We start from the raw sequence: 57,671 nt of genomic DNA, 5'->3' as shown, positions 1-57,671 counted from the left end.
GGCATGTCGGCCGAAGACGCGAAATTCTGGCTTCATCAGGGGACAAATCAATGAGCGCCACCATCCTCACCGTCGACGATTCGGCGAGTATCCGACTGACGACGAGGGTCGCGCTGACCAATGCCGGCTACCAGGTGACGGAGGCTGTCGACGGCCTCGACGGCCTTGCCAAGCTCAATGCAGGACAGTTCGATCTCATCGTCACCGACCTCAACATGCCCAACATGGATGGTCTGACGATGATCCGGGAGCTGCGCAAGCTGCCGGCCCATATGGGCGTGCCGGTCATCTTCCTCACCACCGAATCCGACGCCGAACTGAAGGCCGAGGCAAAGGCTGCCGGCGCCACCGGCTGGCTGACCAAGCCTTTCGACCCGGAAAGCCTCGTCAAGATCGCCAGGAAGGTGCTCGGCAAATGAGCTTTCCTGATCCTATCGCGGTATTCAGGACGGAAGCAGCCGAGCTTCTGGAACAGATCGAGGCCGGTCTTCTCGATCTCAATGTGAATCTCGGCGACAAGGATCAGGTCGACGCGGTCTTCCGCGGCCTCCATACGCTCAAGGGCTCCGGCGCGATGTTCGGCTTCGAGGCGCTCGCCGCCTTCACCCACCATTGCGAAACCGCCTTCGACCGCGTCCGCAAGGGCGAGGTTCCGGCCACCCATGCGCTGGTCACCGCCGTGCTCGGCGCCAGGGACCATATGCGGGCACTGGTGGAAACGCCCATGGGCGACCACGAGGCGATGAGCGAGACGCTGCTCGACAACCTGCGTCGTGCCGTGGACGGCGCCGATAGTGGCGATGCTGCCGCGCCCGCCGCAGGTCCCGCCCGCATACTCTACAAGATCCGTTTCAGCCTGCCGCAGAACGCCATGGCGAACGGCACCAATCCCCTGCCGCTGCTCGACGAGCTGCGCGACCTCGGCACCTGCCGCATCGTCGCCGATCGCTCGAAGATCCCGTCGCTCGACGTGCTTGCTCCGACCGATCTCCACATCGCCTGGGATGTCGAACTGCTGACGGATCAGCCGCGCTCGGCGATCGACGACGTCTTCATCTTCGTCATGGACGACATGGAGCTTGTCGTTGAGGAGGTCGCAGCACCGGTTGAGCCGGAAGCACCGGTCACCACGATCAAAGCCCCTGCGGCAGCTCCAGAACCCACGATTTCTTCGTCTCTCCCCGCCCCGGCAGCCGTTGCCTCACCCGCAACGAATGCGCCTGCCGACGCGAAAGCTGCGAAGGCCGCCGAGAATGTTCGCGTTCCGGCTGAACGGCTCGACGAGCTGATGGACCGCGTCGGCGAGCTTGTGATTGCCCAGTCGCGGCTGTCGCAGCTTGCGGGCGGCAGCGGTGATCTTCAGCTGCGCGCCGTCTCCGAAGATGTCGAGCGCCTGTCCGGCGAACTTCGCGACACGATGATGGTCCTGCGCATGGTGCCTGTCACCCAGCTGTTCGGCCGCTTCCGCCGCCTTGTCCACGACCTCGCCAACGAGACCGGCAAGAGGATCGAACTCGTCACCGAGGGCGAAACCACCGAAGTCGACAAGAGCGTCATCGAACGCCTCGCCGATCCGATGGTGCATCTGGTGCGCAATTCCTGCGATCACGGCCTTGAGACGGCGGAAGAACGCCGCGTCGCCGGCAAGCCGGAAGCGGGCCGCATCCATCTCTCCGCCCGCCAGCAGGCCGGCGAGGTGATCATCACCATCAAGGACGACGGCCGCGGCATCAACAAGGACCGTGTCCGCGCCAAGGCCGAATCCTCCGGGCTCATCCAGCCCAATGCCAGCCTCACCGACCAGGAACTCTACCAGCTGATCTTCCAGCCGGGCTTCTCGACGGCGCAGGCCGTCACCAATCTTTCCGGCCGCGGTGTCGGCATGGACGTGGTCAAGCGCACGATCGATGCGCTGCGCGGTACGATCAACGTCGTGAGCCGGCCGGGCGAAGGTTCGGAAATCTCGCTCGCCATCCCGCTGACGCTCGCGATCATCGACGGTCTGCTCGTGCGGGTCGGCAATGCCCGCTATGTCATTCCGCTCTCGGCGGTCGAGGAATGCCTCGAGCTTTCGGTCGAGGAGGACATGCGCTCGCGCGGCCGCAGCTTCATCTCGCTGAGGGACAGCCTCGTGCCCTTCCTGCGCCTGCGCGATCTCTTCCGCACCGGCACCAAGCCCGATCCGTTCCAGAAGGTCGTCGTCATTTCCACCGGCTCCGAGCGTGTCGGCCTCGTCGTCGACCAGATCATCGGTGACCACCAGACGGTGATCAAGGGCATGTCGAAGCTTCACCATGATGTCGGGATGTTCTCCGGCGCCACCATTCTGGGCGACGGCGGCGTCGCCCTCATCCTCGACGTCGGCCATCTCGTCGCCGAAGGGCAGCAACAGGAGGCGCATCTGCGCGCAGCCGGATGAACCAAGCAGTTAGAAAACTCTCCGAAGACCTGTGGAACGGCCGCGACGAGCTGGAGGTGCTGACCTTCGAGATCGCCGGCGAGACCTTTGCGCTGGAAGCCTTCATCGTCCAGGAAATCCTCGATCTCCTGCCGGAAACCAGCGTCCCGGGCGCCAAGGCCTTTGTCGGCAGTGTCATCAATTTCCGCGGCAAGGTCATCCCGCTCGCCGATATCCGCCTTGCCTTCGGCATGGAAGCGACGCGACCGACGATCGACAGCCGCATCATCGTCATCGAAATCGAGATCGACGACGAACCGGTGCTCGCCGGCATCCGCACGGACAAGGTGCATGAGGTAACGACGCTGCAGCGCTCGGCGAGCGAGCCGCCCCCGAGCGTCGGTATGCGCTGGCGCCCTGATTTCATCGACTGCCTGGTCAAGCGCGGAAGCGAATTCATCATCCTTCCGAACCTCCAGGTCATCTTTTCAGCCCAACACGATCGTTCCGCCACGGCGGCCTAAGGTCAGTCAAACTCTGACGGAGACAGACACATGCGTGCGTCCATCAAGCTCAAGCTCGCTTCCGCCTTCGGCTTCATCATCGTGATGCTGATGGTGACCGCCGGCTACGGCGTCTACAGCCTCGGCAATCTCAACGACACGCTTGAAAACGTGCTGCAGGGACCGGCCACTCGCCTCAAGCTGGCCCAGGCGCTGAGCAACGAACAGCTGCAACAGATCCGCCAGCAGAAGAACCTGCTGCTCGCCTCCGGCACCGAGGAAATGAAGACCTATATCGGTCGCGGTGATACCGGCCGCGCCGATTTCGACAATACGTTCGAGCAGATCAAGGCCCGCGCCACCGAGCAGGGCATGGTCTACTGGAACAAGCTTTCCGGCTTCACCGCCGAGTTCCGCAAGCAGGACGACCAGATCCGCGCCCTGATGCTCGCCGGCGACACGATCGGCGCCAATCGGATTTCCAGCAACGAGGCACGCGCCGTCACCAACGAGATCGACGCGCTGCTTTCCGAAGTGGTCAAGCTCGAGGAAGGCCGCCTTCTGGCAGCCGACGAACAGGCTGATGCCGATTACCTCCAGACCCGTCTGGTGATGATCTCGGTCGCGGCTGTGGCCCTGCTCGTCGCCGTTCTCGCCGCCTTCTGGATCGCGATGAGCATCAACAAGGGTCTGCGCAATGCCGTTGGCGCCGTGCAGAACGTGGCCGAGGGCGATCTCACTCGCTTTGCCACGATCACCAGCAAGGACGAGATCGGTGATCTGCTCGGTTACGTCAACACGATGATCGAACGCCTGCGCGGCGTCGTCGGCGATGCCTTGTCGGCCTCCGACAACGTCTCGTCCGGCAGCCAGGAACTCTCGGCCAGCTCCGAACAGCTCTCCCAGGGCGCGACCGAACAGGCATCCGCCGCCGAAGAGGCATCCGCCTCGATGGAAGAGATGGCGGCCAATATCAAGCAGAATGCCGACAACGCTGCCCAGACGGAAAAGATCGCCCGCCAGTCGTCGCGCGATGCCGAGATCTCCGGCCAGGCCGTCAACCGCGCCGTCGGCGCCATGCGCACGATCGCCGAAAAGATCTCCATCGTCCAGGAAATCGCCCGCCAGACCGACCTTCTCGCACTCAACGCCGCCGTCGAGGCTGCGCGTGCCGGCGAGCATGGCAAGGGCTTTGCCGTCGTCGCCTCGGAAGTCCGTAAGCTTGCCGAGCGTTCGCAGGCTGCCGCTGCCGAAATCAGCACGCTCTCCGGCGAGACGGTGCAGGTTGCGACCGAAGCTGGCGAAATGCTGAACCGCCTGGTGCCGGATATCCAGAAAACCGCCGAACTGGTCTCGGAAATCTCCGCCGCCTGCCGCGAGCAGGATATCGGAGCCGCCCAGATCAATGAAGCGATCCAGCAGCTCGACAAGGTGACCCAGCAGAATGCCGGTGCCTCGGAAGAGATGTCCGCGACCTCCGAAGAACTCGCGTCGCAGGCCGAGGAACTGCAGGCCTCGATCGCCTTCTTCCGCGTCGATCAGGCTGGCGCGAGGGCCCCATCGGCCCGGATGAGCGCGCCCGCACCGCGCGCCGCCGCAAAGCTTGCTCAGCGCCCCGCAGCTCCCGCCGCCCGTCCCGCTGCCCACACCGTTCACAGCCAGCAGGCCCGCGCCAAGGGCTTTGCGCTCGACATGTCGATGGGCGGCCCGGACGCGGACGACGATCACTTCCGCGAAAGCGCCTGATACCGATCCTCCGGGCTCACGGGCCCGGACTTATTCCCTTTGGGCCTTAAGGTCCGGATTTCCATCCGCATGACGCGGGCGGATCATCTCAAAGCGCAAGAGTGAATGCATCAGTCTTCGCATCGGAGCCTCGCCGGAGGCTCCATCTTACGAAGTTGTCAAAGGACACGGACGATGCGGTTCACCATCAAACTGAAACTGGCCCTCGCCTTCGGGCTGATCATTCTCATGCTTGTGGGAACCGCCGGCTATGCCATGCTCAGCCTCGGCAACCTCAACGACAATCTCGAGGGTGTCCTGGAAGGACCGGCCGCCCGCCTCGAGATGGCGCAGGAACTGGATATCCAGCAACTGCAGCAGATCCGCCAGCAGAAGAACCTGCTGAACGCCGACAACACGGCGGATGCCCAGAAATATACCGCACTCGCCGACGAGGCCCGCCGGAATTTCGACGAGGCCATGAGCCAGGGCACGGCAAAGGCGACGGAACAGAGCCGGCCGATCTGGGAAAAGCTGGCGCAGTTCTCCGGCGACTTCCGCCGCCAGGATGACCGCATCCGTTCCGCCATCGGTACCGGCGACCGCTCGACTGCCCAGCGCATTTCGGACGATGACGCCCGCAATATCGCCAATTCCATGGACGACCTGTTCAAGCAGCTGATCGCCTACGAGAAGACCCATCTGGAACAGGCGAGCGTTGTCGCCCACGACGTCTACGAACACACCCGCCTGGTGATGATCTCGCTCGCTGCAGCCGCACTGCTGATCGCCGCCGGTGCCGCCACCTGGATCGCGCTCGGCATCAGCCGCGGCCTCAACAAGGTGATGGTCGTCGCCGAAGCGGTTTCGATCGGCGACCTCAACCAGACGGTCGAGATCAAGTCCAATGACGAGATCCGCGACCTCGTCACCAAGGTCAACATCATGACCGCCAACCTGCGTCAGACCGCAGATATCGCCGACCAGATCTCCAACGGCAACCTGACGGTGACGCCGAAGCCGCTGTCGGATCGCGATACGCTCGGCATCGCGCTGGAAAGCATGGTCGAGCGCCTGCGCGGCGTCGTCGCCGATGCGCTGTCGGCCTCCGACAATGTCTCGTCGGGCAGCCAGGAACTGTCTGCCGGCTCCGAACAGCTGTCGGAAGGTGCGACCGAACAGGCCGCCGCCGCCGAAGAGGCTTCCGCCTCGATGGAAGAGATGGCCGCCAACATCAAGCAGAACGCCGATAACGCTGCCCAGACGGAAAAGATCGCCCGCCAGTCGTCGAAGGATGCGGAAGCCTCCGGCCAGGCCGTTGCCCAGGCGGTTGCCGCCATGCGCACGATCGCCGAGAAGATCTCCATCGTCCAGGAAATCGCCCGCCAGACCGACCTTCTCGCCCTCAACGCCGCCGTCGAGGCTGCCCGTGCCGGCGAACACGGCAAGGGCTTTGCCGTCGTCGCCTCGGAAGTCCGCAAGCTCGCAGAACGCTCGCAGGCCGCCGCTGCCGAGATCAGCGCGCTTTCCGGCACCACCGTGCAGACCGCGACCCAGGCCGGCGAGATGCTGAACAAGCTGGTCCCGGACATCCAGAAGACTGCCGAGTTGGTGTCGGAAATCTCCGCCGCCTGCCGCGAGCAGGATATCGGCGCGGCGCAGATCAACGAAGCGATCCAGCAGCTCGACAAGGTGATCCAGCAGAATGCCGGTGCCTCGGAAGAAATGTCCTCGACCTCCGAGGAACTTGCCGCTCAGGCGGAAGAGCTGCAGGCCTCGATCGCCTTCTTCCGCGTGGAGCGCAAGGCGGCCGCTCCGGCCCATAACGCACCGGCCGCACGTCCTGCCCAGGCGGCAGCACGGCCGCAGGCATCGGCCCGCACACGCCCCTCACAGGATCAGTCCATTGCCCAGCAGCAGGCCCGCGCCAAGGGTTTTGCGCTGGACATGTCGATGGGCGGTCCAGACCGTGACGACGACGACTTCCGGGAAAGCGCTTGAACCATGGCCTCATCATCCGAATCCCAGTTCGTCACCTTCAGCCTCGGCGAGGAACTCTTCGCCGTGCCGGTCGAGGTGGTGCGTGAAATCCTCGACCACGAGGATGCCTTCAGGATCCCGCACGGGCCGGACTATCTGCTCGGGCTGCGCGACGTGCGCGGACAGGGCGTGCCGATCATCGATCTGAGGATCCGGCTCGGTATGAGCGCCACGGTCAGGACGCCGCATACGCGCATGCTCGTGCTTGACGTGCCGATCGCCGACAAGGTGCTCGCGCTCGGCCTCGTCGCCGACCGGGTCTACGAGGTCGTGCCATTCGCCAGGGATCAGATCGAGAGCGCGCCGGATATCGGCATCCGCTGGCGATCGGACTATATCGCCGGCGTCGTGCGTCGGGATGGCGGCTTCGTCGTCATCATCGACCTCGCGCGGCTGTTCTCCGATGCGGGCCCGGCGCTTGCCGGCGTCGCGCCTTCGGCGCAGGTGGCATGACGGCAGCATCGTGAGCATAGCAGCAAAGACCCAATCGCTGGACGACCGGCTCAGCAAGCGCAATTTCGATGCGCTCGCCAAATTCATCTATAGCTACAGCGGCATCAAGATGCCGCTGAACAAGGCGACCATGCTCGAAGGCCGGCTGCGCCGCCGCCTCAGGGTCACCGGCATTTCTTCCTTCGACGCCTATTGCGACTATCTATTCAATCACGGGGGGATCGAAAGCGAAACGATCTACCTCATCGACGTCGTCACCACCAACAAGACCGACTTCTTCCGCGAGCCGAAGCATTTCGAATACATGCGCGATCACGCGCTGCCGGAGATCTTCCAGAACTTTTCCGAACGCCGCCTGCGCGTCTGGAGCTCGGCCTGCTCGACGGGCGCCGAGCCCTATACGCTCGCCATGGTCTTGTCGGACTATATGAAGTCCCAGGCACCGGACCGGGACTATTTCGTGCTCGCGACCGACCTTTCGACCGACGTGCTGCAAAAGGCGCAGAAGGGTATCTACGCCTCCGAACTGATGGCGCCGGTGCCGGCCGACGTGATGCGCCGCTACGTCATGCAGCCGGCCAACAAGCATCGCAGCGAAATGCGGATTACCCCGAAACTGCGTCAGAAGGTGGGCTTTGCCCGCCTCAACCTGATGGATGCGAGCTACCCGGTCGGCGATCCGATGCACATTATCTTCTGCCGCAATGTGCTGATCTATTTCGACAAGCCGACGCAGCAGCAGGTTCTGTCGAGGCTTTGCGACTGCCTGATGCCGGGCGGTTACCTGTTCATCGGCCATTCGGAGACCGTGACCGGGTTCGACCTGCCGATAAGGCAGGTGGCCAACACGGTGTTCAAGCGGGTTTAGACTTAGATATGGGTGAGAAAATCCGGGTCCTGATCATCGACGATTCCGCCAGCGTCAGGCAGACGCTGGCGGCCGTGCTGTCGGAAGATCCCGATATCGAGATCATGGGCGTCGCCAACGATCCGTTCATGGCCGCGCGCAAGATCCGCGAGGAGATACCCGACGTCATCACGCTCGATGTGGAAATGCCGCAGATGGACGGCATCACCTTCCTGCGCAAGCTGATGGCCCAGCATCCGATCCCGGTCGTGATGTGTTCGTCGCTGACCGAATCCGGCTCCGAAACATTGATGCAGGCGCTGGAGGCCGGCGCCGTCGACATCATCCTGAAACCGCGGATCGGCGCCGCCGATCATCTCGCCGAACATGCCGAGCAGATCCGCACCGCGGTCAAGGGCGCCGCCCGCGCCCGCGTCTCGAAGCTGCGCCCCGGCCGGATCACCGAACGCGGCGTGCAGGGCAAGCTGACTGCCGATGCCGTCCTGCCTCCGCCGAGGATAGGCGCCATGGCGAAGACGACCGAAATGGTCGTCTGTGTCGGCGCCTCCACCGGCGGCACCGAGGCATTGCGGGAACTGCTCGAAGCCCTCCCGACCAATTCACCCGGCATGGTCATTGTCCAGCACATGCCGGAAAGATTCACCGCCGCCTTCGCAAACCGCCTGAACGGGCTTTGCGAGATCGAGGTCAAGGAAGCGCAGGACGGCGATCCGGTGCTGCGCGGTCATGTGCTGATCGCGCCGGGCGACAGGCATATGCTGCTGGAACGCAAGGGCGCCCGCTACGAGGTCTCGATCCGGCAAGGCCCGTTGGTCAGCCGGCACCGGCCGTCCGTCGATGTCCTGTTCCGCTCCGCAGCACGCTCCGCCGGAGCCAATGCAATGGGCGTGATCATGACCGGCATGGGTGACGACGGGGCCCGCGGCATGAACGAGATGCACCAGGCCGGCGCCTTCACGGTGGCGCAGGACGAGGCAAGCTCGGTCGTCTTCGGCATGCCGAAGGAGGCGATCGCCCATGGCGGCGTCGACCGCGTCGTGCCGCTCGACCAGATCGCGCGCGAGATTCTGGCGGCTGATCGGCGGCGGTAACGGCCGAAAAAACTCAGGTATCGCCCGTCGGCTCACGGCATTTGCGTGATACTGCCGCTGCCCTTGACCTGCGAGCGCCGCATCGCGGGATTGCCGAACAATGCGACATCACCGCTTCCCGAGATCGAAACGTCGGCATCGACCTGAGCGGTCAGCGTGGCGTCACCGCTGCCGCGAATGTCCACCTTTACCGATTTTGCGATGAGATCCCTCAGCTGCGCCTCGCCGGAGCCGGAGATGCCGAGATCCACCGTGTCGGCCGATCCCGTGGCTTCCACATCACCGCTGCCCTTGATGATCACCTGAAGTTTTGGCTGGCTGATTTGCGACAGCGTGAGATCGCCGCTGCCGCGTATCTCCCATCGGGCGATCGGCGGGCCTGAAAGCGTGATCTCAAGCCGAGAGGCAAACCAGCCGGGATCGCAATCCAGGCTCAGTTCGCCGGCTTCGAACCTGACATGATCGAGAAGTGCTGAATCTCCTCTGACCACGGCCTCCGCCCTATCGCCCGGTTGATACCGGACCGAAGCCGGCAGCCGGATCGCCAGACTGTCGCTTGCTGCAAAGGGCAGAGTGATCTCGCTTCGCGTCGAGGCCGCCTGGGTACAGGTCGATTGTCCCACACCCCACAAACGCGCCGTATCGGTCCAGCTCGACCCGGCGAGCGCCGTTCCGAGCATCAGGAAAACAGCCGAGCCGATCAGGCCCGTCGTCGCAACAAATGCCAATTTCCGGGTCATTTCGATACCTCCGAGAAATATATCGAATTCTCACGCGCCGTGCCGGTCGGGTTGGGCCACACGGAAATGCAAGCGGGCATAGTGGCCGAACATACGGATGCCGGCGCTCACTCCCATCAGAAGCAGCGCGCCGCCTCCGACAAAGCCGCTCAGAAGTCCGGCGCCGATGAACAGCCGCGCCAGAAGGTCCGTCATCGCTCCGCCTGGATCGAAGAACACTGCCACGAACAGGATCTTCAACCCGACAGCGCCAATCGCCACCAACACGATGCCGAGAGCCAAGGCCAGCACCATCGCCACGATCAGCAATGGCAGAAACAGCATGAGATCGACGATCGCCAGCCCTGTTAGCGCCATCGTCGCGCCGATCAGATTGGACAGGCTCCAATGGGTTTCGAAACGTCGCAGCCCTATGTCGGCGCGCAGTTCCCGCGCAATCCTCGCCGGGTCTCCCAGAGCCGCAGCAACCTCCGCTTCGCTGCGGCCATCCGCATTGGATTCGGCGAAATGGGCGGCGTAGTCGGCCATGATCTCCTCGACCTCATCGGGCGAAAGACCGGCAAGCCCCTGTCTGAGCCTGCGCATGAATGCATCCTTGCTCATCCTATATCCTTCAGAAGGGTATCGACGGCGGTGGCAAAGGAGCGCCAGTCGCTACGATGTGCTTCGAACACCGTCTGCCCAAGCGGCGTCAGCCGGTAATATTTGCGGGGCGGCCCGCTGCTCGATTCGACAAGACGGGTGGCCACGAGACCGTCATTCTGCATGCGACGCATCAGCGGGTAGATCGTGCCCTCGCCCATTCCGACGGCCGCGACCAGAGTGCTGGCAATTTCATAACTGTAGCTTTCCCCCCGCGACAGCACCGCCAGGACACAGAGATCGAGCGCGCCTTTTCTCAACTGAACTTGTATCGAGTCGGCCATTCAATTCCCCGCGTTTATAGACTACATATAACACGCTACCTGTTAATGCAAGGTAGTGGATCGACACGCCAGGAAGCTGCTTGGCTTCGGATAGCTGCATCTATGGTCTGGGCGGCGAAAGAGCCGCTTTCATGAAAATTTCAACGCTAAGCTTGGCAGACATGTTTTCTGAACGAAGCTGAGGCAAGGACAGGTTTCGCCACCTTTTTTCACCCGCCATTAACCATGTTTGCCGACAATGAAGCGGCGCATCATGAGGGTGCGGTCGGAGCCATCATAAGGCTCGCAGCCGAACAGGTTCTCTCAGTATGCCAGTCATTACTTTCGCCAACACCAAGGGCGGCGCCGGCAAGACGACGGCCGTGCTGCTGCTCGCCACCGAGCTTGCGCAGCAGGGCTATCGCGTTACCGTGCTCGACGCCGATCCGCAGCGCTGGATTTCCCGCTGGCATATGATCTCGCCGGCCGTACCGCGGCTGAACGTCATTTCCTACGTGACCCAGTCCTCGATCGACCGGCATATCAACAACAACCGCTACACAACCGACTATTTCATCGTCGACCTGCCCGGCGCGCAGAGCCCGCTTCTGGCCAAGGCGATCGGCCTGTCCGACCATGTGCTGATCCCGATCCAGGGCTGCGCCATGGATGCCCAGGGCGGCGCCAACGTTCTGGAACTGCTGCGCTTCCTGGATGAGAAGGGCGGCATCAAGGTGCCCCATTCCGTCGTGCTGACCCGCGTCAATTCGATGGTCACCACCCGTGCGCTCTTAACGGTCAAGATGCTGCTTCTGGAACGCGGCGTCGAGGTGCTCGGCACTCCCATCATCGAGCGCGCCGCCTTCCGCGACATCTTCGATCTCGGCGGCACGCTGCACATGATGGACGAGACCCGCGTCAGCAATCTCGACAAGGCCCGCCAGAACGCCCGCGCGTTTGCGCTGGAAATGCTGCGCCATGTGCCGCTTACCGGCACCATGCCGATCTCGGCATCCGGCGCAGCACCGGCGGCAACCGCCGGAAGCTGGCGCGCCGCCTGAGACGATCCCACTTTTTCCCATTCGAGCCCTGCCGCTCGGCTTGCCGCCGTCGGCGGGGCTGATCTTTTATGACCTGCTGACATAGATACTGTCCGCAGGCAGTTGCGCGAACAAGACAAGGCATTACAACAGAAGCAGAATCCGGGGAGGAAGCATGCGCCAGATCCTGAACGAGGTGGAGAGACGCCGCGCCGAAGCACGGCTGGGTGGCGGCACGAGACGCATCGACGCGCAGCATGCCAAGGGTAAGCTGACCGCCCGCGAGCGGATCGAGGTCCTGCTCGACGAAGGCTCGTTCGAAGAGTTCGACATGTATGTAACCCACCGGGCGGTGGATTTCGGCATGGCGGAACAGAAGGTTGCCGGCGACGGCGTCGTCACCGGCTGGGGCACGATCAACGGCCGTCAGGTATACGTCTTTTCCCAGGATTTCACCGTGCTCGGCGGCTCGCTGTCGGAAACCCACGCGCAGAAAATCTGCAAGATCATGGATATGGCGGTGAAGGTCGGGGCTCCCGTCATCGGCCTCAACGATTCCGGCGGCGCGCGCATCCAGGAAGGCGTCGCCTCGCTTGCCGGTTATGCCGAAGTGTTCCGCCGCAATGCCGAGGCTTCCGGCGTCATCCCGCAGATTTCCGTCATCATGGGGCCCTGCGCCGGTGGCGCCGTCTATTCGCCGGCCATGACCGACTTCATCTTCATGGTGCGCGACACATCCTACATGTTCGTCACCGGGCCGGACGTGGTGAAGACGGTCACCAACGAGATCGTCACCGCCGAAGAACTCGGCGGCGCCCGCACCCATACGCAGAAGTCGTCTGTCGCCGATGCCGCATTCGAAAACGACATCGAGGCGCTGGAGGCCGTACGCCAGCTGTTCGATTTCCTGCCGCTCAACAATCGCGACAAGGTGCCGAGCCGGCCGTTCCACGACGATCCCGCCCGCGTCGAGGACAAGCTCGACACGCTGATCCCCGACAGCGCGACAAAGCCCTATGACATGAAGGAGCTGATCACGGCGATTGCCGACGAAGGCGATTTCTTCGAAATCCAGGAAGCCTTCGCCCGGAACATCATCACCGGCTATATCCGCATCGAAGGCCAGACGGTGGGCGTCGTCGCCAACCAGCCGATGGTGCTCGCCGGCTGCCTCGATATCGATTCATCGCGCAAGGCCGCGCGTTTCGTCCGCTTCTGCGACGCCTTCTCGATCCCGATCCTGACACTGGTCGACGTCCCGGGCTTCCTGCCGGGCACCGCGCAGGAGTATGGCGGAGTCATCAAGCATGGCGCCAAGCTTCTCTTCGCCTATTCCGAAGCTACGGTGCCGATGGTGACGTTGATCACGCGAAAAGCCTATGGCGGCGCTTATGACGTGATGGCGTCTAAACATATCGGCGCCGACATCAACTATGCCTGGCCGACGGCGGAGATCGCCGTGATGGGCGCCAAGGGGGCGACCGAAATCCTCTACCGCTCGGAACTTGGTGATCCCGACAGGATCGCCGCACGGACCAAGGAATACGAGGAACGTTTCGCCAATCCCTTCGTCGCCGCCGAACGCGGCTTCATCGACGAGGTGATCATGCCGCACTCCTCGCGCCGCCGCATCGCTCGCGCCTTCGCATCGCTGAAGAACAAGCAGGTGACGACCCACTGGAAGAAGCACGATACGATACCGTTGTAATAATCTTCTCCCAAAGCTGTAATCTTTGTGAAATTCGTCTGTAGCAGCCGACCCCCGGTTTCCTATATTCCTCTGACGCGCGCCGCCTCCCGGCGCATGCCTTTCCATGACGCGTTGAGCAAGGATCCGATTTCATGACCGACAAATCCCCCGCCGACAATTTTCCTGCAGGCTACGAACCGGGCAAGGCGTGGACCTGGGACAAGGGCAATGGCGGCGAGTTCGCCGGCATCAACCGGCCGATCGCCGGCCCGACCCACGAGAAGGAACTGCCGGTCGGCAAGCATCCGCTGCAGCTCTATTCGCTGGGCACTCCGAACGGCGTGAAGGTCACCATCATGCTGGAGGAGCTGCTCGCGGCCGGTCATTCCGATGCGGAATATGATGCGTGGCTGATCAATATCGGCCAGGGAGACCAGTTCGGCTCCGGCTTTGTCGGCGTCAACCCGAATTCGAAGATCCCGGCGCTTCTGGACCATGCGCCCAAGGATGGCGGCAAGCCGCTGCGGGTGTTCGAATCCGCTTCGATCCTCATGTATCTGGCAGAAAAATTCGGCGCCTTCCTGCCGACCGAATTGCGCGCCCGCACGGAAGCAATGAACTGGCTGTTCTGGCAGATGGGCTCGGCGCCCTTCCTCGGCGGCGGCTTCGGCCATTTCTATGCCTATGCGCCGATGAAGATCAAATACGCGATCGACCGCTATGCGATGGAGACGAAGCGCCAGCTCGACGTGCTCGACCGGCATCTCGCCGAGAACCAGTTCATGGCCGGCAAGGAATACACCGTCGCCGATATGGCGATCTGGCCTTGGTACGGCAATCTGGCCATGGGCCAGGCCTATGGCGATGCCGGTGACTTCCTCGAAGTTCAGGGCTACAAGAACCTGCAGCGCTGGACGGCGGAGATCTTCGCTCGCCCGGCGGTGAAGCGCGGCCGCATGGTCAACCGTCGTTCCGGCGAGCTTTCTGAACAGCTCCACGAGCGGCATGACGCCTCTGATTTTGACACCAAGACGGCCGACAAGGTCGCGACAGCCTAAGGACCAAGACGATGGCAAACCTGCCTGAAATGACCAAACATCGGGGTTTTCCGGGCGGTATGCCAAGCACAGGCATTCAGTTCACCATCCGTCGCGCCAATCCGAAGGGCGTGACGCCAGTAAAAGCCCTGCCGCGCAAGGCGCGGCCGGGCACGAAGGAACACCGCATCGACGCGGCCTTCATGCACGCGCTCTGGCATCATTTCGGCACCGAACCCTTCGAGCGCGGCAATCTCGATGCGGCGCGCCTCAGCCTGCTGTTCGGCCGCGAAGTGCTTCCCGTCGACAAGGATTTCGATCCGATGTCCTACGAGGCAATGCTTGTCATCAACGAAAAGCTGGCGCGGCAGAACTTTCCGGAGAGCTTCGAGAACTTTTTCGAGGTCTAAACATATAGACAGCGCAGGAGGAGACGTTCGGGGAGAGGGGCGTGCCGACATTGCTTTTATGGAAAGGCCATCGCTTCCTCTTCTACTCGAAGGAAATTGGAGAGCCGCCTCACATCCATATCCTCAAGGATGGGAAGCAGCTCAAAGTCTGGCTGAAGGATTGCGCGGTCGCCAGAAACGCAGGCTTCGCACCCCATGAAGTGAATGCTATCTTGAGGATCGTTGCCGACCACCAAGATCGTTTCGAGGAGGCATGGAATGACCACTTTGGACATTGACGAGCGGCAGTTGAAGATCTCGGATGTAGACGTGACCGCCGATACCATCATCTTCAGCATGGCGGATGGCCGACGCATCGAAGCGCCGCTCTGGTGGTATCCGCGTCTCAATGCAGCCTCTCCGGAACAGCGAGCAAAGTGGGAGATCCTGCCCTTCGGCGATGCCGTGGGTTGGGAGGAAGTCGACGAATATATCAGCGCCAAGGCGCTGATTATCGGCGGCGCGGCACCCGGCGCCGTTCCCCCTGCTGAAGCCGCAGAGTGAACCATGCGGATTCGCGGCCTTTCCCTCCCGATGATCAAGCTGCCCGACCCCGAAGGGTGGCTGAGGCGCTGGGCGGGTAGGAAGAGAGCGCGCGCTGCATTCCTGCACAATTCCCGCAAACCGAGGATGACGCCTGAGGAGGCACGGCGGGACCACTGGCAGATGCTGCGCTTTCTCGGCCTTCATGCCGCGGTCGGCGCGCTGATCGGCACCGCCGCCAGCCTTTCCCTGATCGTGCTCGATATCGGCGGTCTCGGCCGGCTTTTTGCGCGCGCCTCGAACCACGCACTGCCGCTTATCCTGGTGATCGTGCCCTTCGCCTCGCTGTTCGGCGGCGCCGCTGCGGCAACCGCGATCCTTACCCTGCCCTATCAGACGAAATATCGCGACGAAGACGAAGACCGGCCCTGAAACGGGCACCGAGCCGACGACAAAGCCCCATGGGAGGGGAGCCTACATGTTCAAAAAAATCCTGATCGCCAATCGTGGTGAAATCGCCTGCCGCGTCATCAAGACAGCCAGCAAAATGGGCATCGCCACGGTCGCGGTCTATTCGGATGCCGATGCCAATGCGCTGCATGTGAAAATGGCCGACGAGGCCGTGCATATCGGCCCGGCACCATCGAACCAGTCCTATATCGTCATCGACAATATCCTCGAGGCGATCCGTAAAACGGGTGCCGATGCCGTCCATCCCGGCTACGGTTTCCTGTCGGAAAACCCAGCCTTTGCCGCCGCACTTGAAAAGGCCGGCGTCGCCTTCATCGGCCCGCCGGTAAGGGCCATCGAGGCGATGGGCGACAAGATCACCTCGAAGAAGATTGCGGCAGAAGCCGGCGTCTCCACCGTGCCCGGCCATATGGACCTGATCGAGGATGCCGACGAGGCGGTGAAGATCGCTTCTTCGATCGGCTACCCGGTGATGATCAAGGCATCGGCCGGCGGCGGCGGCAAGGGCATGCGGATCGCCTGGAACGATCAGGAAGCGCGCGAGGGGTTCCAGTCGTCGAAGAACGAGGCGAAGGCATCCTTCGGCGACGACCGCATCTTCATCGAGAAATTCGTCACCCAGCCACGGCATATCGAGATCCAGGTGCTAGGCGACCGGCACGGCACCACGCTCTATCTCGGCGAGCGCGAATGCTCGATCCAGCGGCGAAACCAGAAGGTCATCGAGGAAGCCCCCTCCCCCTTCCTCGACGAGGCCACCCGCAAGGCCATGGGTGAACAGGCAGTCGCCCTCTCCAGGGCGGTCGGCTATTTCTCCGCCGGCACGGTGGAATTCATCGTTGATGGCGACCGCAATTTCTACTTCCTCGAGATGAACACCCGGCTGCAGGTGGAGCATCCGGTCACCGAACTCATCACCGGCGTCGATCTCGTCGAGCAGATGATCCGCATTGCTGCCGGCGAAAAGCTTTCCTTCGGCCAGGACGACGTGACGCTGACCGGGTGGGCGATCGAAAGCCGGCTCTATGCCGAGGATCCCTATCGCAATTTTCTGCCGTCGATCGGGCGGCTCACGCGTTATCGCCCGCCGGTGGAGGGTCTGCAGGAGAGCGGTGCCATCCTGCGCAACGATACCGGCGTCTTCGAAGGCGGCGAGATCTCGATGTATTACGATCCGATGATCGCCAAACTCTGCAGCTGGGCGGAGGACCGCACCGCTGCCATCGACGCGATGGGCGAGGCGCTGGATGCCTTCGAGGTGGAAGGCATCGGCCATAACCTGCCCTTCCTGTCGGCCGTCATGGCACAGGAGCGCTTTCGTTCGGGCAAGCTGACCACCGCCTATATCGCCGAGGAATTCCCGGAAGGCTTTGCAGGCGTGACACCGGATGCCACGGATGCACGCAGACTCGGAGCGATCGCCGTGCTGATCAATCAGTCCCTGGAAGAACGCGCCACCTGGATTTCCGGCACGCTGTCCAGGCGCCGCCGCACCGTCGGCAAGGACTGGATCGCCACGCTTTCAGCCGCCAGCTCCTCGTTCGAGGAGGAGATCACGGTCGGTACGGCCGCGGACGGCGACTTTGTCCGTTTTGCCGATGGCGAAAAGCTCACCGTCGCGAGCGGCTGGCTTCCGGGCCAGAGGCTGGCGGAATTCCATGTCGGCGGCGACGTCATGATGGTGAAGGTCGATCGCATCGGATCGGCGATCCGGCTGCGCTGGCGCGGCATGGATGTGACGGCCCGCGTGCGTTCTCCGCGTATCGCCGAGCTTGCCCGACTGATGCCGGTGAAGCTGCCGCCCGATACGTCGAAAATGCTGCTCTGCCCCATGCCCGGCGTCGTCACCGCAATCTCGGTGAAGGCAGGCGAACGGGTCGAGGCGGGCCAGACGCTTGCCACGGTCGAGGCGATGAAGATGGAAAACGTGCTGAAGGCCGAGCGCCACGGCGTGGTCAAGCGCGTCTCGGCCGAAGCGGGCCAGAGCCTCGCGGTGGACGAGCTGATCCTGGAGTTCGAATAGCCGAGGCGCAGCATCCCGTCCGGCAGGGCGGATGAGGAGCACTTTTACGAGCGTCGACATCTGCCCCTCATCTCCTCGCTGGCGCTCCGGATCTTCTCCCCGCAAGCGGGACGAAGAGGCAAGCCGCACCACCCTGCCCCGCTCATCGCCCCCTATCAAAAGAATCATGCTATCCGTCTCGCCGATCGCTGCTATCGGACCCGTATGGAAACCTCGCTCTATCTCCCCGTCAAACAGTTCCTCGAGGCCGCCGGCTATTCGGTCAAGGGCGAGATCGGCGGCTGCGATATGCTCGGCTTGAGCGACGGCGATCCGACGGTCATGGTCGTCTGCGAGCTGAAGCTCACATTCAATCTGGAACTGATCCTGCAGGCCGTCGATCGCGCCGCAGCCGCCGACGAGGTCTGGATCGCCGCCCGCGTTTCGGCCAAAGGCCGAGGCCGCGAAGCCGACAGGCGCTACCGCGATCTCTGCCGCCGGCTCGGCATCGGCATGCTCGGCGTTTCCGATGGCGGCGAGGTCAGCATTCTGGTCAGTTCCGTCTCCCCGATGCCGCGCACCAATCCGAAGCGGCGCACGCGACTGATCAAGGAGCACCGCAAGCGCCAAGGCGATCCGGCGCTCGGCGGCTCCACCAAGGTGCCGATCATGACCGCCTATCGCCAGCAGGCACTTGCCTGCGCCGCGGCGCTCGTCGACGGACCCTTGAGGCCGCGCGATCTCAAGGCGATCACGCCAAAGGCCGGCCAGATGCTGCGCGATAATTACTACGGCTGGTTCGAAAAGATCGACAAGGGCGTCTATGGCCTTAGCGAGAGCGGGATAAAGGCGGTGGAAATGCTGGCGGCAATTGGTGAAACCGTGTGCGAAGGTTGAGCGGGCCTCGTCAGCGCTTCAATCGTTTCAGCATGCGTTTATAGTGGTCCTGCCCGCCGAAGAAGACGGCGACGACACGCAAAGTCTCGGACATCTCGTCGAGCTGAAAGTAAAATACGGCACGGTTCTTCGTCACATGGCGCAATCCCGGCAACATCTTGGGCTCTCGGCTTCCCTGATGGGGGGCGATCGCCAATGATTCCATGTCGTCTTCGACGGTAGCGATTCGTCGTATCGCGCGATCGAATGCATCGGTGACAGGATCACCGAGTGCGACATAGGAATCGACGAAATGCCTGAAGATCAAGTTCAGATCACGGTCGCAATCTTCGGAGCGTATGACCTTATAGGCCATAAATTTTTCTGTTCGCCTCGATCATGGATTGAACGCGACGGCGACTTTCCTCCATCGTAACGAACTCCCCGTCCATCCGCTCGTTGAGCAAGGCCACCAGCGCTTCACGGTCGCCTTCGGACCATTGCGTCTCTTGGCGGACAAGGTCCAGACCGTGCTGAACCACGTCGCTGAGGCTGTCGTAATGCCCGTCCTCGACCAGCTTTCTGGCAAAGGCATCCTGCTGGTCGGTAATCGAGATGGACGCTTTCACGGACATGGACCGCTCCTTTTGCCATGTGAGATTACTACCGACTGAAGCACGTTTCAATTTCGCAAAAAATTTCGCCTTCCATCGTCCTCGTCCCGAAATCTCTGCCTACACTGTGCCCGTCCCGTCGCGGATACACCGGAAGGCGTTCCGGCGAGGCGGGGCCGGCATCGGTGGTGAAGGGACGACGTGAACCGTCATCATCGGGGTCCGTTGAGAGAATGGTTGCCCTCCGACGACCGGGAGGCGCGGGATGAAAGTCGGACCGACATCCCGCATCACTTCCCTGATGGAGCGTCGGGCGTGCCTGTGAGGCACACAGGGTGGCGGGATGGCGCCATGGGGCGTTCGCGGATGTCTTCGGACATTCGGCAACCATGGCGCAGGTGGATGACGTGGCCCAAGGTCGTCATGGCCCGGGTCGGGTTCCGTAAAAGGGCGTGCATGACACTCTCTCATGAGACACGCCCCCGTGCCCACTGTCCCGTCCATCGCAGAGCAACCGGAGTTCACGGATAGAAACTGCCGAACGGGGCGCTGAGAGGTGTCACATAAACTAACTTTTACGAGGCAGCTTTCAGCGCCCCGTCCGCGTTCTATATTCATCACCACGGTGCCGATGGCGCGCGTGAACGAAACCGCATGTTCAGGAGGAAATCGGTGTCGGACAAAAGCTCTAAGGCCAATAGACAGGACTGGGAAACGCTTGCGGAAAAGGAACTGAAGGCCTCGCCCGAAACGCTGACCTGGCACACGGCCGAGGGCATCGACGTCAAGCCGCTCTATACGGCGCAGGATCTCGAAGGTATCGACCATCTCGATACGATGCCGGGCATCAAGCCATATGTGCGCGGTCCCCGCGCAACCATGTATGCCGGACGCCCGTGGACGATCCGCCAATATGCGGGCTTCTCGACGGCGCAGGAATCTAACGCCTTCTACCGCCGCAATCTCGCCGCCGGCCAGAAGGGGCTTTCCGTTGCCTTCGACCTCGCCACCCATCGCGGCTACGATAGCGACCATCCGCGCGTCGAAGGCGATGTCGGCAAGGCCGGCGTGGCGATCGATAGTGTCGAGGACATGAAGATCCTGTTCGACGGCATTCCGCTGAAGGATATGTCCGTCTCGATGACGATGAACGGCGCGGTCATTCCGATCCTCGCCTCCTTCATCGTCGCCGGCGAGGAGCAGGGCTGTTCGAAAGCCGAGCTTTCCGGGACCATCCAGAACGATATCCTGAAGGAGTTCATGGTCCGCAACACCTATATCTACCCGCCGGAACCCTCGATGCGGATCGTTGCCGACATCATCGAATATACGGCAAAGGAAATGCCGCGCTTCAACTCGATCTCGATCTCCGGCTATCACATGCAGGAGGCCGGCGCGACGCTGGTGCAGGAGCTCGCCTTCACGCTTGCCGACGGCCGCGAATATGTGCGCGCCGCGCTCGCCAAGGGCCTGAATGTCGACGATTTCGCCGGGCGGCTCTCCTTCTTCTTCGCCATCGGCATGAATTTCTTCATGGAGGCGGCGAAGCTGCGCGCTGCCCGCCTGCTCTGGTCGAAGATCATGGAGGAATTCGAGCCGAAGAAGCCGGGCTCGCTGATGCTGCGCACCCATTGCCAGACCTCCGGCGTCTCGCTGCAGGAACAGGACCCGTATAACAACGTCATCCGGACCGCCTACGAGGCGCTGTCGGCCGTGCTCGGCGGCACCCAGTCGCTGCATACCAATGCGCTGGACGAGGCGATGGCGCTGCCAACGGATTTTTCCGCCCGCATCGCCCGCAATACCCAGCTCATCCTGCAGCACGAGACCGGCGTCACCAAGGTCGTCGATCCGCTCGCCGGCTCCTACTATGTCGAGAGCCTGACCAACGAGCTGGCGGAAAAGGCCTGGGCACTGATCGAGGAAGTCGAAGGCCTCGGCGGCATGACCAAGGCGGTCGCCGACGGCCTACCGAAAAGGCTGATCGAGGAGGCCGCGACGCTGCGCCAGGCCAAGGTCGACCGCTCCGAAGAAATCATCGTCGGCGTCAACAAGTTCCGGCTGGAAAACGAGGACGATATCGACATCCTCGCCATCGACAACACTGCGGTGCGCAACGGCCAGATCAAGCGGTTGGAAGAGGTGCGCCGCCAGCGCGATCCGCAGCGGGTGAAAGAGACGCTGGCCGTGCTCGAGGAAGCGGCTGAAAGCGGCGAAGGCAACCTGCTGGAGATAGCCGTCGAAGCCGCCCGTGCCCGCGCCACCGTCGGCGAGATCTCCGATGCCATGCGCCAGGCCTTCGGCAACTATGCCGCAGAGCCGGAAGTGGTGGGCGATGTCTATGGTCCCGCCTATGAGGACGACCCGGAATACAGGACAATCGTGAGCCGGCTATCCGACTACGGCAAATCGTCCGGCAAGGGGACACCGAAAATCCTCGTCGCCAAGCTTGGCCAGGACGGCCATGACCGCGGTGCCAAGGTGATCGCGTCCGCATTCGGCGATATCGGCTTCGAGGTTCTGGCCGGACCGTTGTTCCAGACACCGGAAGAGGCGGCCACTTTGGCGATCGAGAAAAAGGTGCAGGTGGTCGGCATGTCGTCGCTTGCCGCCGGCCACCGGACGCTTGCGCCGCAGCTGGTCGAGGCCCTGAGGGCCAAGGGGGCGGAGAACGTCATCGTCGTGGTCGGCGGCGTCATCCCGCGGCAGGACTATGAGTATCTGCTCCAAAACGGCGTCGCCGCCGTGTTCGGCCCCGGCACCAACGTTCTCGATGCGGCCAATTCGATCATCGACCTGCTCGAAGGAAAGCGGAGGAATGCGGTCGCTTGACGGTTTTCGGGTCGTCCCGAGCACTCCTCATGGGGTCCAGCCGACTAGACCGGAACGAAACTCCGGCGAATGACGAGCTGAGGGATGACCCGCTCCCAGGCGCGCGGCTCTTCCGGATGCTGCAGGCGGCGGTCGAGCAGCGCGACTGCGCGAGCCGCGATCGTCGCCGGATCCTGCCGGAACGTGGTCAGCCCATAGCTCAGCCAGGCCGCTTCCGGCACGTCGTCGAAACCGATCAGGGCAACGTCACCCGGCACGGTAAGGCCGAATTCCTGGCGGATCGCGTCCATCGCGCCGAAGGCGAGCAGATCATTGGCGCAGAAGATAGCATCCGGAAAGTCGCCCTCCCCGAGCAGCGCCCGGGCGGCGGAAATGCCGCTGTCGTAATCGGAGTCCCGGCCATGGGCGATCCGCGCTTCGAGGCCCTGGGCGCGAGCGGCAGCGACAAAAGCTTCTTCCCGTTCGGCAATGCTCGGCGTCGCGGAATGCGAGCCGATCACCGCGAGACGACGGCGGCCGGCGGCGATGAACGCGGCGGCAGCCTCTTTCGACGCTTCGGCATTGCCGGCAAGCACATGATCGGCATCCGGCTCGGAACGGCCGATGACGACGAGCGGCTGTCCGTTGCGCTGGGCGAGTTCGAAAAAGCTCGCCGGCGGCGAGCCGGACAGGATGATCGTCGCCTCTGCGCGATGGCCGATCAGCATTTTTTGCGCGGCGAGCAATTCCTCTTCGGTCTCGCCGGTATTGATGAGGACGGGGATCGAGCCGCGGCGGATCAGCGCCTTGGTGAGTGCCGCCGTCAGATGGGCGCGAAAACCGATCTCCGGCCTGGTCGCCACGACGCCGACGAGACGGCTCTGGTTGGCGAGAACCCCGCGGGCGAGATCGTTGACGTGATAGCCAAGTTCGTCGGCTGCCTTCATCACCTTTTCGCGCGTCGCCGCCGAAACGCTGGCGCCCGGGGTGAAGGTTCGCGACACGGCAGACCGGGAGACGCCCGCCAGCTGTGCCACCTGTTCGGCGCTGACGAAGCGCATTCTTCTGTCGTCTCTCATGCTACACTTCACGCCCATCTCTTGCACAGCCGTGCAACCCGCGTGAAATGTCTTAAACGCCTACATTTACAGTTGCATGACAGTCAGGCGGGAAGTGGGGTCGCGGAATGTTGTGCCGCGAAAGATCAACGGACCGCGAGGGCATCTTTCAAACCGACACCCTGCTTCGGCGCGAGGTCGAGATCGGCCTCGATATGATCGATATGGTGGAGCATGAGATCGGCGGCGCGCTTCGCGTCACCCTTTTCGATCAGGTCGAGAATGGCGAAATGCTCGCTGTGGCCACAGCTCGACACGCCGGTGCGGCCGTAAAGCGCGATGACCAGCGAGGAACGGGCGACGAGCTCGTCCATGAAGCGCTGCAGGATGGCGTTGCCGGCGACCGAGGCCAGCATGAGATGGAAATCGCCGGAGGCCTTGATCTCGGCGCGCCGCGCGGCCGGACCGCGCTCGTTCATATAGCGCTCTTCTTCGAGAAGCTGCTCGCGGAAGCGGGCGATGTCTTCCGCGGTTATGCGGTCGACCGCGGCGGCTATGATACCGGGTTCTATCAGGCGGCGGGAGGCAAAGATCTGCCGTGCCTCTTCCGGCGCGGGATTGGAAACGAAGGCGCCGCGGTTGCGCTCGGTCTTCACCAGACCCTCGAAAGTCAGCATCTGCAGCGCAGCGCGGGCCACCGTGCGGCTGACGTCGAACAGCGCGCCGACTTCCGCCTCCGATAACTTCGTCCCCGGCGCCAGCCGCCGGTCTATGATGGCGTTGCGCAGCGACTCGCGGATCGCAAGTGAACGGTCCTCGACGGCAGCATCAATAGTGGATGAATTGGTTTCGAGCAGGGTCATGGGTTTTCGTCCGGCATTCCATCTTCTAACCTGCCGACCGCCCTCCTGCATAGTCCGATGTTTTGCAATCCGACATCAAGATTGCATACAATTTAAACAGTCAATCGAAAACGATCGCTGCAAATTTGCGCAGCGCAATATGTGCCTCTTTGCGCGGTTGCAAAATCTCCTGTCACTTCAATGGCAAAGCGAACTGGCACACCTCCTGCATGACAAGAATGTCGCAGGAGAATGCCTATGAGCAAAGCCGCTGAAATAGACATCGTATCCGTCTCCAAGATCTATGGCACTACCACGGCGGTGCATGAGATCAGCCTGAAGATACCGGCCGGCACCTATTGCTGCCTGCTCGGCCCTTCGGGCTGCGGCAAGACCTCGACCCTGCGAATGATCGCCGGCCACGAGACGATTTCTACCGGAGACATCAGGCTCGGCAATGCTGTTGTCACCGACCTGCCGCCGGCCAGGCGCGGCACGGCGATGATGTTTCAGTCCTATGCGCTGTTCCCGCATCTCGACCTCGTCGACAATGTCGCCTTCTCGCTCAAGATGAAGGGCGTCGAGAAGGACGAGCGGCGCGCCAAGGCGATGGACATGCTGCGACTGATGCAGCTGGAAGCCTATGCGACGCGTCGGCCCGCCCAGCTTTCCGGCGGCCAGCAGCAGCGGGTAGCGCTGGCGCGCGCCTTGATAACCGACCCGGAAGCGCTGCTCCTCGACGAGCCGCTCTCGGCGCTCGACCCGTTCCTGAAGATCCGCATGCGGGCTGAACTGAAGAAGCTGCAGACCTCGCTCGGCATCACCTTCGTGCATGTGACCCACAGCCAGGAAGAGGCGATGGCGCTCGCCGACATCATTGTCATCATGAATGACGGCCGCATCGAACAGGCCGCCCATCCACGCACCGTGTTCGAACGGCCGGCGACCGCCTTCGTCGCCAAATTCATGGGCGACCACAACGTGATCTCCGGCCGCGTGACGAAGAGCGAAGGCGACGAGCTGATGATCTCCGTGCCCGCCGGCGGCGATTTTCTCGCCACGGGTGCTGCTGCCGCCGGTCTGACGGATACCGCCGATATCGCCATCCGCACCGATCACGTGCGCGTCGGCAAGGCTGCGGAAAAGGGTCTCGGCTTTACCGGCTCGGTGTCCAATGTCGAATATCGCGGCTCTTCCGTGAAGCTCACCGTCAACGGCGCAGGCGTCGAGGACTTTACCGCCATCCTCAGCGACAAGGCCTTCTTCGCCAACCCGGTGAAGGTGGGCGATGCCATTCCGCTTTCCTGGGAGCGCGAGGACGCGCTCGTCCTGGGGCGGCTGAAGCACTGAAAATACAACAATAAAACCTCAAGAGGAGAACTGGCATGACCGAGACGAAGAAAACCAAGACCGGCATTTCCCGCCGCTCGCTGCTGAAGACGGCGTCGGCGGCTGCCGGCCTTGCCGCCGGTTCGGGCGCTATTACCGGCTTCCCGACCATCTGGGCGCAGAACCCGATCACGCTGCGCCAGTTCGGCACCGGCGTGTCGAACCTCAATGCGATCGCCGAGAAATGCAAAGCCGACCTCGGCATCACGCTCGAAATGACCGCAACGGATTCGGATGCCGCCGCCCAGCGCGCCGTCACCCAGCCGAAGTCCTACGACCTCGCCGATATCGAATACTGGATCCTCAAGAAGGTCTATGCGGCCAACGTGATCCAGCCGATGGATGTGAAGAAGCTGAAATATTACGACAAGGTCGTGCCGCTGTTCAAGAACGGCAAGCTGAAGCCCGACAGCGTGATCGCGCAGGGCACCGCGCCGCACACGGTCGGCTTCGTCGAAAAGCCGGGCGACAAGACGTTCTCCACGGAAGAAACGCAGTGGTTCACGATGATGCCGACGATCTACAATGCCGACACGCTCGGCATTCGCCCGGATCTCGTCGGCCGCGAGATCACCACCTGGGCCGACATCATGGACCCGAAGTTCAAGGGCAAGACCTCGATCCTCAACATCCCGTCGATCGGCATCATGGATGCGGCGATGATCATGGAAGCGATGGGCAACATCAAATATGCCGACAAGGGCAACATGACCAAGGAGGAGATCGACAAGACGATCGACTTCCTGATCAAGGCCAAGCAGGACGGCCAGTTCCGCGCCTTCTGGAAGTCGTTCGACGAGTCGGTGAACCTGATGTCTTCGGGCGAAGTGATCATCCAGTCGATGTGGTCGCCGGCGGTGGCCGCCGTGCGTTCGAAGGGCATCGCCTGCAAATACCAGCCGCTCAAGGAAGGCTACCGTTCCTGGGGCGGCGGCATCGGCCTTGCCGCCCATCTGACGGGCGCGCAGCTCGACGCTGCCTATGAATATATCAACTGGTACACGTCCGGCTGGGTCGGCGCATACCTCAACCGTCAGGGTTACTATTCCGCCTGCATGGACACCGCCAAGGAGCACATGTCGGCCGACGAATGGGGCTACTGGATTGAGGGCAAGGCTGCGGCCGGCGACATCGTCGCGCCGGACGGCAAGGTCATGGAAAAGGCCGGTGCAGTGCGCGACGGCGGCTCCTTCGAGGAGCGCATGGGCCATGTCGCCTGCTGGAACTCGGTGATGGACGAAGACCGCTACATGGTCCGTCGCTGGAACGAGTTCATCGCAGCTTAAGGCATACGGATGGCCTTCTCCTCGTGCCGCGAGGAGAAGGCGGAAGCACCGCCACGCCTCCCTCATTCCTGTGCTCGTCACAGGAATCCGGCCAGCCCAAGTCCTTGGGCTGGAAGAACTCTATCACCGCGCAGACGCGCGTTGGCTGGATCCCTGTGACGAGCACAGGGATGAGGGTGGAGGGGATGTAGGCTTCCCACCAGATCAGATGGAGACGATGCAATGGCGACGATCACATCATCAGACACGGAAACGGTAGGACGCATCCGCTCGAAAGGCTTTCGCCTGCCGCTCGCCGTCATCTCCTATCTGCAGGCGATCCCGCTGACGCTGATCCTTGGCTTCTTCCTGCTCCTGCCGATCCTGATGATCGCGGTCGTCAGCTTCTGGGACTACGACTTCGCCCAGATGTATCCCGACTTCCTGACCATGAACTACGAGGAGACGCTGGGCTCCTGGGTCACCTGGAAGACCTATCTCAACACGTTGAAATTCGCACTGCTGGTCTGGGCGATCACGCTCGTGATCGGCTTCTGGGTCGCCTATTTCCTCGCCTTCCATATCCGCACCACATCAATGCAGATGGTGCTGTTTCTCGTCTGCACCGTGCCCTTCCTCACCTCCAATATCATCCGGATGATCTCGTGGATCCCGGTTCTGGGGCGAAACGGCCTTATCAATTCGGGGCTTGTCAATTCCGGCGTCATTTCCGAGCCGATCGAGTGGCTTCTCTATTCGGATTTCGCCGTCGTGCTCGCGATGGTGCATCTCTATACGCTGTTCATGGTGACGCCGATCTTCAACACGCTGATGCGCATCGACAAATCGCTGGTGGAGGCGGCGCGCGATGCGGGCGCTACGAGCTGGCAGATCCTCACCAATGTCATCATACCGCTGGCGAAACCCGGCATGGCGATCGGCACGATCTTCGTCGTCACCCTGGTCATGGCCGATTTCTCGACGGTTCAGGTCATGTCCGGAGGGCAGAGCGCTTCGGTGGCGCTGATGATGAAGAACCAGATGTCGCTGCTGCAATATCCGGCCGCCGCCGCCAATGCCGTCGTGCTGCTGGTGCTGGTCCTCACCATGGTCGCCGGCATTCTCCGCATCGTCGACATCCGCAAGGAGCTTTAAGATGCACCGTGAAAAGCGCTCCCGCGAATTCTACATTCTGGCGATCTTCTTTGCCGTCTTCGTGCTGTTCCTCTACGGACCGCTCTCGGCGATCCTGATCCTCTCCTTCCAGGGGCCGAACGGCGGGCTGACCTTCCCGCTCAACGGCGTGTCGCTGCGCTGGTTCGCCAACCTGTTCGAGACCCAGGCGGTGGGGGATTTCGGCGGCTCGTTCCGCCGTTCGGCCCTGCTCGGCGTCATGGTCATGCTGGTGACCGTCGCCGTGTCGCTGCTGGCGGGCCTTGCCTTTCGTCGCCGCTTCATCGGTGCCACGGCGCTCTTCTATCTGGCCGTCGCCAGCCTCGTCGTGCCGTCGATCATCGTGTCGCTCGGCATCGGCGTGCTGTTTAACCAGCTCGGCCTGCAGCCGGCCTGGTATTCGTCGGCCTTCGGCGCGCATCTGACCTGGACGCTGCCCTTCGGCGTGCTGATCATGTTCGCCGTCTTCAACCGCTTCTCGCCGGCCTATGAGGAAGCTGCCCGCGATCTCGGCGCCTCGTCCTGGCAGACGTTTTCCAATGTCGTGCTGCCGATGATCGCGCCGAGCCTGATCGGCGTCGGCCTGTTCGGCTTCACGCTGTCCTATGACGAATTTGCCCGTACGCTGATGACGGCCGGATCGTTCAACACGCTGCCGCTCGAAATCTACGGCATGACCACCAATGTGACGACGCCGGTGCTTTATGCGCTCGGCACGGTGACAACGGTGTTCTCCTTCCTCGTGATCGCCGGCACGCTCGGGCTGATCGTTCATCTCAACCGCCGCCGCCTGAAGTCGTAAAGCCAGCCCATGCGCATTCTCGTCATAAACCCCAACACGACCGCCAGCATGACCGCCACGATCGCCGACTCGGCACGCCGCGTCGCCGCCGCTGGCACGGAGATCGTGCCCGTCACCTCGTCGATGGGGCCTGTCTCCATCGAAGGCTATTACGACGAGGTCTTCGCCGTTCCGGGCTTGTTGAAAGCGATTGCAGAAGGCGAGAAAGCCGGCATCGATGCTGTCGTGATTGCCTGTTTCGACGATACGGGGCTGGATGCGGCGCGGGCGCTGGCGGATGTTCCGGTCATCGGGATCTGTGAGGCAGCCGTCTCGGCCACTGCCTTCATCGCCCAGAAATTCACTGTAGTGACGACGATGGAACGCTCGCGGCTGCCGCTTGAACATCTGGTGCATCGCTACGGCATGTCTTCGCGTGCCAAGGTGCGCGCCGCCGACATTCCCGTCCTGTCGCTGGAAGATCCGAATTCCAACGCCCGCGACCGGCTGCGCAGCGAGATCGCGCTGGCGCTGCAGGAGGATCGCGCCGAGGCGATCGTGCTCGGCTGTGCCGGCATGGCGGACCTGACGGCGGAACTGCGTGCCGAATTCGGCGTGCCTGTTGTCGATGGCGTGGCGGCGGCGGTGAAACAGGCGGAATCGCTTATCACCATGGGCCTGTCGACCGCCAAGCGCGGCGCCTATGCGACGCCAATCTCGAAGCCCTATCGCGGATTGCTGGAAGCCTTCGAGCCCGGCAGGCTGGCAGGATCGTGACCGCGGCCGTGATCCGCCCGCTCGACCTGTCGGAAGTCGAGACGCTGATCGGCTGGGCGAAGGCCGAGGGCTGGAACCCGGGACTTGCAGATGCCGCTCCCTTCCATGCGGCAGATCCGCACGGCTTCATCGGCTGCTTCGTCGGCGAGACCATGGCCGCCGGGATTTCGGCCGTGCGCTATGGCGACGGCTTCGGCTTCATCGGCCTCTACATCGCCCATCCGGATTTTCGCGGGCGAGGATATGGACGCCTGGTCTGGGACGCCGGCATGGCGCATCTTGCCGGACGCACGATCGGGCTCGATGGCGTGCCGGAACAGCAGGCCAATTATCGGGCCATGGGATTTCTGCCCGATTACAACACGTTTCGATGGAGCGGAAAGATCGACGGACGATCCGATGCGGATATCCGGCCACTCGGCGAAGCCATGTTTCCGGCGCTCGTCGCCTTCGACAGCCGGCATGGTCCGGCTGGACGCGCAACCTTTCTTCGATCATGGCTAACCCCACCGCGGGTCACGAAAGTGCTGGTTCGGGACGGTTTGATCGCGGGCTATGCGGTTGTTCGCGAGTGCCATGAGGGCTGCAAGATCGGGCCGCTGTTTGCCGAAACGACAAAGGATGCGATCGCACTGTTACAAGCCTGCGCAGCGGAGATGGCAGGACAGGACATCCATATCGATGTGCCGGCTGGCCAAACCGGATTTTCTGCCCGGCTCGCCGGCCACGGCTTCGTCCAGAGCTTCCAGACGACCCGTATGTATCGCGGACCTGCGCCAGCCTTCGCGTTTGACAGCATTTTCGGCGTCACGACGCTCGAACTGGGCTGAAACCCCGATCAGAGCGCATTGATGGACGGCAGCAGAAGCTCCACTTCGCGGCGGCTTCTGTCATCGAGCGGCGCGATATTTTCGCTCCAGAAACGCTCGGCTTCGGCAGGCTCGTCGTCCCATTGCCTGACATTGACGATGTTGTCGTCAACCTTGGCTTTCCGTTGCCCGCCAAGGCGCAGATATTCGTCGGCTAGTTCGCGTGATTGGGTCATGTTTCCCTGGCCTTTCTTGATATCTCACCAAGGCATAACCCGACAGCCGGAACAAAGTTTCACAGATGGACCGCGTTCAGCCGGCAACCAGGCGTGAAGCCACCGCCGTGATCTCGGATACCGGACGAAGGGCAAGGCCGACGCGCACGAAGATCGGCGACCAGCCCTGCTAGGCTGCTACCGATCGGCAAACAGGATGCATACGGGGCTACCGATCTCGTAAGGCTCGCCGAGCGCCTGCAGTCCGCCGGTCGATTGGTCGATGGTGAAGACAGCCAGCGAGTGGCTGTCCTGATTGGCCGCGACGAGATAACGGCCGCTCGGGTCGATGGCGAAATCTCGAGGCGTCCTGCCGCGTGTTTCGTACCAGCCGACGGATGTCAGGCGGCCGTGCTCGCCGATCTCATAGGCGGCTATGCTGTCGTGACCCCGGTTCGAGGCATAGAGAAAGCGGCCGTCCGGATGGAGGCGGATAGCGGCCGCGGCCGATTGTCCGTCGAACCCTTCCGGCAAGGTCGAAACCTCGTCGAGAAGGGCCAGGCCATGCTCGCCATAGGCATAGGTGGCGACCGTATTTGCCAGCTCGTGCAGGACGAAGACCTGCTTTCCATCAAGGGAAAAGGTCAGGTGCCGCGGAAGGGAGCCGCCTTGCGCTTTCGTGACATGATCGGGCACCGGATCGATAAGACCGCCACCGAGGGAATACCGTGCGATCTCGTCGGTTCCGGCATCGCACACCAGGACATGGCGACCATCGGGCGTCGGCACGACCTGATGCACATGCGGGCCTTCCTGGCGTTCCCGGTTGGCGCCGGAGCCGCTGCGGCGGATATCGACGCAATCGCCGGCCGGTCGGCCGTCGGCACCCAGCGGATAGGTGACGAAATTGCCGCTGCCGTAATTGCCGATAAAAAGGCGGCGGCCGTGATTGTCGAGGGATACATGGCAGGCTGCATCTCCGCGGACCGACATTCGGGCTCTCACCGACAGCCTGCCGGACGCGACGTCGAAATCGAGGGCCGCGACACCCGAGCCATCCTTTTCATCCAGCTCCTCGACTGCGTAGAGCGTCTGCTGGTCGCGGGGGAGCGCCAGATAGCTGGGGTTGCGCAGATCGCCGAAGGCGCCAACCGGAGTGATGACGCCTGTCCGGCCATCGATGCGCAGAATCGAGATGCCCTCGCCCCTGCCCAGCACATGAGGCATGGGCTGAGTATAGCTTCCGATGATGATGGTGGCCTGTTCGGACATGTATCCCCCGCGTCGAGATTGATCGAAGGGATGCGACTCGCCTTCGGCGGCCAGCCTCACACGGCAGACGTACGGAGATCAACGCCCAAGCCTCGGGCTTCGGCAGTGCTCAACGCATGCTGTCCGTCGAGTTCCTGGTGACGGTGGCAGATGCAGCATTTCGCTGGAGATGGGCACGATAGGCGACATAGCCGGAAAGATAGTGCTCGACATCGTCTATGCGCGTTCTGAACGCGTGATGGCGGATGAAGAAGGACCCGACGATGCGCCGGGGATTGCGCATGAACATCGCCGTTTCCGGCCAGAAATGACCGTTGAGCAGATAAAACGCCCGCTTTTCAAGCGCCGCCTCGAAGCGAGGCATGTCGATCCGGTCCAGGAGATGCGAATGGTTCCCATCCGCCCGGAGACGGTACAGGACCTCCCGCGTCGCCATCATGAGTTCCAGAAGTGTGGGGAAAGTGGTGATGCGGTTCGCAACGAAATCGAGATGGTCCGCAACATTGTCGATTGCGAAGCGGAAATATTCCTCCCGCGGACGGTAGCGGGTCAGTTCGTTGACGCAATAGGCGAGCCAGTGATCGTGATGGCGGGCGTGACCGCTGCGGATGAAATGACCAAAGGCCCGTTCGACGGCGCAAAGCCATCGTTCATCACCAGTCAGGTCATAGAGCCGCATCAGCGCAAAAGCCGCCTCTCCCTCGTAGTAGATGGTGCGGAAATCCTCCTGGGTCTGGAGGCTTGGGAATTTCAGCACATGCCGGAATGCTCCAGTGTGGCGATCCTGCATGAAACATATGCCGAGCGCGAGCTTCTCCATCAGGTCATCATGGTCCTCGTCACCGAAGACCGTCGCATATTTGGCAAGCGCCAGGATCGCCAATGCATTGCCGCCGAGCTTGATCTCGTTGCTCGCCTCCAGCAGGAAGGCCGCCACCTGCCCGTCCGGCAGCAGTGCATGGGAAACGAGGTGACGGGTGAGGCACAGCACGGACAGATCGATCGCATCCCTGAGGGTCGTGCTGCGGGTAACCTCATAGGCCTCGATCATCGCATAGGTGGCGCTGGCGTGACGGAGCGTGTTGTAGGATCCGATCGCCCGGTCGAAGCAAGGGTGATAGCCGTAAACGAAGCGGCCGTCGGAGCCGACCTGACGGGCGAGGAATTCCGAGCCATCGAGGATCATCGAGGTGACGAGGTCGACATCCAATCGGTCGACCACGCGGCGGCCGGCATCGAGGCCGCTCGGATGAAGGGGGTGGATGTCGGCGCCGTCAAAAAAGACACCCGAACCGGCAAACAGGAAGACCTCGTCATCCTCCCGGAAACCCGGAGCCGGCCGGCCCTTGAAGCGGTTGCGAAAGTATATGAGAAAATTCTTCTCGTTGAGTTCCGCCGCACTCTTCTGGTTTCCGCCATAAAGCATGGCATTGCCGTTCAGTTCCTGCTCGAGGAAAGCGCATTCAAAACCTGCATCCAGGGCAAGGCCAAGCCGGAAATAGTTGCGCTTGGTATTATCGAGCACAGTGCGGAGCTCGCCCCAGGTCGAGCTTTCGACAGCCGACGGCCAGTCGATCCTGAGCCAGCGGCGCCTGCCGGTCTGGCGCTGCTGCATGCTTCTGACCGCCTCGAGGCCCCGTTGCCAGGCGGCGTCGAATGAGCTCCCGGTGGCGATCGCGACTTCCGCCCTTTCCTCACCGTCGCAGTATGAGAAGAACAGGACGAATGCCGGATAGGGGGCCGGCAGCGCGCGACTGGCGGCACGGACATGCCTCTGCAGATCGTTGAGGCGCGCTGCCGAAAAGGTATCGGGCATGACCATTCTAGCGCTCCCTCATTGCCTCGCGGGCCTTGTTGAACGGCTTGATGAGATAGTCGAGCACGCTTTTCTGGCCGGTGTGGATGTCGACCGTCGCGACCATGCCGGGCGAGATCGGGAACTCCTTGCCCGCATCGTTGCTCAATGCGTCCTTCTCGGTCTTCACGAACACCCGGTAATAATAGATCTCCGGGTCCACCTCGTCCTGGATCGAATCCGGCGAGATGGTGACGACCTTGCCGTCGAGCCCGCCATAGATCGCATAGTCGTAGGCGGTGATTTTCACCGTCGCCCGCTGGTCGGGATGGATGAAGGCGATGTCGCGCGGCAGGATGCGGGCCTCGATCATCAGCTGGTCGCCTAGCGGAATGATGTCCATCAGCTTGCCGTTGGGCGGCACGACGCCGCCGATGGTGGAAACCTCGATATTCTTTACGATGCCGCGCACGGGCGAGCGCAGCGTCAGACGCGACAGGCTGTCCGACCGGCCCTTGATGACGGACAGGAGCGCAGTGACCTCGGCATTGGCCTTGGCTAGTTCCTCGCGGGCCTCGACCACATATTGGGTGCTGGTTTCTACCTTTTTCAGCTCCAGCTCCACCTCTTCCCGCTTCAGCCGGATGATCTCGACGCTGCTCGCGGCCCCCATGGAATTCAGTCCCTCGCTAACGCCCAGCTCCTGGCGGACCAGTGTCAGCGACTGGTCGATCCATTGAAGGGTTTCCTTGAGGTTGCGCTGGCGGGCCTCATAAAGCTTGGTTTCCGTCGTGAGCAGGTCCGGAAAGGCATCAAGCTCGGGCGGGAAGGACAGCGCGGTCTCGTTCACTTCCGAGGTTAGTCTCGCGGCACTTGCGAGCGCAGCCCGGTATTTGGCGGTGGATTCGCCGACATCGGATTCGGTGATGGTCGGGTCGAGCTGGGCGATCAGCTGGCCGCGCTCGACCACCTGGTTTTCCTGGACCATCAGCTTGGAAACGATGCCACCTTCGAGCGACTGGATGACCTGTTCGCGGCTGATCGGCACGACCTTGCCGTCGCCGGTCGAAACCTCGTCGAGGATGGCGAAATAGGCCCAGATCAGGCCGATGACGATCAGCAGGATGAAGATCTTGACGACCGTGGTGGCGCGGGAGAGGCGAACCTCGTCCTCGCCGCCATATTGCCAGCTGCTGTCAACCGCACGGGAGAAGGTGGTGGCCATCCGTTAGCCCTCCTTGTTGGCGACGGATTTGAGGTGGGTGGGCCGTCGCGCAGCCTTGGTGGAGCCCGCCCCCGCATCTCCCTCCCGTGCCTCGCCCTTGAGGACGCGCAGCGCTTCTTCCTTGGGGGCATCGAGCACGACGCGACCGGCGTCAAGCGCGACGACGCGTTCGACGAGATCCAGCACGCGCATCCGATGCGTGGCGATGATCACCGTCTTGTTCCGGCTCCAGGCGGAAAAACGCCGGATGAACAGCCGCTCGCTGCCTTCATCCATCGACGCTGTCGGCTCGTCGAGCAGCACGACGGACGGGTTGCGGATCAGCGTGCGCGAGAGTAGAAGCGCCTGCTGCTGTCCGCCCGACAACCCACGGCCGCCTTCATCGATCAGGTGATCGACGCCCTTTGGAAGGAGGCGGATAAAATCGTCGGCACCGGTCATCTGAAGAGCATCTAAAAGCGCGTGCTGCGAGGCGTTCTGCGCACCGAGGAGGATGTTCTCGCGGATCGTGCCGTGGAAGAGGCGGGAATTCTGGGTAAGAAGCGCCACCTCGCGGCGAAGGTCGGACGGGTCGATGTGGTCGATGGCGAGATTATCGAGCAGTGCCTCGCCCGAGACCGGCTCGATCTGGCCGGACAGGGCCTGCAGCAGGGTCGACTTGCCGGCGCCGTTCTTGCCGAGCAGGGCCACGGTCTCGCCCGCCTCGACCGCGAATTCCGACAGCGCCAGGGCGGGCCGGCCCACCGGCTCGCCATAATAGAACTTGGCGCTGCGGAAGCGGTAATTGCCCAGAAGCGAGCCGACGGAAAGCCGCGTTTCAGCCGGCGGGTGGTCGACCGGCATCTTCATGATAGTGTTGAGGCTCTGCAGGCCGATCTTGGCGTGCTGATAGCGGCTGAGCACCTGGGTCAGCTGCGCCATCGGCGCCATCATGCGCGAGCCGAGGATGGAGCAGGCGACAAGCGAGCCGGTGGTCATGTCGCCGGCCATGACGATCGGCGCGCCGCAGAAGACGATGACGGCGAAGACGCTGGTCTGGACGCTGTGGCCCCAGCCGGTCAGTGTGCTGGTGATCGAGCGGAGCTGGACCTGCGCATCGGCGCTTGCCGCATTGAACGTGTTCCATTTCTGCTGGAAGACGCCTTCCGCCTGGAGCGCCTTGATGTCCTCGATGCCCTGTACGGCTTCGACCAGCATGGCGTTGCGCAGGGAGGATTCGCGCATTGCGAGGCCGGCGCTGCGCTTCAGCTTTCTCTGCGCAAGCAGGCCCGGCGTGACCAGAAGCAGCAGTGCCGCGGCCGGGATGACCGCGAGCCAGCCGCCGATATAGGCGAAGAGGCCGAGGAACAGGAAGAAGAAGGGAAGATCGGCGATCGCCGAAACGGTGGTGGAGGTCAGGAGATCGCGCACCTGTTCCAGGTCACGCAGCTGCGCGATGAACGTGCCGGTCGCCTTGGGGCGATGGGAATTCTTGACCCTCAGCGCATGACCGAAGACGACATCGGAGACCCGGATATCCGCCCGTTTGCCGACCACGTCGATGATCGCCGTCCTGACCTTGCGCATGATGAAGTCGAAGATGATCGCCACCCCGACGCCGATGAAGAGGACGACCAGCGTACTCATGGAATTGGCGGGCACGACGCGGTCATAGACCTGCATGGAAAATATGACGCCGGCTATGGAAAGCGCGTTGGCAACGAGCGAGGCGAGCAGGACGTAGGAGTAGGGACGCAGGTCGCTCATGGCGATCTTGCGGAACCAGCCGTGCGTATCCGGCGCGATATAGGCGTCGATCCGCTCATCCGGCCGGGTGCGCGCATCCCGGGCGATGAGGAGATACACCACATGATCCGCCAACTCGGCGCGCGGGATCCAGGTCCAGTGGCCGTTGTCGCCGGCGAAGATGATCTTGACCTCTTCGCCGCTGACTTCGGTGATCAGGCCGATATCGCCATAGGAGAGTTCGACCAGCATGGGGAGACGACGGGCGGTGATGCCGCTTGCCACCGGTTCGACGGGTTTTACCTCGAGGCCGAAGCGACGGGCCAGTTTCTCGATCCGCTTGATGGCAGGAATCGCCTCCTGCATGATCGAGAAATAGCTCGTCGCGAACTTGGAGTGGGCGATGCCATAGTGCTGCGCCAGCAGACCCATGATCTCGATCCATTCCTGGGAATTGGGATCCTTCGGGGGAGCGGTGCCTGTGCCCGCTCCCTCTTCTTCACCCTTGCGGACGTTTTCAGGCGAACTCCTCGTGCCTTCTGCATCCATTCCTAATCCCCTCCTCATTACACGACGGGCAGTCTCTTACTCACACAACGGGCAGTCTCTGGTTTGCCAGATCATCATCCTGGTTCAGCGGCTCGAAAGGATCGAGCGGTGGTGCGTCGACGACTTCGGTGACGGTCTCCGTCACGGCCGGGACATCGACATCCGCATTCACGCCCTGATCGAGCGAGACATCCGCATCGACGGTGACGGCGGGATCGTCGGACAAGCCATCGAGAGCCGTCAGATCGATTTCCTCACCGCCCGCATCGATCGACACGTCGAGCAGCGGATTGGCCCCGTCGTCGGCGGAAGCGGTCTCTACCGCATCCGGCTGGTCCACCAAGTCGGGCTGATCCGTGACCGCATCGGTGCCGTCGCCGGTAGCATCGACCCCGGTTCCATCCGCGGTCGCGTCGGTGGCGTCAGGATCGCCATCCGGGGCCTGATCATCCGCCGTAGCGAGACGGTTGTCATCGTCCGCAGAGGCTCCGCCACCATCGTCGGCGCCGCCGTCATCGGCAAAGGCGAGGCTGACGACATCGTCTGCCGAGGCCATGGTGATGGCACCATCATCGACCTGGACGTCGATCGACAGATCCGCCGTCAGGGCATTGCCGGTGTCCGGATCAAAGACCGTCACGGTGAAGACATCCGTGCCGCCGGCTGTAGAATCGGTATCCGGCGTATAGACGTAGGAACCGTCGGCCTGCATCACGAGCGTGCCGAACTCGCCGACAATCGTGATGCCGGCGACGCCCACCGCATAGGTGGTGCCATCGAACTCGATGGAGCCCACCTGCAGATCGTCGACGCCCGGGCCGGTGGCGGCAGCATCGATGAAGTTGCCGTCCGCCGTATCACCGACCGTGACATTGACGTTTTCGAACTGGTCCGTCGCCGTGACAGAGATCGTACGGACCGTGCCGATGCCGAGCGTGATGCCCGGGTTCGGAACGAGCGTGGCACGATATTCGCCGGCATCGAGATCGGTCAGCGTGATGGTTCCCGTCGGCGCGCCGAGGAGGTTCAGCCGCAGGATGCCGTCATCGACATTGTTTGTGCCATCATCATCGCGCACCCAGGCGGTGCCGTTCCAACGTTCGACAATGACCGAGTAGTTGCTCAGCACGCCGACATTGACGATACCGCCGATCTGCAGACCCAACGACACCGTGTTGGTGCCTTCGGCAAGGTTGAAGTTGACCACCGGGTTGGTCGAAGAGCCGAGGTTGACGTTGGCCAGGTTGCCGATCGACAATGCCAGCAGCGCCCGCACGGATTCCGAATCCGTCGAGGGTGTCGGTTCGGACGTGCGCGTGACGCTGACATCCAGGAGCGCGGTATTGGCCGCATTTCCGAGCGCAAAGTCGAGGCCGGGCGCCGCCACCGTTCCCGGATCGGAAACGTTTCCTGCGGCATCCGTCTGGACGACCGTGAGCAGTCCGCCATCGACCTGCGCCGGGGCGAGGCCGATGCTGAACGTGCCGTTGGCAGCCACGACGCCGGTACCGACGGGATCTCCCGCCTCGTTGGTGACGGTCACCGTGGCGCCGATTTCACCAACACCGGACAGTTCCGTGCCGGACGCATTGACCACGAGCCCGGTCGGCGGAAGCGGATCGACAAGGTCGGGGGTATCGGCAAGGCCCGGAGGCGAGATGTTGCCGCCGCCATCCTGCGATACGACGGTCAGATCGGCGCCGGTTACCTGCGGCGATGCGAGCGTGACGCTGAAGGTGCCGTCGCCGGCGACCACGGCTGTGCCGAGCACGGTGCCCGCCGCATTGGTGACCCTGACCGTGGTACCGGCCTCCCCTTCACCGGTGAGGATGGTTCCTGCCGCATTGACCAGTAGATCGGTCGGCGCCAGGGGTGCGACCAGATCGGGCGCATCCACCGTTGCGGTCGGCGAATCATTGCCGGAACCGTCGGTCAGCACGACCTCGAGTTCTCCGCCATCCACCTGGGCGGGCGAGAGGCCGATCGCAAACGTACCATCGGCCGCGACCGTGCCGGTGCCGATAACCGCTCCGGCCGCATTGGTGACCGTGACCGTGGCGCCGGGTTCGCCGCCGCCGCCGATCAGGGTGCCGGAGGCATTGACCTCGAGGTCGGTCGGCGGGGTCGGGCCTGTCTGGTCCGTCGTGCCGATCGTGCCTGGGTCGGATTCGTTGCCCGCAGCATCCGCCAGAACGACGCTGAGGTCGCCACCGTCGTTCTGCGGTTCGGTCAGTGTGATGGAGAACGTACCGCCCGGGCCGACCAGGCCGGTACCGACCGTATCGCCGGCGGCATTGGTGACCGTGACGGTCGCGCCGATTTCGCCGGCACCGGTGAGGATCGTGCCGCCCGCGTTGAGGACAAGATTGGTCGGCGCATCCGGCGGGGTACCGTCCGTGGTACCCGCGGTGCCCGGCAGCGAGACGTTGCCGGCCGCGTCTTCAAGCACGACCTCCAGATCAGCGCCATCCGCCTGCGGCGGGTTCAGACCGACGGTGAAGCTGCCATCGGCCTCGACCGTGCCGGTGCCGACGACGAAGCCATTGGCATCGGTAACGGTAACGGTCGTGCCGGCCTCGCCGGTGCCGGTGATCTCCGTGCCGTCGGCGCTGACCACGAGAGCAAGCGGTGCGTCGGGGGCGAGTAGATCCGGCGCGGTGACATTGGCCGCAGGAGACAGATTGCCGGACGGGTCTTCCAGCACGACCTCCAGCTGGCCACCATCCGTCTGCGGCTCCGTCAGCGTAATGGTGAAGACACCGGTGGGACCGACCGTGCCGGTGCCGACGGTGTCACCATCGGCATTGGTCACCGTCACCGCCGCTCCGGCCTCACCCCTGCCGGTGAGTACGGTGCCAAGCGCATTGACGCTGAGATCGGTCGGTGCCGTCGGATCGATTAGGTCCGGAGCCACGGTGAGGCCCGGCTGCGACGTGAGACCGCCGCTCGTCTGGACAACGCGCAGATTGCCGCCGTCAATCTGGTCCGGGACCAAGTCAACGGTGAATGCACCGCCAGCACCAACGATGCCGGTGCCGACGATCGTGCCGGCCGCATTTCTGACCGTGACCGTTGCACCGATCTGGCCTGAGCCCGTAAGCTCATCGCCATCAGCAGTGACGGCAAGGTCGGTCGGAGCACCGGGGGCCAGCGGATTGGGCGACAGCACCGCGCCAGGCAGAGATATGTTGCCCCCTGCGTCCGTAAGCGTGACCTCCAGTTCGCCACCACTCTGCTGGGGCGGAGCGAGGGTGACCGTGAACGTGCCGTCGGCATTGACTATACCGGTGCCGATCTCCGTACCGAGAAGATTGGTGACCGTGACAGTCGTTCCCGGCTCGCCCTCCCCGGTCAGTGTGACGCCATTGGCCGAGACTTCGAGCTCCGTCGGCGGTGCCGGCGGCAGGATGTCGTCGAGAACCAGGCCCGCAGAACCGGACACGTTGCCCGCGGCATCCGTCTGCGTGACGGTAATGGTTCCACCAGCCGTCTGCGCCGGATTGAGGGTGATGAGGAAGCTGTTGTCGTCGCCGACTACCCCGGTACCGATGACGAGCCCGGTGGGGTCTCTCACCGTAACGGTGGCCCCGACTTCGCCGAGGCCGAAGAGCTCCGTCTGACCCTCGTCGATTTCCAGCCCGGTGGGGGCGCCGGGAGCGAGAAGATCCGGTGTCGCGACCTCGATGACGGTGTCGTTGCCCGCGGCATCGGTGGCAGTGACCTCAAGATCGGCACCGGTCGCCTGCGGCGGAACCAGTGCGACTGTGAAGGTACCATTGGCGGCCACGACGGCAGTCCAGGTCGTGATGCCATTGCTGACGGTCACGGTGGCGCCCGGTTCCACGACGCCGGTAAGCAGCGTTCCGGCGGCATTGACCGCGAGATTGGCAAGATCGGGAGGCGTCAGATCCAGCGTCGGCACAAGGCCGGGCAGTGACGCATTGCCCGCAGCATCCTCGAGAACGACTTCCAGGTCGCCGCCATCGGCCTGGGCCGGATCGAGGTCGATGCTGATGTTTCCGTCTTCATCAACGGTGCCCTCGCCGACCACATCCCCGGCTGCATTGGTCACGGTGACGGATGCACCAGGCTCGCCGGTGCCGGTGAGCAACGTGCCTCCCGCCTCTACCGTAAGCCCTGTCGGGATATCAGGCCCCAGAAGGTCCGGTGTCGTGACGGCAACCGGCGTGGAGCTATTGCCGCCGCCATCGGTCAGGGTGACGTCGAGCTCCGCCCCGTCCGCCTGGGTCGGGCTGAGACCGATGGTGAAGCTGCCATCCGCAGCAACCGTGCCGGTTCCGACGGTAACGCCGAGGGCGTTCGTCACGGTGACGGTCGTGCCCGCTTCGCCGAGGCCCGTCAGGACCGTGCCCGTGGCATTGACTTCCAGGCCGGTCGGCGGTGCCGGATCGACCGTGTCGGGAGCGGGAACGACGACGGGATCGGAAGCATTGCCTGCCGCATCGGTCAGGACGACATCGAGGTCACCGCCCTCATTCTGAGGCGGATTAAGGACGATGCTGAAATCGCCGGTCGGGCCGACCGTGCCCTCGCCGACGACGTTGCCATCGGCATCGGTCACGGTGACCGTCGCACCCGGCTCGCCTGAACCGGTCAGCGCCGATCCGTCCGCTTCGACCGCGAGCCCGGTCGGGGCATCAGGGCCGATGAGATCGGGCGACGGAATTGTGACGGCAGGCGAATCGTTGCCGTCCGCATCCGACAGGACCACGTCGAGATCGCCACCATCGGTCTGCGCCGGCGTGAGGCCGATGCTGAACGTGCCACCCGCCGCGACCACGCCGGTGCCGATCGTGTCGCCGTCTGCATTGGTGATGGTGACCGTCGCACCCGGCTCGCCACGGCCGGTAACCAGCGTACCCGTGTCATTGATCGCGACATCCACCGCCGCAGACGGTCCGGTCAGGTCCGGGGTCTCGACGGTTGCAGGAGGAGAGATGTTGCCGGCCGCATCCGCCTGGACGACCTGCAATTGACCGCCATCATCCTGGGCTGGGTCGAATTCGATCGTGAAGCTGCCATCGGCTGCCGCCGTCGCCGTGCCGACGACCACGCCATTCGCATCGCGAACAGTGATGGTGGCGTTGGGTTCACCGGTGCCCGTCAGTTCGGAACCGTCAGGGTTGATGGTGAGGCCGGTCACGGCCGCGGGCGGCGTCAGGTCCGGCGAGGGGATCGTCGCCGGCAGGGATTCGTTGGTGCCGTCCGACAGGACGACCTCCAGATCACCGCCATCCGTCTGCGCCGGATCGAGCGTAATGGTGAAGGAACCGCCGGGCGAGACGATGCCCGTACCGACCTCGTCGCCGTCGGCATTGGTGACGGTCACCGTCGTGCCGGGCTCGCCGCGGCCGGTCAGCACCGTTCCGGCGTCATTGATATCAAGATTAGTCGCCGCATCCGGAATGATCAGGTCCGGGGCATCGACAAGGCCCGGCTGCGAAGTGCCGCTCGCATCGGTCTGTGTAACCTGCAATTCGCCGCCGTCGATCTGGGCTGGCGAAAGATCGACCGTGAAGCTGCCGTCGCCGGCAACGGTTGCCGTACCGACCGTGACGCCGGCGGCATTGATGACCCTCACCTGCGCACCGGGCTCGCCGTCGCCGGTCAGGATCGTTCCGCCTGCATTTACCTCGAGACCCGTCGGGGCCGGAAGCGCATCCGGATCGGGTGCAAGCACGGTGCCTGCCGTGGAATCGTTGCCGGCCGCATCGGTCAGCACGACGTCCAGTTCGCCACCGTCAAGCTGAGCCGGCTCAAGATCGACGCTGAACGTGCCATCCGGATTGACCGTATCCTGGCCGATCACGTCGCCGGCAGCATTGGTGACGACAACCGTCGTGCCAGGCTCCCCGCGGCCGGTCAGGACCAAACCGTCATTGTCGACCAACAGATTGGTCGGCGGGGCCGGCGGGGTGATGTCGTCGACGTCAATCGTTCCAGGTGCCGAGACATTTCCGGCCGCATCCTCAAGCACGACCTCCAGCTCGCCGCCATTCGTCTGGGTGGGATCGAGATCGACGGAGAATGTTCCATCCGCCGCCACCGTGCCGGTGCCGATGGTCACGCCATTCGCGTCCGTTACAGTGACGGTCGCGCCCGGCTCGCCGCGGCCGGTAAGCGTTGTTCCGCCGTCATCGATCTCCAGGTCGGTCGGAGCGTCAGGCGCAACGAAATCCGGCGAGGTGACGGTTTCCGGCGGTGATTGGTTGCCGGCTGCGTCTTCCAGGACAACGTCGAGTTCCCTGCCGTCGGTCTGCGCCGGATCAAGCGTGACGGAGAAGGTGCCGCCTGCGCCGACCGTGGCTGTCCCGACAACGACGCCATCGGCATCGGTGACCGTCACGGTCGTGCCGGGTTCGCCGCGGCCGGTCAGCACCGTGCCGTCGTCGTTGATGTCGAGATTGGTCGGTGCGTCCGGACCGGCGAGATCCGGCGCGGGCGTGGTTGCCGGAAGCGAAGTGTTGCCGGCTGCGTCCTCCAGCACGACCTGGAGGTCGCCGCCATCCGTCTGGGCCGGGCTGAGCGTGACCGAAAACGTGCCGTTCGGGCGCACGATCGCCGTGCCGATTTCGTCGCCGTCGGCATTGGTCACCGTCACGGTCGTGCCGGGCTCGCCGCGGCCGGTCAGCACCGTGCCGTCATCATTGACGCCGAGATTGGTTGCCGCAGCCGGATCTATCAGGTCGGGAGAATCGACGATGCCCGGCTGGGACGTGCCATTGGCGTCGGCCTGAGTGACGCGAAGCTCCCCGCCATCGATCTGCGCGGGGGCGAGCGTGACGCTGAACGTCCCGTCGCCCGCAACCGTTGCCGTGCCGACCAAGACGCCGTTGGCGTTCGTCACCCGGACCTGGGCGCCCGGCTCACCATCGCCCGTCAGGACGGTGCCGCCGGCGTTGATTGCCAGATCGGTCGGTGCGGGAAGCGCATCGGGATCAGGGGCCAATACGGTGCCGGGGGCTGAATCATTGCCGGCCGCGTCGGTCAGGACGACGTCGAGTTCGCCGCCGTCGAACTGAGGCGGGCTGAGCTCGACACTGAACGTCCCGTCGTCGGCAACGATGGCGGTACCGACTTCGGCACCGGCCGCATTGGTGACAGTCACCGTGGCGCCGGGTTCCCCGCGGCCGGTGAGCGTGGTTCCATCATCGTCGACACCGAGATTGGTCGGCGGCGCCGGCGGCGTGACATCGCCGATTTCAAGCGTGCCGGGATCCGAGACGTTGCCTGCCGCATCTTCAAGGACGACTTCAAGCTCGCCGCCATTGTTCTGCACGGGGTCGAGATCAATCTCGAACGTGCCGTCGGCGGCAACCGTGCCGGTGCCAACGGTGACGCCATCGGCGTCGGTGACCGTGACCGTCGTTCCTGGCTCGCCGCGGCCTGTGAGAACAGCGCCGCCATCACCGACCTCGAGATCAGTCGGCGCATCGGGCGCCACAAGGTCCGGCGCATCGACTGTGCCTGGATCGGAGACATTGCCGGAAGCGTCCTCGAGGACAACTTCAAGCTCACCGCCATCCGTCTGGGCGGGATCCAGCTCGATGCTGAAAGAGCCGTTGGGGCCGACGGTGCCGCTGCCGATGACCTCGCCGGCCGCATTGGTGACCGTGACGATGGCACCAGGCTCGCCACGCCCGGTCAGCACAGTCCCAGCGTTATTGACGGAGAGATTGGTGGGCGCTTCAGGGGCTTCGGTATCGGAGTCGGAATCCGAGTCGGCGTCAGCATCGGCATCGGCGTCCGCGTCTGCATCGGCATCCGAGTCCGCATCGGCGTCGGTATCATCGGAGCCGTCACCGCCACCGCCGGATCCGCTCGCGCCGATGCCGATCGCTGCGGCGCCGAGGCCAAGGGCTGCCGCCAGGCCTAGAATGGAACCTGCGCCGCCCGCACCGGCTGCGCCACCGGCGGCCGCGAGCTGATCGACCGGGCCGGCATCGACGAACTGGAAGTCGGCAAGACCATCCGTGTATTCACCCTGCCAGGCATTGCCCGCACTGTCTTCGAGGATGAGGTCGCTGCGCTGATTGCCCTCACCGTCATAGAAATTCTCGATCCGGATGTCTGAACCGTTGCGAACATCTATGACAAGATCGTTGCCGGAGCGCGCGATCGAGCCAATGTCGTTGGGGGAGAGCTGCAGCCTTACAGTGCTGGGATCGGAAAGGATAATATCGTTACTCGAGACAGTCGTGGATTGCCCACTGACCTTGTCCAATACCACAGCGACCATCTTGCTCTCCTCCATGCCCGGCTAGGCTTTTTCTGGTTGAGCATTTTGACCATGCGGGACGCGGCGATCGATCCCTCTCCCGAGCGAACCCGGGCACCAGCCGCGGCACCACATTCATTGCGGGCCAAAACACGTCTGAACGAAGTTGCCTTACTTGAGACAATCTTCAATTAGCTAAGCCTAAAGTTTGGAGGATAAGATTAACAAAAGGTGTAGGCAATGAGATTCTATCGGTACAGTTGCGCCAATCATGCGCAAATGCCGCATTGGCTGCCCTGCTACAGGTCAACCGCGTCCCAAGGGATGGAAAACAAATAGTAAATCAGATTTTAGGCGCAGATGCGGCGGGCCGCTGGGTAGAGGCTGTGACCTTGCCTGCGGGAGGCGTGAGTTCGAAAACATCGCGCAGCCGGCCCGAGGCGTAGGCGCATTCGACATTCAGCTTGTAGATATCGTAGCGCGTGTTGATCTCGTCGAAACGTGCTGCGTGCAGTTCCTGGTCGGCGTTGAGCACGTCAAGGAGCGTGCGCGTGCCGAGATCGAGGAACTGCCGCTGATAGAGATTTCGGGTCTCGCGCATCATCGTCTGGCGCGAACCGAGCGACTTCAGCAATGTGCCGAGGCTGCCGACCTGTGCAGCGGATTCGATCCAGGTCTTCTGGCTGTCGAATTTTCCGGTGGCGATCGCCGCCTCCGACGCCTGGGCAGCGTAGCGGGCGGCATTCTGCTTGGCCTTGAACGAGCCGCCATTGTAGAGATCGCCCTTGACCGTGATGCCGACCACATAGTCCGGATCGGTGTCGCTGCCCCAGGTCTTGACGCGGCTCGTCGCCTCCATGGCGATGGTCGGCAGCATGTCGGCTCGGGCCAGCCCGACGCGAGCATCAGCCTCCCGCTTTCTCGATTTCGCCGCAAGCACATTGGGAACCGTATCCCAATTGGGCGCCGCGCCAGCGCAGGCTCGACCGAGGCCGGGCGGGAAATTGCCCTTGAGCCGAACCCGGCTCGTCTGGCCCAACAACGCATTCAGCGTGCCTTCCCAGCGCTGCCGTGCCGCGCTGATCTCAAGCGCGGTCGATTGCGCCGCCTGGACGCGTGCCTGCGCCTGCAGCTTGTCGGATTTCGTGCTTGCGCCGCGATCGGTGCGCAATTCCACGAGCGTGCCGATCGCCTCGACGTCATCGACCTGCTCCTTGGCAACGACCGCCAGACGCTCGTTGCGGAGGATCTCGACGGAGGCGAGCGCCGTCTCGCGGATGATATCATCGACGGTGGCGAGGAATTCCGCCTGACGTACATCGTGGATGGCCGTCTCGGCCTCGACTCGACCGGACACCTTGCCGAAATCGTAGATCATCTGGGAGGCGGAGACGTTGAACTTCGGCGCCCATTCGCCACGCTGGCCGTTTTCAGCCCCGAGGTCCAGCCCGCCGCCGACGGAGGGGAGATAGCCGGAACGGGCGTCCTCGATGAGCCAGTTCTGTTGGCTGATGCGGCCGGCCGCTTCCTGGATGGCAGGATGCCAGCTAACGACCCGCTTCACTGCGCTTTCCGTGTCGCGGACAGCAGCAGGCGCGGCTTTCGAGGCAGCAGTATCCCCGGCTACTTTCGGTTGCGACTGGAGATTGACCGCGGCGGCCTGAGCCGGCGGGATCGAGCTTTTGGGAGCTGTCTGGCTGCACGAGGTCTGCAGGATGATAGCCAAGCCGATAAGGCTGACTTTGATTGGGCAGCGACCTGAACGCATCTAGGCTCCGTATACCGGCGATAGAGTGCTTTGACCGGTCTACGAAATACCAACGACTGGGAGTGCCCCCTCGACACTTAGCTGGGCCTAATATAGGTGATTCGTTAAATGTGGCAAATGCTTAAGCGCTACTGGAAGTAGCAGCTTTCAGGACTGGCGGAGGGAGCGGCCAGCCTCGATGATGCGCCTTGTCAGCGCATCGTCGTCGCGGATGCCGAGCTGGTAGAAATGGATCGCCAGTGCGGCCAGCCGCTCGGCCGCCGGATCGTGGCGCGACAGGCACGCACCGTAGCGGGCCGTCTCATAAATGATTTTCAGTCTCTCCAGCTCATCCGGATAGATCGGATCGCAGGGTACGCCATGCAGATTGCCCATCAAATGCTCCCTTACCCAAGGATGCGTTAGAGATAACTAATAGAACGAACGGGCCAGCATTGCAAAAGCCCCGATCGGGCAACAGGGTTGACGGTTGATGAATATCACAGGATCGGCCGGGCGATTGGCGCTCTTTGGAGATCAAACGAACGCGTCGATACAATCCGGTGCATTCCCCTTTTCGTCCCTTCTCATTTGGATTAGAAACGAAAGAAAAACGAAAGGGGGATTTCATGTTCCTGTCGGACCGTCAGGCAAAGATCGTCGAGATCGCAAGATCGGCCGGCCGCGTGTTGGTGGATGATCTGGCCGAACAGTTTGCCGTCACCCCGCAGACGATCCGCAAGGACCTGAACGATCTGTGCAACGGGCGGCTCCTGACCCGCATCCATGGCGGTGCCACCTTCCCGACCGGCACCGAGAATGTCCGCTATGACGCGCGCCGGCAGATCGCCGCCTCGGAAAAGCAGGCGATCGGGCTGGCCGCAGCCAAGCTGATCCCGAACAGCAGTTCTCTGTTCATCAATATCGGCACCACGACGGAGGCCGTCGGCGAAGCGCTGATCGACCACCGAGACTTGATGGTGGTGACGAACAACATCAATGTTGCCAATACCTTGCGACTGATAGACCATATCGACGTGGTGATCGCGGGCGGTGTCGTGCGGCAATCGGATGGCGGGATCGTCGGCGAGGCCGCTGTCGATTTCATCCGCCAGTTCAAGGTGGATTACGCGGTGATCGGCGCATCGGCGATCGATCCCGACGGGGCGATCTTCGACTATGATTTTCGCGAGGTGAAGGTGGCGCAGGCGATCATCGCCAATGCGCGGCATGTCATCCTGGTGGCGGATTCGACCAAGTTCGAGCGAACCGCGCCGGTCAGGATCGGCCAGATCAGCCAGGTTCATACGTTCATTACAGACCGCTGCGAATTCCCGGAATTTCGCGATGTCTGCCGGGAAAACGGCGTGTCGCTGATCGAGACCGACCGGTGAATTTTCAGTTCCGAACTTTCGTTTGACATTCGAAATATTTTCGATTTAATCGCCTGAAGTTTCGTAAATTTCAGAGCATGATCCATATCTTCCGGCTCGGTGGGGAGCGATGAGCCAGACAGTTCACGACATCTTCGTTATCGGCGGCGGCATAAACGGCTGCGGCATTGCGCGGGATGCGGTAGGGCGCGGCTATTCGGTCGCGCTTGCCGAGATGAACGATTTTGCCTCCGGCACATCGTCGGGTGCCACCAAGCTGATCCATGGCGGTCTGCGCTATCTCGAACATTACGAATTCCGGCTGGTGCGCGAATCCCTGATGGAGCGCGAGGTGCTGTGGGCGATGGCGCCGCATATCATCTGGCCGATGCGTTTCGTGCTGCCCTATCACAAGGGCGGCATCCGGCCCGCATGGCTGATCCGGCTCGGACTTTTCCTCTACGACCATCTCGGCGGACGCAAGCTGTTGCCGCCCACCGCTGTGCTCGACATGCGCAAGGATCCCGCGGGAAAGCCGCTGAAGGCGCTGTTCACCAAGGCTTTCGAATATTCCGACGGATGGGTGGACGATGCCCGCATGGTGGTGCTGAACGCCCGCGATGCCGCCGACAAGGGCGCGCTCATCATGCCACGCACCAAGGTGGTATCTGCATGGCGGGAGGGCGACGTCTGGATCATCGAGACCCGCAATGCCTTGACCGGAGCAAGTGAGACCCATCGGGCGCGCATGCTGGTCAATGCCGCAGGCCCCTGGGTGGACCAGGTGATCCGCTCTGCCTTCGGCCAGAATGAGGCCCGGCATGTCCGCCTCGTGCAGGGCAGCCACATCATCGTCCGAAAGAAATTCGAGGGGCCGCGCGCCTACTTCTTCCAGAACCCGGACAACCGCATCATCTTCGCCATTCCCTATGAGGAAGACTTCACGCTGATCGGCACGACCGACCGTGATTTCAAGGATGATCCGAAGGACGTGCGTATCTCCGATGAAGAGACCGCCTATCTCTGCAATGCGGCGAGCGAATATTTCAACGAACCGGTGCGGCCGGATGACATCGTCTGGACCTATTCGGCCGTGCGTCCCTTGTTCGACGATGGTGCCTCGAAGGCGCAGGAAGCGACCCGCGACTACGTGCTGAAGCTTGAGACCGAGGGCGGAGCACCGCTGCTCAACGTCTTCGGCGGCAAGCTGACGACCTATCGACGGCTTTCGGAACATGCGCTGGAAAAGATCGGCGAGGCGATCGGCGGCAAGGGCAAGCCCTGGACCGGACAGAGCCACCTGCCGGGCGGCGATTTCGCGGCCCAGGCATACGAGAGCGAAGTCGCGAAGCTGAAAGCCGGCTATCCGTTCCTGGCCGAGCGCCACGCGCGTCGGCTGGTGCGGCGCTACGGCACGCGTGCTGCGATACTGCTTGGCAAGGCCGCCGAAACAGAAGATCTTGGTCGTCATTTCGGTGGCGATCTCTATGAGGCAGAGGTCCGCTATCTGGCAGACCACGAATGGGCAATGAGCGCCGATGACGTCCTTTGGAGGAGAACCAAGGACGGGCTTCGCCTGACTGCGGAAGAGAAAAGGCTTTTGGAGGAGTACATGGCCGCAAAACCGGAAAGGATTGCCGGATAAGCGGCATGTGTTCCCGCTGTGAGGAGGCAGGGGAACAGGAATGCTCGAATTGCGAAAAGCAGCGAAGATGGTGGCCGGTGAATATCACATTCACCCGTGCGACCTCGTGCTTCAACGGGGTAGCCTGAACGTGCTGCTCGGCCCGACACTGTCGGGCAAGACATCGCTGATGCGACTGATGGCCGGCCTCGACCGGCCGACCGAGGGGTCGGTGCATTTCGATGGCGCCGACGTGACCGGCATGCCGGTGCAGAAGCGCAATGTCGCGATGGTCTACCAGCAGTTCATCAACTATCCGCTGCTCACCGTCTACGAGAACATCGCCTCGCCGATGCGCATCTCCGGCAAGGACTCCGCCACGATCGACCGCGAGGTGAAGAAGGCGGCCGAACTCATGCGGCTGACGCCCTATCTCGACCGCACGCCCCTCAACCTTTCCGGCGGCCAGCAGCAGCGCACCGCTCTTGCCCGTGCTCTCGTCAAGAATGCCAGCCTCGTGCTGATGGACGAGCCGCTCGCCAACCTGGACTACAAGCTGCGCGAGGAACTGCGTGAGGAACTGCCGAAGATATTCGCCCAGTCCGGCGCGATCTTTGTCTATGCGACGACCGAGCCTTCCGAGGCGCTTATGCTGGGCGGCAATACCGCCACGCTTTCAGAAGGACGCATCACGCAGTTCGGACCGACGATAGAAGTTTATCGCCGGCCGGCCGACCTGACCACCGCCAAGACATTCGCCGATCCGCCCCTCAATTTCATCGAGGTGATCAAGTCGGGCGGCGTCCTGCGACACCGCGACGCCGGCACCCTGCCGGTACCGGCACATCTCAGCGCCATCGGCGACGGCCCCGTCACGGTTGCCTTCCACCCCCATCATCTGGGCCTCAGCCAGCAGACGGCGAATGCGGCGCGGCTTTCCGCCCGTACCCAGATTTCCGAGATCACCGGATCGGAAAGTTTCGTGCATCTGGATTATGACGGGGTCAAATGGGTGATGCTGGCACCCGGCATCCACGATATCGATCCCGATACCGCCGTCGACGTCTTTCTCGATACGCGGCATCTGATGGCTTTCGGCAGCGATGGCCGCGCCATTGCCGCGGCAGCGGCGTGAGGAGCACCTGATGGCACGTATCACGCTCGATCATATCCGCCACGCCTACGGCCCCAACCCGGTTTCCGACAGCGACTATGCGCTCAGGGAAGTCCATCACGAGTGGAAGGACGGCGGCGCTTACGCCCTGCTCGGTCCGTCGGGCTGCGGCAAGACGACCCTGCTCAACATCATTTCAGGCCTGCTGCAGCCGTCGCACGGACGTATCCTGTTCGATGGCAGGGACGTGACCGACCTGTCAACGCAGGCACGCAACATCGCGCAGGTCTTCCAGTTTCCGGTCATCTACGACACGATGACGGTCTACGACAATCTCGCCTTTCCGCTTCGCAATCGCGGCGTGGATGAAGCCGATGTGGACCGGCGCGTGCGCGACATGCTGCAGATCATCGATCTCGCCGACTGGGCAAAGCGCAAGGCGCGCGGGCTGACCGCCGACCAGAAGCAGAAGATCTCGCTCGGCCGCGGACTGGTGCGCAACGACGTCAACGCGATCCTGTTCGATGAGCCACTGACCGTCATCGACCCGCATATGAAATGGGTGCTGCGCTCGCAGCTGAAGCGGCTGCACAAGCAGTTCGGCTTCACCATGGTCTATGTCACCCACGACCAGACGGAGGCGCTGACCTTCGCCGACAAGGTGGTCGTCATGTATGAGGGCCAGATCGTGCAGATCGGCACGCCGGCAGAACTGTTCGAGACGCCACGCCACACATTCGTCGGCTATTTCATCGGCTCGCCGGGCATGAACGTCATCCCCGCCAGGCTCGATGGAAGCTCGGTGACACTGGGTAGCCAGCGGCTGGATCTTGCCTCCGCACCGACGGCCGCTGAGGGCGACCGGATCGAGCTGGGCATCCGCCCGGAATTCATCCGGCTCGGCCGCGAAGGCATGCCGGTGACGATCCGGCGCATCGAGGATATCGGCCGCCGCAAGATCGTGCGCGCCGATTTCGAAGGCCAGCCGATCGCCATCGTCGCCGACGAGGATGCCGAGATCCCGGCCGAGGCGCATGTGCGGTTCGAGCCTCAGGGCATCAACATCTATGCCAATTCCTGGCGCATCGGTGGAGAGGCCTGACATGGAAAAGACCTATAACAACAAGGCCTGGTTCTTCGTGCTGCCGGTGCTGGTGCTCGTGCTGTTCTCGGCGGCCATTCCGCTGATGACGGTGGTCAATTATTCGGTGCAGGACACGTTCGGAAACAACGAGTTCTTCTGGGCCGGCACGGACTGGTTCGACGAAATCCTGAATTCCGCCCGCTTCTGGGAAGCGCTGCAGCGCAACCTGCTGTTTTCCTTCATCATCCTGGCGCTCGAAATACCGCTCGGCATCTTCATCGCGCTCAACATGCCGAAGAAGGGCATCGGCGTGCCGGTCTGCCTCGTGCTGATGGCGCTGCCGCTCCTGATCCCGTGGAATGTCGTCGGCACGATCTGGCAGGTCTTCGGTCGCGTCGATATCGGCCTGCTCGGCCGCACGCTGGCCGTGCTCGGCATCGATTACAACTATGTCCGCAACCCGCTCGACGCCTGGATCACCGTCATCGTCATGGATGTCTGGCACTGGACGAGCCTCGTCGTGCTGCTCTGCTATGCCGGGCTCGTGTCGATCCCCGATGCCTATTACCAGGCGGCCAAGATCGACGGCGCCTCGCGCTGGTCCGTCTTCCGCTACATCCAGCTGCCGAAGATGAAGCGGGTACTGCTGATCGCCGTGCTCTTACGCTTCATGGATAGTTTCATGATCTATACCGAACCCTTCGTCGTCACCGGCGGCGGGCCTGGCAATTCGACGACCTTCCTGTCGATCGATCTCGTCAAGATGGCGGTCGGCCAGTTCGACCTCGGCCCGGCTGCGGCAATGTCGATCGTCTACTTCCTCATCATCCTGCTGCTCTCATGGATCTTCTATACCGTGATGACCAGCAGCGACGCCGAAAGCTGAGGGAGAACGAAATGGCAGATGTCAAGAAATTCAAACCCGCCGGTCGCTTCTCCTGGCTCGTCTCGACGGTCTACATCATCTTCCTGCTCCTGCCGATCTACTGGCTGGTCAACATGAGCTTCAAGGAGAATGCCGAGATCACCGGCACCTTCTCGCTCTTCCCGCACAATCCGACGCTTCGGAACTATGCGGTGATCTTCACCGATCCGTCCTGGTACAACGGCTATATCAACTCGATCATCTATGTGGGGCTGAACACGCTGATCTCGGTGGCCGCCGCGCTGCCGGCGGCCTATGCCTTTTCGCGCTATCGCTTCCTGGGCGACAAGCACCTGTTCTTCTGGCTGCTCACCAACCGCATGGCGCCGCCCGCTGTCTTTGCTTTGCCCTTCTTCCAGCTCTATTCTGCCTTCGGGCTGATCGACACCCATATCGCGGTGGCGCTGGCGCATTGCCTGTTCAACGTGCCGCTGGCGGTGTGGATCCTCGAAGGCTTCATGTCGGGCGTGCCGAAGGAAATCGACGAAACGGCCTATATCGACGGTTATTCCTTCCCGCGCTTCTTCGTGAAGATCTTCATGCCGCTGATCGCCTCGGGCATCGGCGTCGCCGCCTTCTTCTGCTTCATGTTCTCGTGGGTGGAACTGCTTCTCGCCCGCACGCTGACGACCACGGCGGCAAAACCGATCTCGGCGATCATGACGCGAACGGTATCCGCATCCGGCATGGACTGGGGCGTTCTGGCGGCAGCCGGCGTGCTGACCATCGTGCCCGGCGCGCTCGTCATCTATTTCGTCCGTAACTACATCGCCAAGGGCTTTGCGCTGGGGAGGGTGTAACATGTCTCTGTTTCAGAGGGGGAGGAAGTCATGAACTTTGCCTGGATGGCATGGACGCTGCCGACGGCGCTGTTCTTCATCACCATCTTCCTGCTGATCGCAGCGATGGGCGTATGGGAATATTTTTCGCCGGGTGGCAGCCCGCGCATCGGTATCCTGCGCTTCGAGACGACGCGCGGCGACCGGCTGTTCATCTCGCTGCTCGGCGCGGCCTTCATTCATCTCGCCTGGCTGGGGCTCGTCGGCCCCAACCTGTGGTGGGCTCTAGCCATCGCGGTGGTCTACGCGATCTGCGTATTCCGCTTCGTTTGAGGACCTACCGCCCCGTCGGGGGCAAGCCTGATACGGCACTCGGGAGGACCGGCGCCGGGACTGAAACTGCAATCGCAACTCTGGGAGGACATCATGCGACGGCATCTTCTGACATCGACCGCAGGCATATTGCTGGCACTGGCGGGCACCGCCACGGCCGGCATGGATGACGCAAAGAAATTTCTCGACGCCGAAATCAAGGACATGTCGGCGCTTTCGCGCGCCGAGCAGGAAAAGGAAATGCAATGGTTCATCGACGCGGCAAAACCCTTTGCCGGGATGGATATCAAGGTCGTTTCTGAGACCCTCACCACGCATGAATATGAATCGAAGGTTCTCGCACCGGCATTCACCGCAATCACCGGCATCAAGATCACCCATGACCTGATCGGCGAAGGCGACGTCGTCGAGAAGCTGCAGACGCAGATGCAGTCGGGCGAGAACATCTACGACGCCTATGTCAACGATTCGGACCTGATCGGCACCCATTGGCGCTACCAGCAGGCCCGCTCGCTGACCGACTGGATGGCCAATGAAGGCAAGGATGTCACCAATCCCGGCCTTGACCTCGACGACTTTATCGGCCTGAAATTCACCACTGCACCGGACAAGAAGCTCTACCAGCTGCCCGACCAGCAGTTCGCCAATCTCTACTGGTTCCGCTACGACTGGTTCAACGACGAGAAGAACAAGGCCGATTTCAAGGCGAAATACGGCTACGATCTCGGCGTCCCGGTCAACTGGTCGGCCTATGAGGACATTGCCGAATTCTTCACCGGCCGCGAGGTGGGCGGCAAGAAGGTCTTCGGCCATATGGATTACGGCAAGAAGGATCCGTCACTCGGCTGGCGCTTCACCGATGCGTGGCTCTCCATGGCCGGCAATGGCGACAAGGGCCTGCCGAACGGCCTTCCCGTCGACGAATGGGGCATCAAGGTCAACGAGAAGTCGCAGCCGGTCGGTTCATGCGTTGCCCGCGGCGGCGATACCAATGGTCCGGCCTCCGTCTATTCGATCCAGAAATATCTCGACTGGATGAAGGCCTATGCGCCGCCGGCAGCCCAGGGCATGAACTTCTCCGAATCCGGGCCGGTTCCCGGCCAGGGCGAGGTCGCTCAGCAGATCTTCATGTACACGGCGTTTACGGCGGACATGGTGAAGCCCGGCCTGCCGGTCATGAACGAGGACGGCACGCCGAAATGGCGCTTCGCCCCCTCGCCGCACGGCGTCTACTGGAAGGATGGGATGAAGCTCGGCTATCAGGACGTCGGATCCTGGACGCTGATGAAATCCACACCGGACGATCGCGCCAAGGCGGCATGGCTCTATGCCCAGTTCGTCACGTCCAAGACCGTCGACGTGAAGAAGAGCCATGTCGGGCTGACGCTGATCCGCGAAAGCTCGATCCGCCATAAGAGCTTTACGGATCGCGCGCCCAAACTCGGCGGGCTGATAGAATTCTATCGCTCTCCGGCCCGTGTGCAGTGGTCGCCGACAGGCACCAACGTTCCGGATTATCCGAAGCTGGCGCAGCTCTGGTGGCAGGCCATCGGCGATGCCGCGTCCGGTGCCAAGACCCCGCAGGAAGCGATGGACTCGCTGTGCGCCGAGCAGGAGAAGGTGCTGCAGCGTCTCGAACGCGCCGGCATCCAGAAGGACATGGGACCCAAACTCGCCGAGGAGCATGACCTCGAATACTGGAACAAGGATGCCGTCTCCAAGGGCAATCTCGCGCCGCAGCTGAAGATCGAGAACGAGAAGGAAAAGCCGATCACGGTGAACTACGACGAGCTGGTGAAGAGCTGGGCCGACGCCAAGAACTGAGTTTCGACGACTGCCCTAAACAAAAAGCCCTCTCGGTTCTCAGCCGAGAGGGCTCTGCATGAATCGTAGTACTACCGCAGCACGCTCAATCGACAACTGCATCTGAGGGTGCTTCAGATATCCGGCCTGGCTTACGCGGAGCGCACTGCGATGCAGCTGATGGACCTTGCGGTACTGACGATGACCTTCAACCGCTTCGGCGGCGAGGAGGTTCATCGCAGCAACGAGGATCATCGCGTCCTGCTGCGAGCCTTCCGCCTGAAGGACGATCTCTTGGCGCATTCGGTGATGCGGACGCACATCCTGACGGCCTCGGCGATTTTGCGGAGACGGACGCCGGGGATAACGAGGATCGGGCTCGCCGGTGATCCATGCCTCGGCAAACATCGCCTCGGCCCACCCGCGCAATGCCCTCGGCATGCTTCGGGCGCCAACACCGCCTTTCGGTCAGGGAGGATCTCCCGCCGGCAAGGCCCCAACTGATCGCGACGATCCGATCCCGCTCCTGCAGAGGCTGCGGCGGCTTTTCAGCGGCTTGCGGCTTCGGCGCTTTGTTGGCGACTAAAACCGTAGCTGTGTTCTGGCGCCTTCTGTCACAAGAAGGTTAGCGTCTGCAGCTTAGGTTGGGCGTGCCTCGGCGACGAACGTCCGTTTCGTGTCTTTGTGGGGAAGGATGGTTGGTTGCGGGGGCAGGATTTGAACCTGCGGCCTTCAGGTTATGGTCCGCAGGACGACGAGCTACCATCGCCAGGGAAGATGAAGTCTTCCCGCCAGCGATAGACTTGTTGTTTAGGATATATTTGGTTGCGGGGGCAGGATTTGAACCTGCGGCCTTCAGGTTATGAGCCTGACGAGCTACCGGGCTGCTCCACCCCGCGTCACCAAGTGTCGGACCTTTGGGGCCCGGAAGCAAGTCAGGCCTCATTTCAGGTTATGCCTGATGAGGTGAGGCCGAAGATGCAATCGATTGAGTATCGATTGCCGGCCGAACGGGCTGCTCCACCCCGCGACGAGCACAAACCTTATGGTTTGTGCGAGTGCGTCACAGCGAAGCTGTGACGGGCACTGCCGGAGCAAAACCGAAGGTTTTGTCTCCTGTAAGGTTGGCACCGGCCAAGACCTGTGATCCATCCTTCATTCGTTCAGTTCTGCAAACGACAAAGGGCCGCTTTAGGCGGCCCAATTGGTGTTTCGGCTTGGGCCGAGGAGTGTCGAGAAGATTGTTTTCCATCTTGCGATGGCATTGCCTTTAATAGACCTGGCAGCGACCTACTCTCCCGCGTCTTAAGACGGAGTACCATTGGCGCTGGGGCGTTTCACGGCCGTGTTCGGAATGGGAACGGGTGCGGCCGCCCCGCCATGACCACCAGGTCAATTAAGGGCAATGTGAAGAGAAGCTGGTTCACTCGAAGAGTGATTTGAACACGTCTTTTCAGCGTTGCGTTTGCCACTGTCGGCCGAAGGCCGCAAGCGCAAGGCGCGTCGCCGGTCGTCCGGCGCCCTCGCGGAGCATAGGCTCGTTTACGAGCCGCTCATGCGTGAGCGCTGAACAGATGGC

Annotated in this window: 49 protein-coding genes, 1 tRNA gene and 1 rRNA gene (1 of these 51 running past the window's edge); 33 read left to right on the top strand and 18 right to left on the bottom strand. The window is 62.7% G+C overall.

Translation table 11 applies throughout. The annotated features are described in order from the left end of the window. From BM216_RS03845 to BM216_RS03805, 9 genes are all read left to right on the top strand, one after another. Positions 1-54, top strand: the 3' portion of a protein-coding gene (locus BM216_RS03845; protein WP_092995300.1) for an STAS domain-containing protein. It extends 276 nt beyond the left edge of the window; only the last 54 of its 330 coding nucleotides appear in the window; its start codon lies off the left edge, out of view; the stop codon is at positions 52-54. Then, on the top strand, positions 51-419 hold the full coding sequence (locus tag BM216_RS03840) for a response regulator (RefSeq protein WP_092995297.1): 369 nt from the start codon (positions 51-53) through the stop codon (positions 417-419). Before BM216_RS03845 ends, BM216_RS03840 begins: the two co-directional genes overlap by 4 nt. Beyond that, positions 416-2,419, top strand: a complete 2,004-nt coding sequence (locus BM216_RS03835) for a chemotaxis protein CheA (protein WP_092995294.1) — start codon at positions 416-418, stop codon at positions 2,417-2,419. Before BM216_RS03840 ends, BM216_RS03835 begins: the two co-directional genes overlap by 4 nt. Further along, positions 2,416-2,922, top strand: coding sequence for a chemotaxis protein CheW (locus BM216_RS03830; RefSeq protein WP_092995291.1), 507 nt, complete (start codon positions 2,416-2,418; stop codon positions 2,920-2,922). Before BM216_RS03835 ends, BM216_RS03830 begins: the two co-directional genes overlap by 4 nt. A gap of 30 nt (positions 2,923-2,952) precedes the next feature. After that, positions 2,953-4,647 (top strand): methyl-accepting chemotaxis protein, encoded by a 1,695-nt coding sequence (locus tag BM216_RS03825; protein ID WP_092995288.1) that lies wholly within the window; start codon positions 2,953-2,955, stop codon positions 4,645-4,647. A 174-nt stretch (positions 4,648-4,821) separates the two neighbouring features. Next, positions 4,822-6,627 (top strand): methyl-accepting chemotaxis protein, encoded by a 1,806-nt coding sequence (locus BM216_RS03820; protein ID WP_092995285.1) that lies wholly within the window; start codon positions 4,822-4,824, stop codon positions 6,625-6,627. A gap of 3 nt (positions 6,628-6,630) precedes the next feature. Further along, complete coding sequence (locus BM216_RS03815) at positions 6,631-7,119, top strand: chemotaxis protein CheW (protein ID WP_092995282.1); 489 nt, start codon at positions 6,631-6,633, stop codon at positions 7,117-7,119. A 10-nt stretch (positions 7,120-7,129) separates the two neighbouring features. After that, complete coding sequence (locus BM216_RS03810) at positions 7,130-7,987, top strand: CheR family methyltransferase (protein WP_244530073.1); 858 nt, start codon at positions 7,130-7,132, stop codon at positions 7,985-7,987. Between the two features lie 8 nt (positions 7,988-7,995). Further along, entirely contained in the window at positions 7,996-9,078 is a 1,083-nt protein-coding gene (locus BM216_RS03805) for a protein-glutamate methylesterase/protein-glutamine glutaminase (RefSeq protein WP_092995276.1), read from the top strand. 32 nt (positions 9,079-9,110) lie between these two features. Here BM216_RS03805 and BM216_RS03800 read toward each other — a convergent pair whose 3' ends face one another. Genes BM216_RS03800 through BM216_RS03790 form a run of 3 tightly spaced genes read right to left on the bottom strand, consistent with a single transcriptional unit; the run spans position 9,111 to position 10,744 of the window. Further along, positions 9,111-9,818 (bottom strand): head GIN domain-containing protein, encoded by a 708-nt coding sequence (locus tag BM216_RS03800; RefSeq protein WP_092995272.1) that lies wholly within the window; start codon positions 9,816-9,818, stop codon positions 9,111-9,113. Positions 9,819-9,848: 30 nt separating this feature from the next. Continuing rightward, positions 9,849-10,421 carry a DUF1700 domain-containing protein gene (locus BM216_RS03795; RefSeq protein ID WP_092995269.1) on the bottom strand — a complete coding sequence of 191 codons (573 nt, stop codon included), beginning with the start codon at positions 10,419-10,421 and terminating at the stop codon, positions 9,849-9,851. After that, complete coding sequence (locus BM216_RS03790) at positions 10,418-10,744, bottom strand: PadR family transcriptional regulator (RefSeq protein ID WP_092995266.1); 327 nt, start codon at positions 10,742-10,744, stop codon at positions 10,418-10,420. The genes BM216_RS03795 and BM216_RS03790 overlap by 4 nt, the downstream gene beginning before the upstream one ends. Before the next feature lie 308 nt (positions 10,745-11,052). Between BM216_RS03790 and BM216_RS03785 the strand changes: the two genes are divergently transcribed. The 9 genes from BM216_RS03785 (at position 11,053) to BM216_RS03745 (ending at position 18,792) form a co-directional block, all read left to right on the top strand. Beyond that, positions 11,053-11,784 carry a ParA family protein gene (locus BM216_RS03785; RefSeq protein WP_092995263.1) on the top strand — a complete coding sequence of 244 codons (732 nt, stop codon included), beginning with the start codon at positions 11,053-11,055 and terminating at the stop codon, positions 11,782-11,784. A gap of 154 nt (positions 11,785-11,938) precedes the next feature. Next, the gene (locus BM216_RS03780; RefSeq protein ID WP_092995260.1) at positions 11,939-13,471 is read left to right on the top strand and encodes an acyl-CoA carboxylase subunit beta; all 1,533 of its coding nucleotides are present in this window, start codon (positions 11,939-11,941) and stop codon (positions 13,469-13,471) included. A gap of 134 nt (positions 13,472-13,605) precedes the next feature. After that, positions 13,606-14,511 carry a glutathione-dependent disulfide-bond oxidoreductase gene (yghU, locus tag BM216_RS03775; RefSeq protein WP_092995257.1) on the top strand — a complete coding sequence of 302 codons (906 nt, stop codon included), beginning with the start codon at positions 13,606-13,608 and terminating at the stop codon, positions 14,509-14,511. 11 nt (positions 14,512-14,522) lie between these two features. Continuing rightward, a complete protein-coding gene (locus BM216_RS03770) occupies positions 14,523-14,900 on the top strand; it encodes a hypothetical protein (protein ID WP_092995254.1) in 378 nt (125 codons plus the stop codon). Between the two features lie 41 nt (positions 14,901-14,941). Then, positions 14,942-15,178 carry a DUF4160 domain-containing protein gene (locus tag BM216_RS03765; RefSeq protein ID WP_092995252.1) on the top strand — a complete coding sequence of 79 codons (237 nt, stop codon included), beginning with the start codon at positions 14,942-14,944 and terminating at the stop codon, positions 15,176-15,178. Then, positions 15,159-15,443 carry a DUF2442 domain-containing protein gene (locus tag BM216_RS03760; RefSeq protein ID WP_092995249.1) on the top strand — a complete coding sequence of 95 codons (285 nt, stop codon included), beginning with the start codon at positions 15,159-15,161 and terminating at the stop codon, positions 15,441-15,443. The genes BM216_RS03765 and BM216_RS03760 overlap by 20 nt, the downstream gene beginning before the upstream one ends. Positions 15,444-15,446: 3 nt before the next feature. After that, positions 15,447-15,854: a hypothetical protein gene (locus tag BM216_RS03755; RefSeq protein WP_244530072.1), complete on the top strand. Its 408-nt coding sequence runs from the start codon at positions 15,447-15,449 to the stop codon at positions 15,852-15,854. A gap of 46 nt (positions 15,855-15,900) precedes the next feature. Further along, a complete protein-coding gene (locus tag BM216_RS03750; protein WP_092995246.1) occupies positions 15,901-17,916 on the top strand; it encodes an acetyl-CoA carboxylase biotin carboxylase subunit in 2,016 nt (671 codons plus the stop codon). A gap of 204 nt (positions 17,917-18,120) precedes the next feature. Beyond that, positions 18,121-18,792, top strand: a complete 672-nt coding sequence (locus tag BM216_RS03745) for a DUF2161 domain-containing phosphodiesterase (RefSeq protein WP_092995243.1) — start codon at positions 18,121-18,123, stop codon at positions 18,790-18,792. A gap of 10 nt (positions 18,793-18,802) precedes the next feature. On the opposite strand, the gene BM216_RS03740 is transcribed toward BM216_RS03745, so the two are convergent. Together BM216_RS03740 and BM216_RS03735 are read right to left on the bottom strand one after the other, a co-directional pair. Beyond that, the gene (locus BM216_RS03740; protein ID WP_092995240.1) at positions 18,803-19,147 is read right to left on the bottom strand and encodes a KluB; all 345 of its coding nucleotides are present in this window, start codon (positions 19,145-19,147) and stop codon (positions 18,803-18,805) included. Next, positions 19,137-19,406 (bottom strand): ribbon-helix-helix domain-containing protein, encoded by a 270-nt coding sequence (locus BM216_RS03735; RefSeq protein WP_092995237.1) that lies wholly within the window; start codon positions 19,404-19,406, stop codon positions 19,137-19,139. The genes BM216_RS03740 and BM216_RS03735 overlap by 11 nt, the downstream gene beginning before the upstream one ends. Positions 19,407-20,057: 651 nt before the next feature. On the opposite strand from BM216_RS03735, the gene scpA reads away from it, so the two are divergent. Further along, entirely contained in the window at positions 20,058-22,217 is a 2,160-nt protein-coding gene (scpA, locus tag BM216_RS03730; RefSeq protein ID WP_244530071.1) for a methylmalonyl-CoA mutase, read from the top strand. A 44-nt stretch (positions 22,218-22,261) separates the two neighbouring features. Here scpA and BM216_RS03725 read toward each other — a convergent pair whose 3' ends face one another. Then, complete coding sequence (locus tag BM216_RS03725) at positions 22,262-23,275, bottom strand: LacI family DNA-binding transcriptional regulator (RefSeq protein ID WP_244530070.1); 1,014 nt, start codon at positions 23,273-23,275, stop codon at positions 22,262-22,264. 125 nt (positions 23,276-23,400) lie between these two features. Then, a complete protein-coding gene (locus tag BM216_RS03720) occupies positions 23,401-24,117 on the bottom strand; it encodes a GntR family transcriptional regulator (RefSeq protein ID WP_092995227.1) in 717 nt (238 codons plus the stop codon). A gap of 237 nt (positions 24,118-24,354) precedes the next feature. On the opposite strand from BM216_RS03720, the gene BM216_RS03715 reads away from it, so the two are divergent. The 6 genes from BM216_RS03715 (at position 24,355) to BM216_RS03685 (ending at position 30,311) form a co-directional block, all read left to right on the top strand. Beyond that, positions 24,355-25,446 carry an ABC transporter ATP-binding protein gene (locus BM216_RS03715; protein ID WP_092995224.1) on the top strand — a complete coding sequence of 364 codons (1,092 nt, stop codon included), beginning with the start codon at positions 24,355-24,357 and terminating at the stop codon, positions 25,444-25,446. 35 nt (positions 25,447-25,481) lie between these two features. Next, positions 25,482-26,771 (top strand): ABC transporter substrate-binding protein, encoded by a 1,290-nt coding sequence (locus BM216_RS03710; RefSeq protein WP_092995221.1) that lies wholly within the window; start codon positions 25,482-25,484, stop codon positions 26,769-26,771. A 222-nt stretch (positions 26,772-26,993) separates the two neighbouring features. Further along, positions 26,994-27,905: an ABC transporter permease gene (locus BM216_RS03700; protein WP_092995218.1), complete on the top strand. Its 912-nt coding sequence runs from the start codon at positions 26,994-26,996 to the stop codon at positions 27,903-27,905. Between the two features lies 1 nt (position 27,906). Continuing rightward, complete coding sequence (locus BM216_RS03695) at positions 27,907-28,725, top strand: ABC transporter permease (protein WP_092995215.1); 819 nt, start codon at positions 27,907-27,909, stop codon at positions 28,723-28,725. Positions 28,726-28,734: 9 nt separating this feature from the next. After that, positions 28,735-29,481 carry an aspartate/glutamate racemase family protein gene (locus BM216_RS03690; RefSeq protein WP_092995212.1) on the top strand — a complete coding sequence of 249 codons (747 nt, stop codon included), beginning with the start codon at positions 28,735-28,737 and terminating at the stop codon, positions 29,479-29,481. Next, a complete protein-coding gene (locus BM216_RS03685; protein ID WP_092995209.1) occupies positions 29,478-30,311 on the top strand; it encodes a GNAT family N-acetyltransferase in 834 nt (277 codons plus the stop codon). The genes BM216_RS03690 and BM216_RS03685 overlap by 4 nt, the downstream gene beginning before the upstream one ends. Before the next feature lie 8 nt (positions 30,312-30,319). Here the strand turns inward: BM216_RS03685 and BM216_RS03680 are convergent, their stop codons facing one another. The 8 genes from BM216_RS03680 to BM216_RS03645 all read right to left on the bottom strand — a co-directional run bounded on the left by BM216_RS03680 (position 30,320) and on the right by BM216_RS03645 (position 47,453). Then, positions 30,320-30,526 (bottom strand): hypothetical protein, encoded by a 207-nt coding sequence (locus BM216_RS03680; RefSeq protein WP_092995205.1) that lies wholly within the window; start codon positions 30,524-30,526, stop codon positions 30,320-30,322. A 177-nt stretch (positions 30,527-30,703) separates the two neighbouring features. After that, positions 30,704-31,777 carry a lactonase family protein gene (locus BM216_RS03675; RefSeq protein ID WP_092995202.1) on the bottom strand — a complete coding sequence of 358 codons (1,074 nt, stop codon included), beginning with the start codon at positions 31,775-31,777 and terminating at the stop codon, positions 30,704-30,706. A gap of 109 nt (positions 31,778-31,886) precedes the next feature. After that, on the bottom strand, positions 31,887-33,599 hold the full coding sequence (locus tag BM216_RS03670) for a hypothetical protein (protein WP_210217020.1): 1,713 nt from the start codon (positions 33,597-33,599) through the stop codon (positions 31,887-31,889). Between the two features lies 1 nt (position 33,600). Then, positions 33,601-34,797, bottom strand: a complete 1,197-nt coding sequence (locus BM216_RS03665; protein WP_092995199.1) for a beta-barrel domain-containing protein — start codon at positions 34,795-34,797, stop codon at positions 33,601-33,603. A gap of 3 nt (positions 34,798-34,800) precedes the next feature. After that, positions 34,801-37,071 carry a type I secretion system permease/ATPase gene (locus tag BM216_RS03660; protein WP_244530069.1) on the bottom strand — a complete coding sequence of 757 codons (2,271 nt, stop codon included), beginning with the start codon at positions 37,069-37,071 and terminating at the stop codon, positions 34,801-34,803. 40 nt (positions 37,072-37,111) lie between these two features. After that, positions 37,112-45,331, bottom strand: coding sequence for an Ig-like domain-containing protein (locus BM216_RS03655; RefSeq protein WP_092995196.1), 8,220 nt, complete (start codon positions 45,329-45,331; stop codon positions 37,112-37,114). A gap of 322 nt (positions 45,332-45,653) precedes the next feature. Further along, entirely contained in the window at positions 45,654-47,078 is a 1,425-nt protein-coding gene (locus BM216_RS03650) for a TolC family protein (RefSeq protein ID WP_092995193.1), read from the bottom strand. Positions 47,079-47,225: 147 nt separating this feature from the next. Further along, entirely contained in the window at positions 47,226-47,453 is a 228-nt protein-coding gene (locus BM216_RS03645) for a hypothetical protein (RefSeq protein ID WP_092995190.1), read from the bottom strand. A 233-nt stretch (positions 47,454-47,686) separates the two neighbouring features. Between BM216_RS03645 and BM216_RS03640 the strand changes: the two genes are divergently transcribed. From BM216_RS03640 to BM216_RS03605, 8 genes are all read left to right on the top strand, one after another. Continuing rightward, on the top strand, positions 47,687-48,451 hold the full coding sequence (locus tag BM216_RS03640) for a DeoR/GlpR family DNA-binding transcription regulator (RefSeq protein WP_092995187.1): 765 nt from the start codon (positions 47,687-47,689) through the stop codon (positions 48,449-48,451). A gap of 109 nt (positions 48,452-48,560) precedes the next feature. Further along, positions 48,561-50,075: a glycerol-3-phosphate dehydrogenase gene (gene glpD / locus BM216_RS03635; RefSeq protein ID WP_092995184.1), complete on the top strand. Its 1,515-nt coding sequence runs from the start codon at positions 48,561-48,563 to the stop codon at positions 50,073-50,075. Between the two features lie 40 nt (positions 50,076-50,115). After that, positions 50,116-51,189 (top strand): ABC transporter ATP-binding protein, encoded by a 1,074-nt coding sequence (locus tag BM216_RS03630; RefSeq protein ID WP_092995181.1) that lies wholly within the window; start codon positions 50,116-50,118, stop codon positions 51,187-51,189. 10 nt (positions 51,190-51,199) lie between these two features. After that, the gene (locus tag BM216_RS03625; protein ID WP_092995178.1) at positions 51,200-52,270 is read left to right on the top strand and encodes an ABC transporter ATP-binding protein; all 1,071 of its coding nucleotides are present in this window, start codon (positions 51,200-51,202) and stop codon (positions 52,268-52,270) included. Between the two features lies 1 nt (position 52,271). After that, entirely contained in the window at positions 52,272-53,138 is an 867-nt protein-coding gene (locus tag BM216_RS03620) for a carbohydrate ABC transporter permease (RefSeq protein WP_092995175.1), read from the top strand. 11 nt (positions 53,139-53,149) lie between these two features. Continuing rightward, positions 53,150-53,977 (top strand): carbohydrate ABC transporter permease, encoded by an 828-nt coding sequence (locus BM216_RS03615; protein WP_092995172.1) that lies wholly within the window; start codon positions 53,150-53,152, stop codon positions 53,975-53,977. 30 nt (positions 53,978-54,007) lie between these two features. Further along, entirely contained in the window at positions 54,008-54,289 is a 282-nt protein-coding gene (locus tag BM216_RS03610) for a DUF2160 domain-containing protein (protein WP_092995169.1), read from the top strand. Positions 54,290-54,382: 93 nt separating this feature from the next. Then, on the top strand, positions 54,383-56,113 hold the full coding sequence (locus BM216_RS03605) for an ABC transporter substrate-binding protein (RefSeq protein ID WP_092995166.1): 1,731 nt from the start codon (positions 54,383-54,385) through the stop codon (positions 56,111-56,113). A 39-nt stretch (positions 56,114-56,152) separates the two neighbouring features. Here the strand turns inward: BM216_RS03605 and BM216_RS34580 are convergent, their stop codons facing one another. The 3 genes from BM216_RS34580 to rrf all read right to left on the bottom strand — a co-directional run bounded on the left by BM216_RS34580 (position 56,153) and on the right by rrf (position 57,484). Further along, the gene (locus BM216_RS34580) at positions 56,153-56,500 is read right to left on the bottom strand and encodes a hypothetical protein (RefSeq protein WP_244530068.1); all 348 of its coding nucleotides are present in this window, start codon (positions 56,498-56,500) and stop codon (positions 56,153-56,155) included. Between the two features lie 414 nt (positions 56,501-56,914). Next, a tRNA-Met gene (locus BM216_RS03590) sits at positions 56,915-56,991 on the bottom strand. A 378-nt stretch (positions 56,992-57,369) separates the two neighbouring features. Next, positions 57,370-57,484, bottom strand: a 5S ribosomal RNA gene (gene rrf / locus BM216_RS03585). Positions 57,485-57,671: the final 187 nt, after the last annotated feature.

Source organism: Rhizobium sp. NFR07 (genome assembly GCF_900111905.1).
Classification (GTDB): Bacteria; Pseudomonadota; Alphaproteobacteria; order Rhizobiales; family Rhizobiaceae; genus Neorhizobium.
The sequence above is the reverse complement of the archived record's forward strand: the minus strand, read 5'-3'. Positions and strand labels throughout refer to the sequence as shown.

Coding starts and splice junctions, on each gene's coding strand:
- BM216_RS03840 (WP_092995297.1), top strand. CDS start 51: ATGAGCGCCACCATCCTCACCGTCGACGATTCGGCGAGTATCCGACTG.
- BM216_RS03835 (WP_092995294.1), top strand. CDS start 416: ATGAGCTTTCCTGATCCTATCGCGGTATTCAGGACGGAAGCAGCCGAG.
- BM216_RS03830 (WP_092995291.1), top strand. CDS start 2,416: ATGAACCAAGCAGTTAGAAAACTCTCCGAAGACCTGTGGAACGGCCGC.
- BM216_RS03825 (WP_092995288.1), top strand. CDS start 2,953: ATGCGTGCGTCCATCAAGCTCAAGCTCGCTTCCGCCTTCGGCTTCATC.
- BM216_RS03820 (WP_092995285.1), top strand. CDS start 4,822: ATGCGGTTCACCATCAAACTGAAACTGGCCCTCGCCTTCGGGCTGATC.
- BM216_RS03815 (WP_092995282.1), top strand. CDS start 6,631: ATGGCCTCATCATCCGAATCCCAGTTCGTCACCTTCAGCCTCGGCGAG.
- BM216_RS03805 (WP_092995276.1), top strand. CDS start 7,996: ATGGGTGAGAAAATCCGGGTCCTGATCATCGACGATTCCGCCAGCGTC.
- BM216_RS03800 (WP_092995272.1), bottom strand. CDS start 9,818: ATGACCCGGAAATTGGCATTTGTTGCGACGACGGGCCTGATCGGCTCG.
- BM216_RS03795 (WP_092995269.1), bottom strand. CDS start 10,421: ATGAGCAAGGATGCATTCATGCGCAGGCTCAGACAGGGGCTTGCCGGT.
- BM216_RS03790 (WP_092995266.1), bottom strand. CDS start 10,744: ATGGCCGACTCGATACAAGTTCAGTTGAGAAAAGGCGCGCTCGATCTC.
- BM216_RS03785 (WP_092995263.1), top strand. CDS start 11,053: ATGCCAGTCATTACTTTCGCCAACACCAAGGGCGGCGCCGGCAAGACG.
- BM216_RS03780 (WP_092995260.1), top strand. CDS start 11,939: ATGCGCCAGATCCTGAACGAGGTGGAGAGACGCCGCGCCGAAGCACGG.
- yghU (WP_092995257.1), top strand. CDS start 13,606: ATGACCGACAAATCCCCCGCCGACAATTTTCCTGCAGGCTACGAACCG.
- BM216_RS03770 (WP_092995254.1), top strand. CDS start 14,523: ATGGCAAACCTGCCTGAAATGACCAAACATCGGGGTTTTCCGGGCGGT.
- BM216_RS03760 (WP_092995249.1), top strand. CDS start 15,159: ATGACCACTTTGGACATTGACGAGCGGCAGTTGAAGATCTCGGATGTA.
- BM216_RS03755 (WP_244530072.1), top strand. CDS start 15,447: ATGCGGATTCGCGGCCTTTCCCTCCCGATGATCAAGCTGCCCGACCCC.
- BM216_RS03750 (WP_092995246.1), top strand. CDS start 15,901: ATGTTCAAAAAAATCCTGATCGCCAATCGTGGTGAAATCGCCTGCCGC.
- BM216_RS03745 (WP_092995243.1), top strand. CDS start 18,121: ATGGAAACCTCGCTCTATCTCCCCGTCAAACAGTTCCTCGAGGCCGCC.
- BM216_RS03740 (WP_092995240.1), bottom strand. CDS start 19,147: ATGGCCTATAAGGTCATACGCTCCGAAGATTGCGACCGTGATCTGAAC.
- BM216_RS03735 (WP_092995237.1), bottom strand. CDS start 19,406: ATGTCCGTGAAAGCGTCCATCTCGATTACCGACCAGCAGGATGCCTTT.
- BM216_RS03725 (WP_244530070.1), bottom strand. CDS start 23,275: ATGAGAGACGACAGAAGAATGCGCTTCGTCAGCGCCGAACAGGTGGCA.
- BM216_RS03720 (WP_092995227.1), bottom strand. CDS start 24,117: ATGACCCTGCTCGAAACCAATTCATCCACTATTGATGCTGCCGTCGAG.
- BM216_RS03715 (WP_092995224.1), top strand. CDS start 24,355: ATGAGCAAAGCCGCTGAAATAGACATCGTATCCGTCTCCAAGATCTAT.
- BM216_RS03710 (WP_092995221.1), top strand. CDS start 25,482: ATGACCGAGACGAAGAAAACCAAGACCGGCATTTCCCGCCGCTCGCTG.
- BM216_RS03700 (WP_092995218.1), top strand. CDS start 26,994: ATGGCGACGATCACATCATCAGACACGGAAACGGTAGGACGCATCCGC.
- BM216_RS03695 (WP_092995215.1), top strand. CDS start 27,907: ATGCACCGTGAAAAGCGCTCCCGCGAATTCTACATTCTGGCGATCTTC.
- BM216_RS03690 (WP_092995212.1), top strand. CDS start 28,735: ATGCGCATTCTCGTCATAAACCCCAACACGACCGCCAGCATGACCGCC.
- BM216_RS03680 (WP_092995205.1), bottom strand. CDS start 30,526: ATGACCCAATCACGCGAACTAGCCGACGAATATCTGCGCCTTGGCGGG.
- BM216_RS03675 (WP_092995202.1), bottom strand. CDS start 31,777: ATGTCCGAACAGGCCACCATCATCATCGGAAGCTATACTCAGCCCATG.
- BM216_RS03670 (WP_210217020.1), bottom strand. CDS start 33,599: ATGGTCATGCCCGATACCTTTTCGGCAGCGCGCCTCAACGATCTGCAG.
- BM216_RS03665 (WP_092995199.1), bottom strand. CDS start 34,797: ATGGCCACCACCTTCTCCCGTGCGGTTGACAGCAGCTGGCAATATGGC.
- BM216_RS03660 (WP_244530069.1), bottom strand. CDS start 37,071: ATGGATGCAGAAGGCACGAGGAGTTCGCCTGAAAACGTCCGCAAGGGT.
- BM216_RS03655 (WP_092995196.1), bottom strand. CDS start 45,331: ATGGTCGCTGTGGTATTGGACAAGGTCAGTGGGCAATCCACGACTGTC.
- BM216_RS03650 (WP_092995193.1), bottom strand. CDS start 47,078: ATGCGTTCAGGTCGCTGCCCAATCAAAGTCAGCCTTATCGGCTTGGCT.
- BM216_RS03645 (WP_092995190.1), bottom strand. CDS start 47,453: ATGGGCAATCTGCATGGCGTACCCTGCGATCCGATCTATCCGGATGAG.
- BM216_RS03640 (WP_092995187.1), top strand. CDS start 47,687: ATGTTCCTGTCGGACCGTCAGGCAAAGATCGTCGAGATCGCAAGATCG.
- glpD (WP_092995184.1), top strand. CDS start 48,561: ATGAGCCAGACAGTTCACGACATCTTCGTTATCGGCGGCGGCATAAAC.
- BM216_RS03630 (WP_092995181.1), top strand. CDS start 50,116: ATGCTCGAATTGCGAAAAGCAGCGAAGATGGTGGCCGGTGAATATCAC.
- BM216_RS03625 (WP_092995178.1), top strand. CDS start 51,200: ATGGCACGTATCACGCTCGATCATATCCGCCACGCCTACGGCCCCAAC.
- BM216_RS03620 (WP_092995175.1), top strand. CDS start 52,272: ATGGAAAAGACCTATAACAACAAGGCCTGGTTCTTCGTGCTGCCGGTG.
- BM216_RS03615 (WP_092995172.1), top strand. CDS start 53,150: ATGGCAGATGTCAAGAAATTCAAACCCGCCGGTCGCTTCTCCTGGCTC.
- BM216_RS03610 (WP_092995169.1), top strand. CDS start 54,008: ATGAACTTTGCCTGGATGGCATGGACGCTGCCGACGGCGCTGTTCTTC.
- BM216_RS03605 (WP_092995166.1), top strand. CDS start 54,383: ATGCGACGGCATCTTCTGACATCGACCGCAGGCATATTGCTGGCACTG.
- BM216_RS34580 (WP_244530068.1), bottom strand. CDS start 56,500: ATGTTTGCCGAGGCATGGATCACCGGCGAGCCCGATCCTCGTTATCCC.